Annotated in this window: 54 protein-coding genes (1 of these 54 running past the window's edge); 25 read left to right on the top strand and 29 right to left on the bottom strand. The window is 59.0% G+C overall.

The features are described 5' to 3' along the window. Positions 1–2,415, bottom strand: the 5' portion of a protein-coding gene (locus HY2_RS02665) for a response regulator (protein WP_034824461.1). It extends 177 nt beyond the left edge of the window; 2,415 of the gene's 2,592 nt are visible here — the first part of the coding sequence; its start codon is at positions 2,413–2,415; its stop codon lies off the left edge, out of view. Positions 2,416–2,616: 201 nt separating this feature from the next. Here HY2_RS02665 and HY2_RS02660 point away from each other — a divergent pair, with 201 nt between their 5' ends. The 3 genes from HY2_RS02660 to HY2_RS02650 are packed head-to-tail and all read left to right on the top strand — an operon-like array spanning position 2,617 to position 6,215. Beyond that, a complete protein-coding gene (locus tag HY2_RS02660; protein WP_034824458.1) occupies positions 2,617–4,494 on the top strand; it encodes a DUF885 domain-containing protein in 1,878 nt (625 codons plus the stop codon). Positions 4,495–4,496: 2 nt separating this feature from the next. Further along, positions 4,497–5,144, top strand: coding sequence for a YceI family protein (locus HY2_RS02655; RefSeq protein WP_034824455.1), 648 nt, complete (start codon positions 4,497–4,499; stop codon positions 5,142–5,144). 57 nt (positions 5,145–5,201) lie between these two features. Next, complete coding sequence (locus HY2_RS02650; RefSeq protein ID WP_051594643.1) at positions 5,202–6,215, top strand: TerC family protein; 1,014 nt, start codon at positions 5,202–5,204, stop codon at positions 6,213–6,215. Between the two features lie 7 nt (positions 6,216–6,222). On the opposite strand, the gene HY2_RS02645 is transcribed toward HY2_RS02650, so the two are convergent. Continuing rightward, positions 6,223–7,350, bottom strand: a complete 1,128-nt coding sequence (locus HY2_RS02645; RefSeq protein WP_034824452.1) for a FliM/FliN family flagellar motor switch protein — start codon at positions 7,348–7,350, stop codon at positions 6,223–6,225. 342 nt (positions 7,351–7,692) lie between these two features. Then, a complete protein-coding gene (gene dksA, locus HY2_RS02640) occupies positions 7,693–8,109 on the bottom strand; it encodes an RNA polymerase-binding protein DksA (protein WP_034824532.1) in 417 nt (138 codons plus the stop codon). Between the two features lie 281 nt (positions 8,110–8,390). On the opposite strand from dksA, the gene HY2_RS02635 reads away from it, so the two are divergent. Next, positions 8,391–9,680 (top strand): hypothetical protein, encoded by a 1,290-nt coding sequence (locus HY2_RS02635; protein WP_034824449.1) that lies wholly within the window; start codon positions 8,391–8,393, stop codon positions 9,678–9,680. Positions 9,681–9,706: 26 nt separating this feature from the next. Here the strand turns inward: HY2_RS02635 and HY2_RS02630 are convergent, their stop codons facing one another. From HY2_RS02630 to flbT, 3 genes are read right to left on the bottom strand one after another with little or no spacing between them, the layout of a single operon-like run. Further along, positions 9,707–10,354, bottom strand: coding sequence for a MarC family protein (locus HY2_RS02630; protein ID WP_034824447.1), 648 nt, complete (start codon positions 10,352–10,354; stop codon positions 9,707–9,709). 9 nt (positions 10,355–10,363) lie between these two features. After that, positions 10,364–10,675 (bottom strand): hypothetical protein, encoded by a 312-nt coding sequence (locus HY2_RS02625; RefSeq protein ID WP_034824444.1) that lies wholly within the window; start codon positions 10,673–10,675, stop codon positions 10,364–10,366. Then, on the bottom strand, positions 10,675–11,061 hold the full coding sequence (flbT, locus tag HY2_RS02620) for a flagellar biosynthesis repressor FlbT (protein WP_034824441.1): 387 nt from the start codon (positions 11,059–11,061) through the stop codon (positions 10,675–10,677). Before flbT ends, HY2_RS02625 begins: the two co-directional genes overlap by 1 nt. A gap of 399 nt (positions 11,062–11,460) precedes the next feature. On the opposite strand from flbT, the gene HY2_RS02615 reads away from it, so the two are divergent. Next, positions 11,461–12,330, top strand: coding sequence for an AAA family ATPase (locus HY2_RS02615; protein ID WP_034824438.1), 870 nt, complete (start codon positions 11,461–11,463; stop codon positions 12,328–12,330). A 153-nt stretch (positions 12,331–12,483) separates the two neighbouring features. Here HY2_RS02615 and HY2_RS02610 read toward each other — a convergent pair whose 3' ends face one another. The 3 genes from HY2_RS02610 to HY2_RS02600 form a co-directional block, all read right to left on the bottom strand. Next, complete coding sequence (locus HY2_RS02610; RefSeq protein WP_051594642.1) at positions 12,484–13,239, bottom strand: DUF2270 domain-containing protein; 756 nt, start codon at positions 13,237–13,239, stop codon at positions 12,484–12,486. Positions 13,240–13,293: 54 nt separating this feature from the next. Further along, entirely contained in the window at positions 13,294–14,175 is an 882-nt protein-coding gene (locus tag HY2_RS02605) for a mechanosensitive ion channel family protein (RefSeq protein ID WP_051594641.1), read from the bottom strand. A gap of 80 nt (positions 14,176–14,255) precedes the next feature. Then, complete coding sequence (locus HY2_RS02600; protein ID WP_034824435.1) at positions 14,256–15,011, bottom strand: hypothetical protein; 756 nt, start codon at positions 15,009–15,011, stop codon at positions 14,256–14,258. Positions 15,012–15,159: 148 nt separating this feature from the next. Here HY2_RS02600 and HY2_RS02595 point away from each other — a divergent pair, with 148 nt between their 5' ends. From HY2_RS02595 to HY2_RS02580, 4 genes are read left to right on the top strand one after another with little or no spacing between them, the layout of a single operon-like run. Then, positions 15,160–16,341: a vWA domain-containing protein gene (locus HY2_RS02595; protein WP_034824433.1), complete on the top strand. Its 1,182-nt coding sequence runs from the start codon at positions 15,160–15,162 to the stop codon at positions 16,339–16,341. Between the two features lie 53 nt (positions 16,342–16,394). Continuing rightward, positions 16,395–16,970, top strand: a complete 576-nt coding sequence (locus HY2_RS02590; RefSeq protein ID WP_034824430.1) for an alpha/beta fold hydrolase — start codon at positions 16,395–16,397, stop codon at positions 16,968–16,970. Continuing rightward, positions 16,960–17,664 (top strand): DUF4336 domain-containing protein, encoded by a 705-nt coding sequence (locus HY2_RS02585; protein ID WP_034824428.1) that lies wholly within the window; start codon positions 16,960–16,962, stop codon positions 17,662–17,664. The genes HY2_RS02590 and HY2_RS02585 overlap by 11 nt, the downstream gene beginning before the upstream one ends. Positions 17,665–17,680: 16 nt before the next feature. Then, positions 17,681–18,457 carry a crotonase/enoyl-CoA hydratase family protein gene (locus HY2_RS02580; protein ID WP_034824426.1) on the top strand — a complete coding sequence of 259 codons (777 nt, stop codon included), beginning with the start codon at positions 17,681–17,683 and terminating at the stop codon, positions 18,455–18,457. Between the two features lie 3 nt (positions 18,458–18,460). Here HY2_RS02580 and HY2_RS02575 read toward each other — a convergent pair whose 3' ends face one another. The 3 genes from HY2_RS02575 to HY2_RS02565 form a co-directional block, all read right to left on the bottom strand. Further along, on the bottom strand, positions 18,461–20,176 hold the full coding sequence (locus HY2_RS02575) for a DUF2207 domain-containing protein (protein ID WP_034824424.1): 1,716 nt from the start codon (positions 20,174–20,176) through the stop codon (positions 18,461–18,463). Beyond that, on the bottom strand, positions 20,173–20,730 hold the full coding sequence (locus HY2_RS02570) for a LemA family protein (protein WP_034824526.1): 558 nt from the start codon (positions 20,728–20,730) through the stop codon (positions 20,173–20,175). The genes HY2_RS02575 and HY2_RS02570 overlap by 4 nt, the downstream gene beginning before the upstream one ends. Positions 20,731–20,805: 75 nt before the next feature. After that, the gene (locus HY2_RS02565; RefSeq protein ID WP_158533980.1) at positions 20,806–21,429 is read right to left on the bottom strand and encodes a GNAT family N-acetyltransferase; all 624 of its coding nucleotides are present in this window, start codon (positions 21,427–21,429) and stop codon (positions 20,806–20,808) included. Positions 21,430–21,527: 98 nt separating this feature from the next. On the opposite strand from HY2_RS02565, the gene HY2_RS02560 reads away from it, so the two are divergent. From HY2_RS02560 to HY2_RS02525, 8 genes are all read left to right on the top strand, one after another. Then, a complete protein-coding gene (locus HY2_RS02560; protein WP_034824420.1) occupies positions 21,528–22,781 on the top strand; it encodes a TCR/Tet family MFS transporter in 1,254 nt (417 codons plus the stop codon). Positions 22,782–22,838: 57 nt separating this feature from the next. Next, entirely contained in the window at positions 22,839–23,369 is a 531-nt protein-coding gene (locus HY2_RS02555; RefSeq protein WP_034824416.1) for a D-glycero-alpha-D-manno-heptose-1,7-bisphosphate 7-phosphatase, read from the top strand. Positions 23,370–23,541: 172 nt separating this feature from the next. Further along, entirely contained in the window at positions 23,542–24,684 is a 1,143-nt protein-coding gene (locus HY2_RS02550; RefSeq protein ID WP_051594640.1) for a collagen-like protein, read from the top strand. 23 nt (positions 24,685–24,707) lie between these two features. Further along, a complete protein-coding gene (locus tag HY2_RS02545) occupies positions 24,708–26,360 on the top strand; it encodes a ShlB/FhaC/HecB family hemolysin secretion/activation protein (RefSeq protein ID WP_034824412.1) in 1,653 nt (550 codons plus the stop codon). 135 nt (positions 26,361–26,495) lie between these two features. Continuing rightward, the gene (locus tag HY2_RS02540) at positions 26,496–27,704 is read left to right on the top strand and encodes an acetyl-CoA C-acyltransferase (protein WP_034824410.1); all 1,209 of its coding nucleotides are present in this window, start codon (positions 26,496–26,498) and stop codon (positions 27,702–27,704) included. Between the two features lie 122 nt (positions 27,705–27,826). Next, positions 27,827–29,017, top strand: coding sequence for a benzoate/H(+) symporter BenE family transporter (locus tag HY2_RS02535; RefSeq protein WP_034824408.1), 1,191 nt, complete (start codon positions 27,827–27,829; stop codon positions 29,015–29,017). Between the two features lie 122 nt (positions 29,018–29,139). Beyond that, positions 29,140–30,321, top strand: coding sequence for a TlpA family protein disulfide reductase (locus HY2_RS02530; protein ID WP_034824406.1), 1,182 nt, complete (start codon positions 29,140–29,142; stop codon positions 30,319–30,321). 141 nt (positions 30,322–30,462) lie between these two features. Then, positions 30,463–32,241, top strand: coding sequence for a hypothetical protein (locus HY2_RS02525; protein WP_034824403.1), 1,779 nt, complete (start codon positions 30,463–30,465; stop codon positions 32,239–32,241). 74 nt (positions 32,242–32,315) lie between these two features. On the opposite strand, the gene HY2_RS02520 is transcribed toward HY2_RS02525, so the two are convergent. Further along, positions 32,316–33,734: a TrkH family potassium uptake protein gene (locus tag HY2_RS02520; RefSeq protein WP_051594649.1), complete on the bottom strand. Its 1,419-nt coding sequence runs from the start codon at positions 33,732–33,734 to the stop codon at positions 32,316–32,318. A 300-nt stretch (positions 33,735–34,034) separates the two neighbouring features. On the opposite strand from HY2_RS02520, the gene HY2_RS02515 reads away from it, so the two are divergent. The 6 genes from HY2_RS02515 to HY2_RS02490 all read left to right on the top strand — a co-directional run bounded on the left by HY2_RS02515 (position 34,035) and on the right by HY2_RS02490 (position 40,212). Continuing rightward, the gene (locus tag HY2_RS02515; protein WP_034824395.1) at positions 34,035–35,069 is read left to right on the top strand and encodes a Glu/Leu/Phe/Val family dehydrogenase; all 1,035 of its coding nucleotides are present in this window, start codon (positions 34,035–34,037) and stop codon (positions 35,067–35,069) included. Between the two features lie 89 nt (positions 35,070–35,158). After that, positions 35,159–35,992, top strand: coding sequence for a universal stress protein (locus HY2_RS02510; RefSeq protein ID WP_034824392.1), 834 nt, complete (start codon positions 35,159–35,161; stop codon positions 35,990–35,992). A gap of 25 nt (positions 35,993–36,017) precedes the next feature. Continuing rightward, positions 36,018–36,386, top strand: a complete 369-nt coding sequence (locus HY2_RS02505; protein WP_034824390.1) for a hypothetical protein — start codon at positions 36,018–36,020, stop codon at positions 36,384–36,386. Between the two features lie 89 nt (positions 36,387–36,475). Further along, positions 36,476–38,392 carry a DUF3604 domain-containing protein gene (locus HY2_RS02500; RefSeq protein ID WP_034824388.1) on the top strand — a complete coding sequence of 639 codons (1,917 nt, stop codon included), beginning with the start codon at positions 36,476–36,478 and terminating at the stop codon, positions 38,390–38,392. Between the two features lie 18 nt (positions 38,393–38,410). Next, positions 38,411–39,244 carry a peptidyl-prolyl cis-trans isomerase gene (locus HY2_RS02495; RefSeq protein ID WP_034824385.1) on the top strand — a complete coding sequence of 278 codons (834 nt, stop codon included), beginning with the start codon at positions 38,411–38,413 and terminating at the stop codon, positions 39,242–39,244. Then, positions 39,241–40,212 (top strand): HupE/UreJ family protein, encoded by a 972-nt coding sequence (locus HY2_RS02490; RefSeq protein ID WP_034824383.1) that lies wholly within the window; start codon positions 39,241–39,243, stop codon positions 40,210–40,212. Before HY2_RS02495 ends, HY2_RS02490 begins: the two co-directional genes overlap by 4 nt. Here HY2_RS02490 and HY2_RS02485 read toward each other — a convergent pair. Then, positions 40,209–41,030, bottom strand: a complete 822-nt coding sequence (locus HY2_RS02485) for a sulfite exporter TauE/SafE family protein (RefSeq protein ID WP_034824380.1) — start codon at positions 41,028–41,030, stop codon at positions 40,209–40,211. The genes HY2_RS02490 and HY2_RS02485 overlap by 4 nt on opposite strands. Further along, positions 41,030–42,256 carry an aminotransferase class V-fold PLP-dependent enzyme gene (locus tag HY2_RS02480; protein WP_034824377.1) on the bottom strand — a complete coding sequence of 409 codons (1,227 nt, stop codon included), beginning with the start codon at positions 42,254–42,256 and terminating at the stop codon, positions 41,030–41,032. Before HY2_RS02480 ends, HY2_RS02485 begins: the two co-directional genes overlap by 1 nt. A gap of 50 nt (positions 42,257–42,306) precedes the next feature. On the opposite strand from HY2_RS02480, the gene HY2_RS02475 reads away from it, so the two are divergent. Then, positions 42,307–43,251: an alpha/beta hydrolase gene (locus tag HY2_RS02475; RefSeq protein ID WP_081814880.1), complete on the top strand. Its 945-nt coding sequence runs from the start codon at positions 42,307–42,309 to the stop codon at positions 43,249–43,251. Between the two features lie 4 nt (positions 43,252–43,255). On the opposite strand, the gene HY2_RS02470 is transcribed toward HY2_RS02475, so the two are convergent. The 14 genes from HY2_RS02470 to HY2_RS02405 form a co-directional block, all read right to left on the bottom strand. After that, positions 43,256–43,669: a DUF1489 family protein gene (locus HY2_RS02470; RefSeq protein ID WP_034824374.1), complete on the bottom strand. Its 414-nt coding sequence runs from the start codon at positions 43,667–43,669 to the stop codon at positions 43,256–43,258. 18 nt (positions 43,670–43,687) lie between these two features. Continuing rightward, on the bottom strand, positions 43,688–44,413 hold the full coding sequence (locus HY2_RS02465) for a hypothetical protein (RefSeq protein WP_034824371.1): 726 nt from the start codon (positions 44,411–44,413) through the stop codon (positions 43,688–43,690). Positions 44,414–44,555: 142 nt separating this feature from the next. After that, positions 44,556–44,969 carry a Fur family transcriptional regulator gene (locus HY2_RS02460; protein WP_034824368.1) on the bottom strand — a complete coding sequence of 138 codons (414 nt, stop codon included), beginning with the start codon at positions 44,967–44,969 and terminating at the stop codon, positions 44,556–44,558. An 80-nt stretch (positions 44,970–45,049) separates the two neighbouring features. Further along, entirely contained in the window at positions 45,050–45,937 is an 888-nt protein-coding gene (locus tag HY2_RS02455) for a dienelactone hydrolase family protein (protein WP_034824366.1), read from the bottom strand. A 72-nt stretch (positions 45,938–46,009) separates the two neighbouring features. Beyond that, positions 46,010–46,471 carry a ribosomal protein S18-alanine N-acetyltransferase gene (gene rimI / locus HY2_RS02450; RefSeq protein WP_051594638.1) on the bottom strand — a complete coding sequence of 154 codons (462 nt, stop codon included), beginning with the start codon at positions 46,469–46,471 and terminating at the stop codon, positions 46,010–46,012. After that, the gene (gene tsaB / locus HY2_RS16575; protein ID WP_051594637.1) at positions 46,468–47,115 is read right to left on the bottom strand and encodes a tRNA (adenosine(37)-N6)-threonylcarbamoyltransferase complex dimerization subunit type 1 TsaB; all 648 of its coding nucleotides are present in this window, start codon (positions 47,113–47,115) and stop codon (positions 46,468–46,470) included. Before tsaB ends, rimI begins: the two co-directional genes overlap by 4 nt. Before the next feature lie 15 nt (positions 47,116–47,130). After that, positions 47,131–47,730 (bottom strand): malonic semialdehyde reductase, encoded by a 600-nt coding sequence (locus HY2_RS02440; protein ID WP_034824363.1) that lies wholly within the window; start codon positions 47,728–47,730, stop codon positions 47,131–47,133. 100 nt (positions 47,731–47,830) lie between these two features. Next, positions 47,831–48,409: a NifU family protein gene (locus tag HY2_RS17825; RefSeq protein ID WP_034824360.1), complete on the bottom strand. Its 579-nt coding sequence runs from the start codon at positions 48,407–48,409 to the stop codon at positions 47,831–47,833. A gap of 93 nt (positions 48,410–48,502) precedes the next feature. Beyond that, positions 48,503–49,561, bottom strand: coding sequence for a hypothetical protein (locus tag HY2_RS02430; RefSeq protein ID WP_034824357.1), 1,059 nt, complete (start codon positions 49,559–49,561; stop codon positions 48,503–48,505). Positions 49,562–49,748: 187 nt separating this feature from the next. Next, entirely contained in the window at positions 49,749–50,210 is a 462-nt protein-coding gene (locus HY2_RS02425) for a copper chaperone PCu(A)C (protein ID WP_034824354.1), read from the bottom strand. Positions 50,211–50,308: 98 nt separating this feature from the next. Further along, positions 50,309–51,349: a tryptophan--tRNA ligase gene (trpS, locus tag HY2_RS02420; RefSeq protein ID WP_034824351.1), complete on the bottom strand. Its 1,041-nt coding sequence runs from the start codon at positions 51,347–51,349 to the stop codon at positions 50,309–50,311. Positions 51,350–51,373: 24 nt separating this feature from the next. Then, a complete protein-coding gene (murJ, locus tag HY2_RS02415; RefSeq protein WP_034824348.1) occupies positions 51,374–52,930 on the bottom strand; it encodes a murein biosynthesis integral membrane protein MurJ in 1,557 nt (518 codons plus the stop codon). Positions 52,931–52,952: 22 nt separating this feature from the next. Then, complete coding sequence (locus HY2_RS02410; protein ID WP_081814879.1) at positions 52,953–55,805, bottom strand: [protein-PII] uridylyltransferase; 2,853 nt, start codon at positions 55,803–55,805, stop codon at positions 52,953–52,955. Positions 55,806–55,838: 33 nt separating this feature from the next. Then, positions 55,839–56,309, bottom strand: a complete 471-nt coding sequence (locus tag HY2_RS02405) for an Lrp/AsnC family transcriptional regulator (RefSeq protein ID WP_034824345.1) — start codon at positions 56,307–56,309, stop codon at positions 55,839–55,841. A gap of 123 nt (positions 56,310–56,432) precedes the next feature. Here HY2_RS02405 and HY2_RS02400 point away from each other — a divergent pair, with 123 nt between their 5' ends. Next, on the top strand, positions 56,433–57,623 hold the full coding sequence (locus HY2_RS02400; RefSeq protein WP_034824343.1) for a methionine gamma-lyase: 1,191 nt from the start codon (positions 56,433–56,435) through the stop codon (positions 57,621–57,623). The last annotated feature ends 48 nt before the right edge of the window (positions 57,624–57,671 follow it).

Here is a 57,671-nt window from a genome sequence, read left to right as displayed (position 1 = left end):
GGCTTCACGGATCAGCGTCGGGCCGTCCTTGCCCGGCATGACGACGTCAGAAATGACCAGGTCGAAGCTGCACGGATTATCCTCGAGAATTTCCATCGCCTCTTCGCCATCGCACGCCTCTTCCACCTCATAGCCACTGGTGCGCAGCAGAGAGGCGGCAATGCCGCGGACGCCGTCTTCGTCTTCGATAAGAAGAATCCGTCCGCGTCCGGAAATGTCCATCGGACGGCTGCTGACTTTCTCCGTCTGCATCATCTCTACAGGCTCAGGAATTTCCTCAGCCTTCAGAGCAGGCAGATAGATGTGGAAGGTGGTGCCTTTGCCCACATTCGACGTGGTGCAGATATACCCGCCGGACTGTTTAATGATGCCATAGACTGTCGCAAGGCCCAGACCTGTTCCGACCCCGGCTTCCTTCGTGGTGAAGAAGGGCTGGAAGATCTTGTCCATGACATCCTTCGTCATGCCGTGACCGGTATCTTCCACTTCGATCAGCATGTACTCGCCATCACTGACAAAGGAGAAGCCCTTTTCCTGCGCTTCCTTGCCTGTAGAGCGCGCGGTGCGGATCGTCAGTTTGCCGCCATTCTTGTGGGTCAGCATTGCATCGCGCGCATTGGTGGCCAGGTTGAACAGGGCATTTTCCAGCTGGTTCTTGTCGGCTTTCACATAAGGCACATCGCGGCCATGCTTCACTTCCATTTCGATCCGCTCGTCCAGCAGCTGGCGAAGCAGGATATGGAATTCGCTCATGAAATCCGTCACCGCGAAGACTTCTCGCTTGAAAGTCTGCTGACGCGCATAGGCCAGCAACATCTTGACCAGATCCTTTGCCCGGATCGAGAATTCGTGGATCGACTTCAGGTTCGGATAGGAAGGATCGCCTAGCGGATGGCGGACCATCAGCTGTTCATTATTCAGGATGATACCCTGCAACACATTGTTGAAGTCATGCGCAACGCCGCCGGCGAGCTGGCCGATAGCCTGCATCTTTTCACCATGCGCAAGGCGCATTTCCAGTTCGCGCTGCTCGGTAATGTCCATGATGTAGGCCACGGAAGGACGGCCTGCGCCATCCAGGGCGACGAACACGTTGACATGTTTCGGTTCACGACCGGCCAGCCTGAGGGCAACCGGCTTGTCGATGGCATCCACGAGCAGGCCATGCAACGCCTCTTCCCCCTCTTCCACAAGGAAGAGGTCAGAGAACTTGCCACCTGGCGCGCCCTTGCCTTCGGTGATCTCCATCAGGGATCGGTTGGCATCCATGATGATCGCGCTGTCGACGCTGGCGCCTTCGAGACGAACGGCGCCGAACGGGGCATCGTCAAACATCGGGTCGCCATCCGGGCGCGGCGGACGCGATGCGGTGGAGACGCGGAAATTGCTGTCTTCGCCTGTGCTCATCACCTGCTGGCTCGCCAGGATGATGGTGCGGCCAGTTGCTTCAGCACCCTTGCCGGACCAGGTGGTGATCGCCTGAACCGGGCGTTCCACACCGTCACGGCCGCGCAGCTGAATGTCCACACGCCCAGCAGCGCCGGATTTGCGGTCCCTCGCCAGCATCTTCACGAATTCGGGGCGCATGATGTCATCAATGCGAATGTTCTTGGCCGTCTCCGGCAGACCGAGCATGTCGCGCAGCCAGCCATTGGCATAGGTGATCGTGCCGTCCGGACGGGCGGCGAAGAAGCCCATCGGCGCATCTTCAACATAGAGCGACTTCAGGTCAGACGCCCCCGTTGCTTCACGGTCCCCTGCAATCGGGCGAATTCTCCACAGCACTTTTTCGCGTGGCAACGGAGAAACGGTAATTTCGAATTGGGCCGGCACCCGCTCAGGCCCTATTGTGATCGGCGGCAGCACTTCACGGCGTGCATGGCCGATCTTGGCATCCTTTGAGAGACGGTAGACAGGCGCGGCAAGCCCCGGATTAGAGCCGAACAGGCGATCCACGGTTACAGGTGCCCCTTCGGACTGCCCCATCATCAACGCCATGCTGGTCAGTTCGCGGTAGGCATTATTGGCCGCGACAGGGGCGCCCCCCTGGTCTGCAATCAGCACGGACTCGTCCAGCGCCTCGATCCAGCCGAAACGCGGCGTTGCTGATTGCGCAGCACGCGCAATGGACCCGCGTTCCGGGAACAGGCCCAGCATGCGGCCTGCACCGCGCACACTCCACAACAGGAAGACAAGGCCGCCAGACGCCATCGCGATCAGCAGAATCGGGCCCGGCGCACCGGATGCACCGGGCCAAGCCAGCGCCACACTCGCCGCTGCAATCGAAATGAGCAAACAGACCCAGAAGCCAAGCTGCATCATGTCAATCTGATTGCTCGCGGACGCTGCACTTGCCTCGGCGGCCAGTTCAAGGTCTTCTGCGGGGGTCGCTTTCGCCTGGTCTGGGGAATCCATGGGTCGCTTTACACTCCTACCGCCAGCGCTGAACTTTCGCGCCGTTTACTGTACGCCTTGTTCGCTCGGCATGACTTGCCGACTCAGACATGGCGGAATCCTAGTTTATTCAGTTTGGCACGGCAAAGGTTAATGAAAGCGAAAAAGCCGTTAAGGCAAACAGTAGAAATTACAGAATTCACAGAGCAATCGAGGCACTTCATGAGACAGACTTCCACCGCTATCGCAGGCATTCTTCTTCTTGCAGCTTGCAACGGGACGCACATGGCAGAAACCGCCCCTGCGCCCGCAGCGCAGGAGATTGTTCAGGAAGCGCTCGAGACCGAAACTGAAAGTGAGCGCCTAAACGCATGGTTTGAACAGAAATTTCAGGAGGCTGCGGCCCGCAGCCCGATGATGCAGACCTATCTCGGCATCAAGACCGATTACGACAAATGGGATGATGTCAGCGATGCTCGCGCGTTCGAGGATCTGGAAATCCAGCGCCAGAACATCGCAGAGATGAAGAGCAATTTCGATTACGACAAACTGGACGATCAGGCGAAACTCTCCTGGCGCCTCGCTGAATATGAGTTCTCCCGTGAACAAGCCGCGTTCCCCTATCGGCATCACAGCTACACATTCAACCAGATGTTCGGCGCCCAGTCCGGCATTCCGGCTTTCCTGGTGAACCAACATCGTGTGGCCAGCCTGTCAGATGCGGAAGCCTACATCTCCCGCCTTGAAGGCGTTCACGACTATCTCGGCCAGAATGTGGAGAATGCAAAATACTCCGTGAGCCAGGGCATCCAGCCGCCGGCTTTCGTTTATCCCTATGTGCTAGGCGACTCTCAGGGTGTTATCACCGGCTATCCCTTCACCAGCGACGCGGCTGATGGCAGCGAGGACAGCCCGCTGATGGAAGATTTCCGGGGCAAGGTACAGGCCCTGCTGGACAAGAATGATATCGACGCAGAAACCGCTTCAGACTTGCTGGATCGCGCAGCCGTAGCGCTGAAAACGTCCGTCGGCCCCGCCTATGAAAACGCGATTGCCGTGCTGACAGAACAGGCCAAGACGGCCTCCACAGATGATGGTGCCTGGAAGTTCCCTGATGGCGAGGCCTATTACGCCATGCGCCTCAAGCAGATGACGACAACAGACAAGAGCGCTGCGGAGATTCATCAGCTCGGTCTCGATGAAGTGGCGCGTATCCAGGACGAAATGCGCGGCATCATGCAACAGGTCGGCTTCGAGGGCAGCCTGCAGGATTTCTTCGAATTCATGCGCAACGATGAGCAATTCTATCTACCGAATACGGATGAAGGTCGCGCTGAATATCTCAGTGAAGCCACGGAGATCATTGACGGCATGAAGGCGGATCTGCCGAGTGTCTTCAACACATTCCCCAAGGCAGACATGATCGTCAAAGCGGTTGAGCCCTTCCGGGAAAAGTCTGCCGGCAAGGCCTTTTATTCTCGCCCTGCCCCGGACGGCAGCCGCCCCGGCATCTATTACGCAAACCTGTATCGCATGCAGGATATGCCGACCTATCAGATGCAGGCGCTCGCCTTCCATGAGGGCATTCCTGGCCATCACATGCAGATTGCGATCGCGCAGGAACTGGAAGGCATTCCGAGCTTCCGAAAATTTGGCGGCTATACCGCGTTCACCGAGGGTTGGGGCCTTTATTCCGAACTGCTTCCCAAGGAAATGGGTTACTATTCTGATCCATATGATGATTTCGGCCGCCTCGCGATGGAGATCTGGCGGGCTGCGCGTCTCGTGGTCGATACAGGGATCCACGACAAGAAATGGACGCGCGAACAGGCGATCCAGTATCTGATGGATAATACGCCTAACCCGGCAGGTGATGCCCGCAAGGCCATTGAACGTTATATCGTGATGCCCGGCCAGGCGACCGCCTACAAGATCGGCATGTTGAAGATTGTTGAACTGCGCGAGCACGCCAGGGCGGAGCTGGGCGACCGGTTCGACATTCGCGAGTTCCATGATGTGGTTCTGAAGGATGGCGCCGTGCCGCTTCAGATCCTGGAAGAGAATGTCGACACCTGGATCGACGAGAAAAAGGACGCTTGAACATGACAGCACGCAGCTTGGCCCTGCTGGGGATTGCAACCGCGAGCCTGTGGACCTTGGCTGCGTGCGCCTCCGTCGTTACCCCCTTCCTTAAGCCGGATGTGGAAACTCAATCCATCCAGATGAAGGGAGGCAATTGGCAGCTTGATCCGGCACACGCCTCCCTGTTGTTCAAGATAAACCATCTGGATTTCTCTACCTATGTGGGGCGTTTCGACCACTTCGACGTGACGCTGAAAGGAGACCCCAGACGTCCGGAAGAGGCCATGCTGGAAGCCATTGTGGACATGATGTCGCTCGACATCGCCAATGACGAGTTTGCGCAGACCCTGATGGGCTCCGACTGGTTCGATGCCGCACACTATCCCCAGGCCCGGTTCCAGTCGACGCGGATCATCCTGACCAGCGAAACAACCGCTGATGTCGAAGGTGTCCTTACCCTGCACGGTCGCTCCGCGCCAATCACCTTGTCGGTCAAATTCAATGGCTCGGCCCATGACCGGCTGCGCGGAGCAGATGTTGCCGGCTTCTCAATTCGTGGTGACCTCGACCGGACCGAGTTCGGCATCAGCAAATTCAGCGGATTGCTGGCCGACACGGTACATCTGGAGATCGAAGCGGAACTGTTACGCAAGCCTGACGTATCTTGATCTGATGCGCGTCTCCCCTAACAGGGGGAGAAGACACTATTTTACGGGAGACGATGAATGCTGGGCGAGGTTATTGCGGAAGTCTTCACGGTATCGGGCTTGTTCACATTACTGATGCTGTTGATGCTTCAGGCCGTTCTGGGCTTTGACAACCTGCTCTACATTTCCATCGAATCCAAACGCGTGGGTGAAGCCAAGGCGCCCATGGTTCGCCGCTGGGGCATTGGCCTGGCCGTCATCTTCCGGATCATTCTCCTGTTCATCATCGTGGCACTGTTCGATGCCCTGTCGGAACCGCTCTTCGGCTTCCATGTGCCAGGCCTTTTCGAAGGGGAGTTCACGTTCCAGGGCCTCATCACGTTGGCTGGCGGGGCCTTCATCATCTACACGGCGGTCAAGGAAATCTCCCACATGCTCACCGTGGAACACATCGAGCATAGCGAGGGTGGCAAATCCAAATCCGTCACGCAGGCCATCCTTCTGATCGTGGCCATGAACATGGTTTTCTCCTTCGACTCGATCCTGTCCGCCATGGCAATTGCCAATGTGGAGATTGCCAAGATCGTCAATTCGGCCGGCGAAACACTCGGCACATTCAAAGGCACTGTGACAGACTGCAAGGCCGCGCTGATCTCATCCCCCATCCCGGACGCTGTCGGGTGCCGTCCTGGCAAGGACTATCAGGTCTGGCTGATGGCTATCGCTATCATTGTCTCGGGGGTCGTGATGGCCCTGATGGCAGATGCCGTGGCCAACTTCCTGAAGAAGAACCGCATGTATGAGGTGCTCGGCCTGTTCATCCTTTTCCTGGTCGGGGTACTGCTGGTCACAGAAGGCGCACACCTGTCCCACATGGTCCTGTTCACCTACACGATCGAAGCAATGTCCAAATCATCCTTCTACCTGGTGATCTTCGTTCTGGTCGTGACGGACATCATTTCCAGCAAATATCAGAAACGCCTTTGGGCACAGAAAGAAGCGGAGATCCTTGGCGGGGGCACGGAGCAAGCTTCCCGCGATGGCGCGCAGGCGCATATGGACCGCAAGACGTCCAAGCCCGCTCAAAGCTGATTGAAGTCTAGCGCAGGATCTGTGTACGGCGCGTGATACGCAACGCCATGCGATTGCCCTTGCGGCCGATCTGGCCTTCCGCGGCCACCGGGCCGTCACGCCCGCCGGTGAGTAATTCCACAGGCTGATCCGCCGGCACGCCCAAAAGCAGGGTTGAACCCGCTTTCAGGTTTGCAAGACGGGACATCGGAACACTGAGAGAGGCAATGCGGGCTGTCAGCACAGCTGTCATGGCCGCTGGCGCTGCCTTTGGTTCCGGAGTGGTCTCAACCGGCGCACTGGCGGGCTGGACAGGTCTCGTCCTGGCCGCTGGCGCCTCACTCGCATCAAACAGATCATCTTCTGCCAGGATCAGGCGGGCGGTCATACGAACCGTCTCCACCCGCACATCCAGATCCAGAATGGAAGCGTCTCCAGGATTGGCGAGGGCTGCCGCAAATTCTTCGTCCGTTTCGATACGCGCAAAGCGCAAGGCTGGCGCGATGGCCGGTCCCAGGGGGCGCACAAGCGCTTCCAGAAGCGCCGTATCAAGCAGGGTCAGCTGACGGACACGCTCTTCCTGTTCGCCCTGCCCTGCCGGCTTTCCGCCACAGGCTGTTTCGATCAGGGCACTGACCAGCGGCGCGCTCAGCACCATCATGGCGGCAATCTCGCCGCCCGGCGCAGCAAAGCAGGCAATGGCAGAGCCTGCCGGGGCAGAGCCCGGATAAAGTGCCTGGTCAAAGCTTCCTGTAGACCCGGCCCGCACTGTTGCCGCCGCTTTCAATCCACAACCATCGCGCAGCGCAAGAGACAGGCGTGCAGCCAGGCGGCGCGCATCCTCGGAAATGTCGGCAGCAAGAGGGGTGCTGACAACCGGCCTCAGACGCGGCCGTGCAGGGGGTTCCGGCGCGAGGTCCGGAATGGGCTTGTCGCTGGTGACTTCCGGCTCTTCCGGGATATCCGGCATGTCATCCAGATTTGGACGCAACAGGGCTTCAATTTCGGCCGGGCTAAGCACGCCGCGTGAGGTCGGTAATGGCCTCTTCGGTGTAATCGGCTCAAACGTGGTCGGCATGTCCAGCATGATGTCTGCCTCACGTCTTGGAGACATGTCCCATCCGTCATCGGCGGCGAGAGGCAAGGTGGAACGCATATGAATATCAGCCGGGTCCTGTGTGAATCTCTTTTTTGCGCCTGATACGGTTAACGACTGGTTAGTAATTTCCCGCCTGCTGCGGCTCTCATCAGTCATTGAAAGGTCTCTGGATCGTTCGGCATTAACAGCGAAGCACTTATTGTTAAATATCACACTTCGTCGTTAAGGCCTTGATTACCATGCTGTAAGACATCGTTTGGACCTTCATGCCATGATGTCTTCAACGCATGAGGCGTCAAGCATATCTGCCGAAGCGTTGGGCTGATGTAAAAAAACGGCGGTGATCCTTTTCGGGGTCACCGCCGTTATCTTTTCAACGCTGTAGGAACGGCCTGCGGATCAATCGTCGCGCAGGGTACGCTCTTTGCGCTCATGACGTTCCTGGGCTTCCAGGCTGAGCGTGGCTGTCGGCCGGGCTTCGAGACGGCGCAGGCTGATTGGCTCACCCGTCACTTCGCAATAGCCATAAGAGCCATCATCGATCCGGCGCAATGCAGCATCGATCTTGGAAATCAGCTTGCGCTGTCGGTCCCGCGTGCGCAGCTCCAGCGCCTTGTCGCTTTCCGCCGAAGCGCGATCCACGATATCCGGGAGCGAGCCAGACTCATCCTGAAGATTGTTGATGGTCTGCTTGGCACCATCAAGGATGTCGGCTTTCCAGGTTTCGAGAAGCTTCCGGAAGTAGGCGAGCTGACGCTCGTTCATGAAGTCCTCGTCCTCCGAGGGGCGATAGTCGTCCGATAGGTCAACACTCATCGCTTCATACCTTAACTCTGTTTGGGGGCGGATATAGAACGCCCAGCGATTCACTGCAATCGTTCTTGCTGTGTAATTTTTGTCAATGTTTTCAGACAATTGCGGCAAAAACGTGTATTTTCTTAAAGAATATCACCAGCATTCTACTGGTTTATTCCCGCTTTCACCTGCAATTTACAGGCCGGGACTTGATCTTTAGGGCGACGACGCGCTCTATGATCCTTCGTCCAAAACTCAGCCGATTGATGGTTTCAGCGTACATGCCCCGACGCCGGAAAACTATGGATAAGACCTCCGGCTGGATGCAGGCAGTGGTCTTCAACTCCTTGTTGATCTTGATGCCTGTTATCGCCGCGCAGAGCCTTGCTGCGGCTTTTTCCGGTTCAACCTTCTCTGAATCTCCCGGCATTGAAGCCATCGACACCACCCGTCGCAATATGGACGAGGCCTTTGCCTCCTTCGCGCCGCGCAGTGCGGGCGACAAGTACAAATTCTGGCATGATGTTGTCGAGCGCGAGCTGAACGATATGGATGTTGCGGCTGCGCGCGGATTTCTGCTCGCAGCGCCGCAAATGCTCGACAGGGAATCTGTTCGGGAACTGGAAGCCGATTCGAATGGCGTGCGTCTTGAGCGCGCGGACGACCGGCTGGCCGCTGCCGCCCTCAGAAAGCTGCCGCTTGATATCGGGCTAAAATTGGAAGAGGCTCAGGTCTCTGCCCGGATACGGGACTCTGGTATTGAGCTTACGCCTGTCACCGAGGCCAGCGAAACCTCTGACGCAGCAACGGGCCAGAAAGGCGAGACTTCTGCGGATGCAGAAGCTGAAGCCGACAGTGAGATATCTGTCAGCACCAATTCCCGAAATAACCGCCACTTCCTGCTACTGGGTACATTTGCCGATCTGGCAAACAATTCCGAACGCTGGCTGGATGGGGACCGGGTCGATATTCTGACCCTGAAGATCACCGCGATCGGACTGCTCGAAGCCGAGGCAACAAATGGTCTGTCGGATACGAATATCCGCGCAGCCTCCATTCTGAAGTCAGCGCGCCGTGCCCGGCGCATGACTCCGGAATTCACCGCCTACCTCAAAGAGCGCCTCAACGACGCCCTGCCCGACAGCAAGCTGCGCCCCGCCCTGGAAGATGCGCTTGGCGAACTGGCGACAACCAATGTGCGGGAAGACCGTGTGCAAGCCGCGTTCATGGAATCGCTCGACACGCACGGCCTTGAAAAGCTGGAAGCTGATCTTGTGCAGATTGACCGGATTGGCATGCTGACCAGCCCGTCTGCGGCCATCACGCTTCTGGAACCGGTCAAAGATACGGCCGACCTGCGCCGCGTTCGCCTGCTGACAGAAGCGGGAGGAGACAGGGCTGTTGCTCTTGTGAAACAAGATGGCCCTGATGCGCTGCGCATTGCAGACACAGGCATCAAATGGACACGCGAACTGATGCTGCAGGTCATGGGACTGACCGCTTCAGGCCTCGCCCTTTTCTATGTGATGATTGCGACCTTCCGCCGGAATGTACGCCTTCCAAAGAAGCGCGTTGAGCCGACAGGCATCTGAAGCATCAGAGGAGAGACAAAAGTCTCCTATAGGCCAAACGCACCTTGAATGCCGTCAATCAGCAGCTGAACTGACAAGGCCGCAAGGATAACGCCCAGAATACGGGTCAGGGCCCCTGCCACACTCGCCCCCATCATGCGTACCAGAGGGCCAGCGGCCAGAAAGATGGCCAACGTCAGCAAAAGGTTCAGACCGATCGCGGACAGAACAATGCCCTTCTCGACCCAGTCAGACTTCTCCGACATGTAGAACATGGCCGTAGCAATCGAGCCCGGCCCGGCAACCATGGGAATGCCCAGCGGGAACACTGAAATATCGTCTGGCTCCGGGTCGGCCGGATGGCTGTCCAGATGCTCCTCAGCCCGGTGCTCCCGGCGCTCGGTGCGCTTTTCAAACACCATATCCAACGCGATAAGGAACAGCAGAATGCCGCCCGCAGCGCGGAAGGCATCAATCGAGATATGCATGGCATTCAGCAGCCACGCGCCGCCAAAAGCGAAGCCAAAGATGATGATGCTGGCCACCAAAATGGACTTGAACGCCATCTTCCGGCGATAGGCAGCATTGCCCTGCGCTGTCAGGGTCGCGAATACCGGCGCAACGCCCAAGGCATCAATCAGGACGAAAAACGTGACGAATGTCGCGGTAAAGAGAGAGATCAGGTCAGCGCTCATGCGCGCGCCCTAGTCTTTTTGCGTGGCGGCGTCGAGGATTTCCTGCACCATGGGAGCCACGCTGACCTTGTGTGGAGCTGTTTCGAAGCGGGACAGATCCGCTGCGCCCGAAGCCAGAGCCAGCATCATACGGTGCCCTCGCAGGCGCTGGAGCAGGCCTTCCTTGCCCCGGTGCCCATCAGCGGAAGCCGTCCGGCCATTGCCGAGATCCACGATCATGTCTTCCCCCTGCCCGGCCTCCAGGCGGGAGATCGCCTCATCCAGGCTGACGGGGGGCGTTTCCGGTAGGGTGTGAGCTCTCATCAGACTTCCATCCGCCATCAGGCTGCCCCCTGCACGTCTGCCGACATCATTTTGCGGCAACGGCTGAGCGCCCTGTAAAGATTGGAACTGGTAACATCTGCGGAAATGTCCAGAACAGCTTCGCGATCTTCCTCGCACTGGCAGCTCGCCAGCATGCTGGCCAAGGCTTCGGCTGCCTGCGCATAGGCCGGGCCATCTACCTCCCCCAGCAGATACATCTGCATGACAGCGAAATAGGCGCGGCCAGCCGGCGTGATCGCTTCATTGGGTCTGAGAATGTCTTTCTCGCGCAGAACCCGTGCGTGTGTTTCCAGCAACAAGACACCTCGACGGTCGCCATTGCGCACAACTGCACCGTTTACAACGAATGTTTCACCCGGCTTCAGGGACAGCTTCAAGGGCATGGCGTGCGAATCCGATCCTGCATGTTTTGTTGAAATTTGCAGAAAGGCGTTAACGCTTAATTGCGATATCGTAAGTTGTGCCAGAATGGCACCTGGCTGCCCCAAAAACAGATCGGAAGACAAAGTGCCATGCGCCCGTATCACGGATGCATAGGGTCATAAGGCCTGCAGCATCTTCGGAGCATCCAGCCAATCAGGCCAGCCAACCGAAGCGCGCGACACTGATCTGAAGCTTGAGCTTGCGTGGCGGCGCGCATGGCCCAATGTATATACCATGCTCTCCAGACAGCGAATAATTAAATCCTTGCTGCAGCGCGGCACTGCCCTTTCGCCACGTAAGCGCTTGCCCCACAGGGCGGCCAGTCTATTGTGTAGGCAGACCCAGATAAGGAAGAATTCATGCGCTTTGAAGGCACCCAGGATTACGTCGCAACCGATGATTTGAAAGTGGCCGTCAACGCCGCCATTGCTCTGGAACGCCCCCTCTTGATCAAGGGTGAGCCAGGCACCGGAAAGACCGTTCTGGCCGTCGAAGTGGCCAAGGCCCTCGGCGCTGAACTGATCGAGTGGCACATCAAATCAACCACAAAGGCCAATCAGGGCCTCTACGAATATGACGCAGTCTCTCGTCTGCGCGATGGCCAGATGGGCGAAGAGCGCGCCAAAGACGTCAAGAATTACATCAAGAAGGGCAAGCTGTGGGAGGCGTTCACCGCTGACAAGCGCCCTGTCCTGCTGATCGACGAGATTGACAAGGCCGACATCGAATTCCCGAACGACCTTCTGCAGGAACTCGACCGGATGGAGTTCTATGTCTACGAGACCGATGAAACCGTGAAGGCAAAACAGCGCCCGATCGTGATCATCACCTCGAACAATGAGAAGGAACTGCCGGACGCGTTCCTGCGCCGCTGCTTCTTCCACTTCATCAAATTCCCGGACGAGGAAACGATGCAGGAAATCGTCGACGTCCACTATCCGGGCATCAAGCAGAAGTTGGTGAAAGACGCGCTGACGACATTCTACGCCATGCGCGAACTACCGGGCGTGAAGAAAAAGCCATCGACCAGTGAGCTGCTCGACTGGCTTAAGCTCCTGATGAACGAGGATATCGACCTCGAAACGCTGAAGGAGAAAGACCCTGAGCGTCTGACGCCGCCGCTGCATGGTGCGCTGCTGAAGAATGAACAGGATGTCGCCCTGTTCGAGCGCCTCGCCTTCCTCGCTCGCCGCGGCGAAAGCGGCGGCCGCAGAGGCCCTGCGGGTTAAGCAGACAGCTAAAGAACGCAGAAAGATCAGCCTTTCCCTTAAAAAGGGACAGGTTGGCATACGCGATACATCACCTTCTATAGCTCTCAATACGTCTTTACCCTGATCGGCAAGACGTATTGAGAGTCGAATGCATGGCTCCAGCAATCGCCTCTAGTCCTGCTGGATATCTCCCAGAGGCTGGGCTTTGGGGCGGCGGTTTACGTCAGAGCGGCTTCTCAGGAAGTCTTCCATCTTGGTCTTGTCGCTGCGCTCATCGAACCAGGTTTTCCAGGCAAGCGTGATCCAGGCGACATGAAACAGCAGACCGCAGATGAGAGCGACCAGTCCCGGGATAGGACCAAGATGGGCCCGCCTGACGAACTCCCCCCATGTCAGTACGTCTGTCGGATGAATGGCGATCTTGGCGAAATAAGCCGCGCCCTGAATAGCAAAGATCCATCCATAATTGCGGCGAAGACGACGGCCGATCGCCCGCAGCGAGGATATTCGGTATTGGGGTTTTTCATAATCGTCTGACAGCGCTGTGCCACGGTCCAGCGGGATGCGGGCCCCCTGCCCGCGCAGCATCGGTACGTAGAAGGCAATCTCCAGCACGCGCGCGCGAAACCGCCAGACATAGAAGAACCGGTAGCGCCGCGCCTCCAGCATCAGGAACATGATGCACAAGGCCCCCACCAGAACGATGGGAAAGGGAGAGGCACTGGCAGAGGAGAAGGATACAGACAGGCCAATGCCAGTTGTGATCACCGCCCAATTGGTCGTCTGGTCCAGACGCTGGCGCCAGATGGTCGAGCGATACACCTCAGCGCGGTAAAGGTGGGCAAGTGCGCCAACCTCCTTGCTGCCTGCAATGGCCTCCGGTGGATCACTCTCTGGATCCTCTAAAAATTCGATATCGCTGCTCATGCGGCATAGTATGGCGCGAGTCAGTCCCGCGCCAAGGGGCAAAGCGTCCCGTTATCACTTGTTTTTACGGGACTCTGCCTCGTCTTCACTTTCTTCCCCTGCCTCCTCCGCGCGCACCCCCTTCACCGGAACGGGCACAGCCTCGGGTCTGAATGAGAGTGTAGATTGCGGGAACGGGATAGTAATACCCGCTTCATCCAGCGCGTCCTTAACTGCGAAGGCGACTTCATCATAGGTCTCGCGCTGATCGGCAGGCCGGCTGTTCGCCCACCAGAGCAGTTTGAAGTCGATGGAAGAGCCACCGAATGACACACATTGTACTTGTGTCAGCTCATTCTTGTTGACTGTATCGCAGGACTTCAGGGCCTCCATCAGGGCCGATTTTGCCTCTCGCATGTCGGTGTCATAGTCGACGCCGACGACAAGCTCCTGCCGCTTCAGGCCACGATCTGTCTGAATGACGACCGGATTGTCGAACAGGTAGGAGTTGGGCACGATCACCAACTCCCCGTCCGGTTCGCGAACATGTGTCTCGCGGATCAGAATGTCTTCCACCCGGCCATAGACATCCTCGCATTCAATCACATCCCCGATGCGCAGCTTTTTGCGACCGAGAATGACAACGCCCGCCATAAAGTTCGCAAAGACATCCTTGAAGGCAAAACCGATGGCCACAGAGGTAAGCCCGAGACCGGCGACCATGTTGCCGGGCGAAACAGAGGGAAAGACAACCAGCGCGGCAATCGCCAGACCAATGACCCAGGACACGATGGAAATAAGATTTTGAGCGAGTGTGATCAGCGCGCTGCGCACCCGTGCGCGCTTCATACCTGCTGTCACGATAGCCCGTACAACACGCCCCGCAACAAGAGTCAGGACGAGGATAACAATGGCGATTATCAAGGCAGGCAGACTTTTGAAAAAGCCTGAAGCCATACCTTCTATGGCACTTTTTAAATCCTCAACTGGGGTAAATTCCATGCGCTTTTAACGCATGACGCAGAAAGAAGTTCCGTTCAATCAGGGCAGTAGCCGCGAGAGATGATCGGACCATACCCCTCCAGCACCGCGCGAACGTGACGCGTGTCCTGATCATCTGCCTCATTCCGGATCCTGGCGGCAAGGGGCGAGGCATCTCCGGTTATTCGGGCGCGCCACAAGGCATAACGCAGGGAATCTGGCGTGGCGGTCAGCCTGACGGCGCGATCAAAATCCTGCAAATTGCAATCCTCCATGGAGAGCTCTGCCAACACATGGCCGAAATCGGCCTGCTCAAAGGAGCGGTCGAACCCCTTCCCGCCTAGGGGCGGACCAGCCAGGTCGAACATGGCGTTAATTACGCGTTTGCGAGTATCGGGCGTTTCAGCCAGACGCGCGCCCTCGGCCATGATTTCCGGACGACCGATATTGAAGGGAGACGTACCGGCCCGCGCCCTCTGCAGGAACTTATCCCAGCCTCCCTCGGCCAGCAGGCCCTGCGCCTTTCTCCTGGCATAGCCTGTCCCATTCGCCGGAAGCAGGGGCGCACTGTTCAACCGGCGGGACCATTCGCGCGTCAGGCCAGCATCATGCGTTTCAGCAACCACATACAGAAAGTTCCGTTTCACGCGATCCTGCTTTTCCGGTGGCAGGATACTGGCCGCGACCCAGATCGATTCCAGCATACATTCTGTCTGGTCCTGTTGCGTGCATGGGCTGATGCCCTGCGCAGTCGCAGACGCGGCCCACAGACCAGAGACAGCAAGAGCGGCAGCAATAACAAGGGATTTCATGCCCTCCTCCTAGCAAATCGAGGTGAACCCCAGATGAGCGCTGTCACAGCCTCTGCAGCAGACTTATCCACTTATCCCAGCGTCAGCTTGGACATAGGCTCCGGCGGACGCTATCTTCAAGACGAACGCCATATAAAGAGATCCGCCCATGTTCCTGAAATTCTTCAATGAGCTGCGCGAAGCCAAAGTGCCCGTCACCCTGAAGGAATACCTCGCCCTCATGGAGGCGATGGACAAGCAGGTAATTGATATGGACGTGGAGGATTTCTATTATCTCTCCCGCGCCGCCCTAGTGAAGGATGAGCGCAATATCGACAAATTCGACAAGGTGTTTGGCCACACTTTCAAGGGTCTGGACAGCTTGGCGGATGCCGTCGATGTACAGGACCTGCCGGAAGAGTGGCTGCGCAAGATGACCGAGAAATTCCTGACCAAGGAAGAGATGGACGAGATCGAAGCGCTGGGCGGCTTTGAAAAACTGATGGAAACGCTTCAAGAGCGCCTGAAAGAACAAAAAGAGCGTCACGAGGGCGGCAATAAATGGATCGGCACGGGCGGCACCTCCCCCTTCGGTGCCAATGGCTACAACCCAGAAGGCGTGCGGATTGGCCAGGAGAAATCCCGCCACCGCCGCGCCGTGAAGGTGTGGGACAAGCGCGAATTCAAGAATTACGATGACAGCGTTGAGTTGGGTACACGGAACATCAAGGTGGCCATGAAGCGCTTGCGCAAATGGGCCCGTACCGGCGCCCATGATGAACTGGATCTGGACCAGACCATCCGCAATACCGCCCGCAAGGGCTATCTCGACATCGAGATGCGCCCGGAAAAACGCAATACGGTCTCCGTTCTCCTGCTGCTGGATGTCGGCGGATCAATGGACCCCTATGTGCGCATCATGGAAGAACTGTTCTCCGCCGCACGGTCAGAGATCAAGAACCTCGAATACTACTACTTCCACAACTGCCCCTATGAAGGCCTGTGGAAAGACAATCGTCGCCGCATGAACAATCGCATCCCGACCTGGGACGTGCTGAACAAGTTCCCGTCTGACTACAAGGTCATCATCGTCGGCGATGCCACGATGAGCCCGTATGAGATCACCTATGCAGGCGGATCGGTCGAGCATTGGAATGAAGAGGCCGGTGGCATCTGGATCCAGCGTTTCGTGGAACGCTATCCGAATCTTGTCTGGCTGAACCCCGTCAAGGAAGGCGCCTGGGAATATACCGGTTCCATCAAGCTGATCCGTGAGCTGATTGGTGGGCATCGCATGTTTGAGCTAACTCTGGAAGGCCTGGATGAGGCCATGAAGGAACTGAGCCGCTAGCGCTCTGCGCTCCCTTGTCCTAAAGTCTGCACAAAGGGCAAAGGGAGACAGGCATGCCACGCATCAAGGCCAATGGCCTGGATATTGAGTACGAAGAGGTCGGCTCAGCTGATGATCCGATGATCCTGCTCATATCAGGCTATATGGGTCAGATGACAGAATGGCCTGACAGTTGCAAACAAGCCCTTGCTGATGCCGGTCGCCGAGTTGTCACCTTCGACAATCGAGACATTGGCCTGACCACTGCCACGGACGATCCAGGCGTGGAAGAGATTGTCCCTCCGCCCATGGAGGCACTGATGCAGGGCGCGGCCGCGATAGCAGACGTTCAGCGCGCGAATCGCCCTTCAGGTCTAGCCCGGCAGTTTGCCGCCCTGCTGGCGCAGCCGCGTTGGCATGACCGGCTTGGCACAGTGACACACCCCACCCTTGTCCTGCACGGCTCGGTGGATCGGCTGATCCATCCGGAAGCTGGGCGCGACGTTGCCCGGCGCGTTCCAGGTGTGGAATTTGAAATCATCGAGAAATGGGGACATGACCTGTCAGAAAAAGTCGTCACTGCCCTGCTGAACCGGATCATTCCCTTCCTCAACCGTACCGCACAATCAGGCCCTGCCCATGCTGACTGAGATTGATGACAATATCTGGCTTGCGGACGGGCCAAATGTGAATTTCTATGGCTGCCCGTATCCGACCCGCATGGTAATCGTCCGCCTGCCGGATGGAGACCTCTGGGTCTGGTCACCCATTCGGTTGACGGATGATTTGCAAGAGGCCGTCAATGCCTTGGGGCACGTGGTGCATCTTGTCAGCCCGAACAAGATTCATCACCTCTTCCTGCAGGACTGGAACGCCGTCTGGCCGGATGCAAAGCTCTGGGGGCCGGCCTCAACCATCAAAAAGCGCAGCGACCTGAACTTTGAGCCTGCCCTGGAACACACTCCGCCTGCAGACTGGCAGGGCGTGATTGATCAGTTCTGGTTCAGAGGCTCTGTCGCCATGGATGAAATTGCGTTCCTCCACACGCCCTCCGGCACCGCAATCTTTGCTGACCTGTCAGAGAATTTTTCGCAATCCTTCCTGGAGGCCAATTGGAAAAACTGGCAGCGCATGATCGCCAATCTATGGGGCATTGTGCAGGGCAAGGGCTACGCACCCTTGGAATGGCGGCTCAGCTGGATTGACCGCACATCTGCGCGCAAGACCATTTTGCGCCTGATCGGCCGAAAGCCTGAACATGTCATCATGGCACATGGCGAATGGATCGACACAAGCGCGGATGTCTTTCTGCGCCGCGCCTTCAGCTGGCTTCTGAAGGAATAAGCACAAGGACACTGTCATGGATCTGATCACAACCCATCAGGATCAGGACATTCTTATCGTTACCCTCAACCGTCCACAAGCGCGCAACGCCGTCGACTCGGACACAGCTGCAGCCCTCTATGAGGCCTTCACCGCATTCGACGCCAATGAAGACCTCAGCGTCGCGATCTTGACAGGTGCGCGCGGCAATTTTTGCGCAGGCGCAGACCTGAAAGCCGTTGCACAAGGCAAGGGAAACCGGGTTGAGGCCGAAGGTGATTTCGGCCCGATGGGGCCTAGCCGGTTGATGCTGTCAAAGCCCGTCATTGCAGCAATCGATGGATATGCCGTTGCAGGCGGACTGGAACTGGCCGTGTGGTGTGATCTGCGCGTGGTCTCGCCCTCGGCAAAGTTCGGTGTTTTCTGCCGACGCTTTGGTGTGCCCCTGATCGATGGGGGCACGATACGCCTGCCCCGCCTTATCGGCGCATCGCGGGCGATGGACATGATCTTGACCGGGCGAGAGGTGGACGCGACAGAGGCCATGGCCATCGGCCTTGCCAATTATGACACGGATGAAGAGACGGCGCTGCCTAAAGCCCTGGAAATTGCGCGCCAGATCACCCGCTTCCCACAGTTCTGCATGCGGACAGACAGGCTGTCAGCCTTGCAGCAATGGAACCTGGACCTGCCTACCGCCCTGAAGGCAGAAATTGAAGGCGGCCTAAAAGTGCTGCGGGTCGGCAGCGCCGTGGAAGGCGCCAGCCGCTTTGCCTCAGGCCAGGGCCGCGCGGGCAGCTTCAAGCAGGACTAGGCGTTACCAGCCGCCTCCACCGCCGCCGCCTCCGCCGCCGCCGGAGAAACCACCGCCCCCTCCCCCGGAGGAACTGGAGCTTTGTGGCAGAGATCCGCTGACACCGGAATTCATGGTGGACACCATGCTGTCGGTCATGCTGCTGAGATTGCCCAGCGAATGCGCGCCGAAATGTCCCCAGGCTGGGGAATAGTCTGCGGCCTCACTAGGCAAGGCCTTTTCGAAATACTTCGTCCACGGCTTTTCCACGCCCAGCGCGATCGCATAGGGCAGGAATTTCTCATAGCGATCCTTGCTCATCGGCGGCGGCGCATCACTGCCGACTTCAGCCGCATTCATCTGCAGCTTCTCCGCCGTTTCCAGATACAGCCGGAACCCTTCAATGTCGGTTCGGATTTTCTGGCCTTTTCTGGTCGGCGCCGGCATCAGATACATGAAGACACCATTCATGACGGCAAAGGCCAACACGACCAGAGTGTGCCACCACGTCCAGTTCACCGTGACCAGCGCGGATACGACGATCACCAGAACAGTCATGATCAGGGCAACAATCGTATAGCCTATGTTCCACTTGAAATACGGGTCCCCATACTTTCGGGAAACATACTTCCGGAAGGCTGTGTAGGCCTTGGTAAAATCGGCATCATAGATCGTGCCGAGCATCAGACGGGACCGGTCAGAAAACAATCCATGTTCCAGGACTTTCTCATCCTCGCTCAGCTTCGTAACATCCGCCTCCACTGTCCGTTTCAGCAAGGTGTTTTTTTTGTCCGATGCATCAATGGTGACAATGCCACCGGTCGCCATGTGCAACAACGCGGAGATCAGAGAGCCATGGCCCCTGAAGCCTCTGTAATAAATGTGGTGAACCGCGGCGGGCGAGTATCCTGCGGGCGGCTCATACTGCGCGAAGACCGGCCCCTTGGGCGGATCCTCCCCCACCTTGCGAAAGCTCGCCAGCAGAAAGCCGAGTACGCCCAGAAACGACAGGGCCAGTATGCCCAACGCGCCATAGCGGAACCAGAACAATGTGCTTTTGTCTGACAGCGACAGCGGCTCGATCACCCCCTTCTCGATGCTCATCGAGACCGTCAGCCCCTCCTTCAAACCCAAAGGGCGTGTGGTTTCGAACAAATAGGCTCCGCCACTCTGACGGAAGGCATAGTCATTACCATCTACGCCATACCCGCCCGTATAGGCCGTCTTGTCCAGCAGCACGGCATCTTCAGGCAAGGTTACGCGCACAGAGGCCTTTTCAATCGGGAACAACCAGTAATTACCGGTGACATTCCAATAGAGTTCGTCATGATCCTCGAAATAGCGGATCTGGTTCTTCACCTCATATTCGATTTCGTAGACATGTTCGCCATTCTCAAGATACTTGTCGGCATCGCCGATACGTATCTGATAGGCATTGCCCTCCTTGAGGATCTCATAGGGCTCACTGGCTCCATTGCGCGTTACGCGTTTAACCTTGTACTGATAAGGCAGCTTGTCGCCTTCATGCAGGTCGTCGGCATAATAGCGTGGCAGGTCCCTGAAGATACCGCGCCGAATTTCATACCCCTCGGAGGTAACATCCAGCCGCTCGGACACCTCGATATCGCCATCTTTCTGAACGGTGATGGCGACGTCAAAACTGTTGATCTTCTCTTCTGCAGCAGCGACCAGCGCAAAACAGGCGAAGACAAGGCCCAGCAGGATTGTCCGTATACTCACGCGAGGTCTCCCATATCAATTTGTGGCACAGCCCGGTCCGCCATACCCACCTCGAAATAATCCCTCTGACGGAAGCCGAATGGCCCTGCAACCAGCATGGCAGGAAAGCTCTGCACCGATGTGTTCAGCTCCCGCACCGCGCCATTATAGAAACGACGGGCCATCTCGATCTTGTCTTCGGTGTCGGAAAGCTCTCTTTGCAATTCCAGGAAATTGTCGCTTGCCTTGAGCTCAGGATAGTCTTCGGCCACAGCCACGAGGCGGGAGACGGGCTGCGACAGCGCCGTCTCGGCTGCGCTACGATAAGACACATCATCGCCGGCGGCCATCGCCTCTGCGCGGCGGGTAGCTATTTCTGCAAACAGCTTCTGCTCATGCGAGGCATAGCCTTCGACTGTGCTGACGAGTTGCGGGATGAGATTGGCCCGCCGCTTCAATTGCACATCAATGTCAGACCAGCCATTGTCCGCCATCTGAGATTTCTTCACAAGATTGTTGTATATAAGCACGCCGCCAATCACGAAGATGGCCAGCAGGCCCAGCACGGCATAGATAAGCATGATGCAAACTCCTGGGGCTTGGGCCTCCATCCATATCCAGCATTGCCGCCGGTGTTAAGGCCAGTGTTATCACGTGTCTGCAGGTGAGCGCCCCTGCCAGGCTTGCCGCGTCATTTCCCAAACTAGCGATTCCCGTGTGGCCCCATCCGGTCTTGTGCTGATCACACAGCCCATCCGCGCAAATCCCAGCCCGTCCAGCAGACGTTGTGTCGGCGTATTCTCCATGCTCGCCGTCATGCAGAGCAGGTCCAGATCCAAAGCCTCGAACATCCAGCCAAAGCTCTGCGTTGCACCGCGCGTGCCCTGCCCTTTCGAGTGCTGGGAAGGGTGTAGCGCACCACCCAGTTCACCCGCGGCCCAGTGTGGCCATATCTGGAAGTCACTATAGCCCATGATCCGGCCATTTTGCTCCCGCACGAGAAGCAAGCCCTCTCCTCGGTCATGCTCTTCCAGATGTCTACCGATAAAGCCTTGCACGGCCTCCAGGGTCAAAGGACGCGGCAAAGAATAGATCGGCGCATGGACGGCAGGATCTGACAGCAGCGCCAGCAGGCCGGCCGCATCATCCAGCCTCGCCAGCCTGGACGCATCTTCGCCCTGCCCCAGACGCTTCATCTTGCGAACGCGCTGCCGGATGCCTTCCGCCCGCTGCGGGGGCACCACATTTCGTGTAATGGGAATGTCGTCCGCCATGCTGGAATTTGGCCACATTTGCAGACTGTCTGCAATTACTTCTCCAACAGCGACAAACACATTGACCGCGCTGGCGGCTGCGGCCAGATGGTCAATTCATGACTGAAGCGCCTGCTCTTCGAAAACACGGGAAGAATGCCTTCCTTTTTGTGATCATCACGGTCGCGATCGACATGCTCGCTTTCGGCCTGATTGTCCCGGTGATCCCTACACTGGTTCAGGAACTTGCCAGCATTCCGCCCGAAGAGGCCACGCTCTATATTGGCGGTCTTGGCGCGACCTATGCCTTCATGAACTTCCTGTTCGGGCCAACCTTGGGCGCTGTGTCTGACAGGTTTGGACGCCGCCCCGTCCTCCTCGCCTCGATTGCAACCTTGGCGGTCGACTTTTTGATTATGGCGCTGGCACACAACATTCTGTTGCTGTTCATCGGGCGCGCCCTATCCGGCATTTCCGGCGCGACTTACTCAACGGCTAATGCCTATATTGCAGATGTTACAGAGCCGGAAAATCGCGGCAAGGCCTTCGGCATGATCGGCGCAGCTTTTGGTTTTGGCTTTGTTTTCGGACCCGTCTTCGGCGGTCTACTGGGCGATATTGATCCCCGCGCGCCCTTCTTCGCGGCGGCAGGCCTTGCCGTGCTGAATTTCTGCTATGGCATGTTCGTACTGCCGGAATCCCTGGCAGAGGAAGACCGCCGCAAATTCGAACCAGCGCGGGCGAACCCGTTTGGCGCTGTGAAGCATTTTTCCAAACTGCCTCACATCGCCTGGTTCCTGGTGGCGGCGGGCACCTTCTTCCTTGCGCACACCGTCTTCCCATCGACCTGGTCCGTGCATGGCGAGATCCGATACGACTGGACGCCAAAGGAGATCGGCCTGTCTCTTGGCCTGGTGGGTATCGGCGCTGCGGTTGTGCAGGCCGGCCTGATGGGCGTGATCCTGAAGCGGCTCGGCACAGTAAAGACAGCCATTTTCGGGATCGTTGTGAACGTGCTGGCCCTGCTGGGCTATGCCTTCGCCGATGCCGGATGGATCGTCTACATGATCATTCCATTCGGTGCCCTGGGGGGGGTAGCCGGCCCTGCCGTAAACTCCCTGATGTCCACGCTCACGCCACGCAATGCACAGGGCGAACTGCAAGGTGCATCTGCCAGCCTGAACTCCCTTGCGATGATCCTTGGCCCGCTAATCATGTCCACGACGCTGTATCACTTTACTCAGGCAGAGACGAAAGTGCATTTTCCAGGCGCTGCCTTCCTCCTTGCCGCAATCCTCACAGCTCTGGCGCTGGTTCCCTTCCTGCAAGGGGTACGCGCCAACAAGGATGCCATTCCCAGCGCTGCGGAATAAAGGGCGCGCCTCAGGGAGTGTTGCAACTTGTCCCCACTCCGGGCAAAGACCAGTATAATGACCTCCTCCCGGCCTGCCCTGTTTCTTGATCGAGACGGCGTAATCAACGTCGATAAAGGCTATGTCAGCCGTATCGAGGACTTTGAATGGGTGGAAGGAGCTGCTGAGACCATCTCCAGCTTCAATAAAATGGGTTGGTTCGTCTTTGTGGTGACGAATCAGTCTGGAATCGCCCGAAACTATTACAGCGAAGACGACATGAACGCGCTGCATCGCTGGATGCAGAGCGAATTAGCAGCAAAAAACGCGCATATCGACAAAATCTATTTTTGCCCCTTTCACGCGGACGGAGAAAACTTTCTTTATCGCCGCGACAGCTTTGACCGAAAACCCAATCCAGGCATGTTGCTTAAGGCAATGGCCGAATTTCCCGTCAAGAGAGAAAGCAGCTTTCTGATTGGTGACAAGACAACCGATATCGAGGCGGCACGTGCTGCAGGCATTGCAGGGTACATTTTCCGCGGCGGAGACCTTAAACGCTTCGCAGACTGGACTTTAGCAAGCTTTGAAGACGGCAATCGCGGCTGATTTTTTAACTTTACAACAAAATTAACGGGTTAATCGAACGTCAATGTAACCTCCGTTACCGAGCTTCCAGCTAAATTCTTTCGAAGAATGTTCCATCCAAAATGGATCCATTGGCGCCAGGCCTGTCTGTCAGCTGGCTCATGCGCTCAGCAGTACTCGGAGGAATATGAACATGAAACACTCCCTCGTTTCAACCGCAGCGATTAGCACCCTTTTGGTTTTGGGCGCTTGTGAATCCACAACAACACGACGCATCGCAAGTGTTGGCAGCACCGCCAACGGTTTGGTTGGCCCTGCTGGGCCTCAAGGTGAAGCAGGGCCAAAAGGTGATACCGGTCGCAGCGGTCCACAGGGTATTGCTGGGCTAAATGGCGTAGACGGACTGGACGGTATCAATGGCACCGATGGCCTGGATGGCACTAGCGGTGACGATGGCAACTTCAATCTTGGCGAAGCGGGCATGATCGCCACTGGCGGGCTGGTCGGCGATAATGGCATTGGCGGCACAGGCCTTCTGGCAAACCTTGGTGATCCGAATACCAGTGCTCCGGTACTGGATACGGTTTCCATGGCCGCAGGTGACCTGCTGTCTGGAACAGGCGAACAACTGGCTTCAGTCATGACGGATGCAAATTCGGACTCTGCCCTCAGCAATGTCGTGGTTGCCGCAGCAGATACAGTCACCAATGTAGGCGACACACTCACCGGTTATGCCAGCGGCGAGGAAATGCTTGTGGACGGCGTATTGGATGCGACCTCTCCTATTCTCGCAGCCAATGTCGGCGCATCTAATATCGTCGGCGGGGATAAGACACCCGCAATCAGTCTCAGCGTCCTGTCCGACACCCAGGCAGAGGGCACATTGCTTGAAGCCGGTGTCGCCAATGACGACATGCTGCTCAATGCGGACCTGGCGCCGAATACAGATGGCGGCCTGGAAGTACCTGGCGTCGCAACGGTTGACGTTATTGGTAGCGAAGGAGACGTGCTGAATGCAAACCTCCTGTCTGATAGCCAGAACACGGTTGAAGACGTGATAGCAGCCACGACGAATCCGGAGTTCACGGAAGCCCTGCTGACCGAGACCGCATCCGGACTGGAAGACACAACAGGTTCACTGATCGAAACAGTGTCTGCGTCTGATACGGGAGGCGGTCTGCTGGAAGACACCACAGACAGCCTGACCGGAACGGTCGAAGACCTGCTGGATACCGAAGAAACGGGCGGCTTTCTGGAAGGCCTTACGGGGTCTGATGAAGGCGGTGAAGCCAACGGCCTTGGCGGCCTCCTGTCCGGTATCGGTGGCGGCAGCTGATCTGCCGCACAAGGACACAGCACATGAAGCATCGCGCATGTACATTATCGGCTATCGCCCTGTTCGGAGCGATGCTTCTTCTCCAACCAGCCGCGGCACTGCAAGGTGCCGCGACTGAATTGAACCGCCCTCTCGACCCCGGCTATACGCCGCCGGAACCAGACGAGGCGGAGCCCAAACCCGAAGCCCCTCAACAACGCGGCCGCACCGATGTGGCCGCTCCGGTGGGCCAGGCCTCGACCATACAGGGTATCAATTTCATCGGGTCGGATGTGCCGGAAGACGTGGCCATGATTGCAGAAAGCTATCTGGGACGGCAGGCCGATGTCCAAACTCTCAAAGCTCTCGCCACCGCCATGTCCGCTGCGTATCAGGACTCCTCTGTTGCACTTTTCTCTCTCGCCATCCCCCGTCAGGATTTGTCTGATGGGGTCGTCGATGTCCACATCGCCGAAGGCTATGTAAAGAATGCCTATGTCCGCAAGGATGGCAAAGTCACTGAAAGCCAATTGCTCTCTGGATATATGGCGCCTGTTGTCGGACAGCAGCCAACCTCCCGCTCCAGCTATGAGCGCGCCCTGACCCTGTCGCGGCGTGTGCCGGGCTATGAGGTAAAGCCCCGGCTAGGCACAACCAAGGAGCAAGGCGCAACGAATGTCGTTCTGGATGTCAAACCCAAGAAGAACCGCTTCTATGGCGGATATGACAATCGTGAATCCCGCCTGATTGATCGCGGCCGCCTTACGGCAGGTGGGGTTGGGTACAATCTCATGCGCGAGGGGGATCAACTGTCCGGACGTCTGTCGATATCAACAGATGGCCAACAGGCACGCTCAGCCGAAGTCAGCTATCGCAGCCCGGTCGGCGCGCGCGGCACTATGCTGGACCTTTCCGCCGCCTATCAGGAGACACGTCCGGACTCCCTCCCGATCGAGGGGGAAGCCACCCAATTCTCTGCCGGCCTGTCTCACCCCCTGCTCCTGGACTTCAAGCGCGAAGTCTCTGCGAGCTTCCGGGTTGACCATCTGAAGAGTTCAAATGCTGCGTTCGGGTCTGTCCTGACCAATGATGAAGTAACCGCAGCCCGACTTGGGCTGACCGGCCGCAAGACAACCAAGAAGCGCGCCGTTCTAGGCAGCGTCACCCTGTCTCAAGGAATTGATGTCAACAGCGCTGAGACCTCTACCCCTGGCGCATCTGTGGACTTCACGAAGCTGAGCCTCAGCTCCCGTTTTATCCAGGCTGTTGGCAAGAACGTTCGCCTGAACCTGTCCGCCTCCGCGCAATGGACAGATGATACTCTCCCCGCAAACGAGCGCCTGCTGATCGGTGGGGCAAGTTTCGGGCGCGGCTTCCGGAACGGTCTTGTTGCCTTTGACACAGGCTACGCCGCAATTTTTGAACCAAGCTACCGTCCCTTGCGAAAAGGAAATTTCAAGCAAAGCGACATTTATGTCTTTGCCGATTATGGAGGTGGTTCCGTCAACAATCCTGCCTCTTCCTTGCAGGACATCACGCTCGGCTCTGCCGGGGTCGGTGTGCGCTTCAAGTGGAAAGACATGGCCATGCTGGGGCTGGAAATGGCCGAGCCTTTTGAGCTGCCGGTTTCAGGTCTGAATGATGATCCAATCTACAGCCTAACATGGTCCTTCAAATACCAGCCGGGACAGTCCTGATCCTTATAAATAAAGGGGTGTCGAGGCTTGGACTGTACAATCTGAGTTCCGTTTACGCAAAGGTAAGGCTGGCGTAACGGAAATCTCCCGACTAGTGTGCGCCGCAACAATGTACGCACATCTGGAGGAAAGCATATGCGTGAAGCTGTTATCGTATCCTACGCCCGGACAGGCATGGCCAAAGCTAGCCGCGGGTCGCTGAACAACACCCATGGCATCACAATGGCCGGCCATGCCATCAAGGGCGCCATCGACCGCGCTGGCATCGAAGCGGCTGAAGTTGAAGATGTCTTCCTTGGCTCCGCTCAGCCTGAAGGCGCGACCGGCCACAATGTGGCACGCAACGCAGCTCTCTGGGCCGGCTGCCCGTCCACCACGGCCGGCGCAACGATCAACCGTTTCTGCTCTTCCGGCCTGCAGGCCATCGCCAATGCAGCCCACACTGTCATTAATGAAGGCGCTCCGGTTGCCATCGGCGGCGGCGTTGAGTCCCTCTCCCTCGTCTCCCGCAGTGGCCACATGAACATGTACCGCTACACCGAAGACGAGCTGATGAAAAAGTGGCCGGCGATCTGGATGACCATGATCGAAACGGCCGAAATCGTTGCGGATCGTTATGGCGTGAGCCGCGAATATCAGGATGAGTATTCCGTTGAATCCCAGAAGCGCACCGCTGCCTTCCAGGAAAAAGGCTACATGGCCGAGGAAATCGTTCCGCTGAAGACCATGATGAAACTGGTCAACAAGGAAACCGGCGAAGAGACCCTTCAGGAAGTCATCTGCGACCGTGACGAATGCAACCGCCCGGGCACGACATATGAAAGCCTCGCTGGCCTGAAGCCGGTCTTCTCCGGCGGCATGGTCGTCAAGCAGGGCAAGTATGTTACCGCCGGTAACGCCTCCCAGCTGTCCGATGGCGCCGCAGCTGTGGTCGTCATGGAAGCCAAGGAAGCTGAAAAGCGCGGCCTGAAGCCACTTGGCCGCTTTGTTGGCTTCAACGTTGCCGGTTGCGACCCGGACGAAATGGGCATCGGCCCGGTCTTTGCTGTTCCGCGCCTGCTGGAACGTCACGGCCTGAAAGTCGACGACATTGATCTGTGGGAACTGAACGAAGCGTTTGCGTCCCAGTGTCTCTACAGCCGTGACCGTCTGGGCATCGACCCGGCGAAATACAACGTCAATGGCGGCTCCATCTCCATCGGCCACCCCTTCGGCATGACCGGCGCACGTTGCACCGGCTCCATCCTGATGGAAGGCCAGCGCCGCGGCGCGAAATATGGTGTTGTCACCATGTGCATTGGTGGCGGCATGGGCGCTGCAGGTCTGTTCGAGATCTTCAGCTAAGCCCCTCTGGCCTACACCAGAAAGTCAGGCCCTGGCGCAGTGCGCCGGGGCCTTTTTCTTGCCAGCCGATCTGTACCCAATATTACGGTTTCATCCGCCCCCTGCCGATAGGACAAAACAGAGTGATCCGACAGATATCGCCCTCCGCCATCTATATGGGCCTTCTGGCCGCCTTTGTCGGCTATTCTGCCTCCTTTGCCATCGTTCTGGCAGGCCTCACCGCCATGGGCGCCAATGACAGCCAAGTGGCGACCGGCCTGTTCTTCGCAACGCTGGGCATGGGACTGTGCAGCATCTGGCTCCCGCTCGCCACGCGCATTCCAGCCGCCATAGCCTGGTCGACGCCGGGTGCAGCCTTCCTCGCCGCCGCAGCCACCCTGCCCGGCGGGTTTGCTGAAGCCGTCGGGGCCCTGATCTGCTGCGCGGTGCTGATTGTGATTACCGGCTTTGTGCCTGCTTTGGGACGGCTGGTTTCGTCCATCCCGAAGCCGATTGCCAATGCCCTGCTGGCAGGCGTGATCGTTCCGCTCTGCCTCGCGCCGGCCATTTCGGCTGGCAAGGTGCCTTATCTGATCCTGCCCCTGCTGCTGGCCTGGATCGTCGGCTTTGCCTGGCACAAGCTGGCGGCAATGCCTGTCACGATTGGGGCTGTCATCATTCTCGTCGTGCTCAATCTGGATCCATCGCATACCGGCGTGACAGCCAGCGCTCCCGGCCTGCCGGCGCTTGAAGCTATCATGCCGGTGTTCACGCTGCGCGGCTTCATTTCCATTGCTGTGCCACTATACCTCGTCACCATGGCCGGACAGAACATACCCGGCTTCGCGGTGTTGGACCTCGGTGGCTACACCTATGAGCGCCAGCCCCTGTTGCGAAAGACCGGACTGGCGAGCCTGCTGATCGCGCCTTTTGGCGCCATCCCCGTGAACATGTCGGCAATCACGGCAGCAATGATGTCGGGCGAAGATGCAGGGCGTGACCCTGCACAGCGCTACTGGGCCGCTGTCGCTTCCGGTGTCGCCTATGTCATTATTGCCTTCTTCTCCAAACCCATCGTGGCCTTTGCCAATATTGCGCCAAGAGATCTGATCACGGCGGTGGCCGGACTGGCCCTGATACCTGCCCTGGTTTCGTCCTTGTCGGCGGCCTTTGCAGATCCCGGCCGGGTGGAAGCCCCTGCGCTGACCTTCCTTTTCGCAGCCAGCGGCATGACCATGTTCGGCGTCAGCGGTGCCTTCTGGGGCACACTGGTTGGCGTGCTCGTCTGGTCATTGAAGCAATGGAGACGCCGCGCAGAAGACAAGACGGGCTGATCCGTAGAACAAAACGGTGCCAATCCGTGCATTAGGCCAACTGAACAAGCCTTTCAGCCCATCTTGCTTTCCAGACGCCTTCAGCGTGCTAGCTTCCTGTGTGAAACGATACAGGAGCCGCCATGAAACGCGCTTTCTACGCCGCCGCATCCCTTCTCCTGATCGCGGCCTGCAACCCGGCAGAGACCGCTGACCCGCAACACGGCGTCAGCACCGACCCCAATCCTGCCACGCGCTTCATCACAATGAACGCGCCTCCGCCGAATACGGCAATTGTAAACGAGGGGGACAATGTAGCGCGAGATGCCGACGGGCGGCCTTATGGCTATGACCTTCTTGGCCAGCCCCTGCCCCCGCTTTCGGGCCAGATGGCCGATGGCTCGACCTTTGATCCTGACATGCTGGACACTTGGACGGTCATTGATGTCTGGGGCATCTGGTGCGGAGACTGTCTCGCCGATGCTCCCTATGTCGCCGCGCTGGTGACCGCGATTGAGCAGGATCCTGACCTCGACTTCCTGTCCATTCATACTCCAGCAAATGCAAATCGCGCGACCGTCGAAGAGATGTTCGGAAAGTATGGCTCTGTCGCCAACTATTTTGCAGACAAAGGCTACAGCTACCCCACGCTGATTGATGACGACGCATCGATCCGCGAAGCTCTGAAGATCAGCTGGACACCGTCTTACCTTCTGGTCGATCCGGACGGCATCATTCGCGGCTTCCGCTCAGACCTTTCCGTTGCAGGCGGTGAGCCGGTGAAGGATTTTCTCAAGGATGTGGCAAAGCTGAAGGAAGATCTGCGCGAAAGCGAAATAGAAAATCCCTTGCAGCAGGCCTCGATCGGGCCCGAAGGGGCCGCGCGCCTGACCGGCGCCGTGCCGTTCAATACGGATGCCATCCGAGGGGCTTTCCCCGGCTATCAGATCGTACCGGACCAGATCTCCGCCGAAGGCGAGAATTATCCAGTCTTCAACATCATGGCAGAAGGCAAGGAAACGCCCGTCTATGTTGTGGAGTCCAGCTGGTCCCTCGGCCAGGTCTACCGTGTCACAACCCGACACCCCGATGTCACCGGCCCACTCGGCGAACACATCGGCAGCTTTCGTCTGAGTGAGCTGCCCGAACTCGCCCGAAAGGGCTGCACAGAAGGGGCAAACGCCTATGCGGACAAGCTGCTTTGCAGCGAAACTGACGGCGAGGCGCTCTTCCAGCGCGTGTTCAATAAGCCGGAGAGCGAAGAGGACAATCCCGTACTGATACAAATGAGCTGGCTGCCAGGCACCGGAGTGCCAAGCGAATAGACATTTCGCGCCAAGTTGAAACGCGTGAATACAGGCATGCTGCCATTTAATTCGAATAGCCTCTCAGAGGCGTTTGATCATTCGCGCGTCAGCCTGTAACTGTTAGGATAGTGCTGGGGTAAGACGGAAAGGTGGGACTTGATGCTGCATCCATCCACGAAACGGCTGATCGATAAGCTCAGCCAGATGACGCACAAGCAGAAAGTGGCCTGGCAGGAAGGCGAGAACGGCCAGATTACGCACGACACCGAAGGGTATCGTGTGACGCTGACGCCAGAGCCCTGCGCTGTCCTGCTGACAGATGCGCTGGGTCGCGAAATAGAGACCTGCTCTCCTGATGACTTTGCCAATGAAGTGGATGCAAACGGTCGACCCTACGCCCAATTCGTCACGGAGCTTTATCTGGAGGCCCGTCGCCATGCACGCGGTGCCGAGAAAGCTATCAATGCCCTGCTCGCCGGTCTGGATGAGGTTGATGCCGAAGCCGACACAGATGAGGCATCCACGCAAGAGCAGGATGCAAGTTCGGCCATCGCAGCGGGCTCAAGCACTGAGACTCTGATCGAGGATCTCGGTGATGACAGCGCCCCGCTGGACCCCGACATGTATCCCGAATTCGAAGGCCAGTCCGACATGCAGCGCGCAGTCGCCAGCCTGGCAGATCAGGTGAATGGCCAGCCACGTGCCGCCCCTGTTGAAGAAGCTGCCGTAGAGCCTGAAGAAGACGCAGAGCTTCACGGCTTTGCGATCCCGCCAACGGAAGATGTTGAAGCCACTGAAACGGAAGACGCGCACACACCGCTGGATGAGCCAGAGGCTGGCTACACTCCGACACATATGGATGGGGCTGAAGAGGTACAGTCTGGGGAAGCCGGCGAACCGGAAATGGCAGAGGCCGCTCTCGATGTAGAAACCGAAGTTCAAATCGAAGACGCGCCAGCGGAGCCAGAGCCTGCACCCTATGCCCCGGCCTTTATGGATGAGGAAACCGCCGCCCCGGTTTACGCGCAGTCCGAACCCATAGGCGATTTCACCCCGCAGACTGAAACCGCACCGCAAACGGCCCCCGAGGTAGAGACGGTCTCCCGCTTTTCCGAGGAGACGGTCGACACGTTCGAAGCCCCGTCCAGCGAAGACTTGCATGTGCAGGAAACGCCGGAGCATTCCGTGTATACGGAGGATCTGCCAGAGGAGAGCGGTGCGGAAGAGGCGTCCCCTGTCCCTTCAGAGACGCTGGAAGACAAACCGTTCCAGACCGGCAGCTTTGGCACTGGCTCACTGAACCAGTATCGCCCAAGCCACAGAGCGGAAGACCCCGCCCCTCTCATTGAAACAGAGGAGGCCTCAAGCGCGCCAGCCCCTGCTACCGAAGACACGGTCGAAACGGTTGCCGCAGCCGAAGCGACAGAATCTCAGCCAGCACCTCAGCCAGAAGCTCCCCGCAGCTTCAGCCTGTCGGGCATCTCTTCGGGCTTCGGCCTTGGCGCCCATAGCCGACCGGCAGAGCCAGCCCCGCATCCACATAGTCCTGATCCGGTCGAAAAAGTGGGATCTCCACATGTCGTGATCGACGGCACAAGCGACCTGCCCGATTGGCTGCCTGAGCAATCTGAGTCGGACATACACGTGGACGATCAACCGCCGTCAACAGACGCGCCGTCGACAGACGATAATGAAGAAGTTGTGGCCACCCAGACGCAGGAAGAAACACCTGAAGTGCAGCCTGAGGCAAACAATTGGGAAACTTCCGCGCCTGCACCTGATTATTCCCCTTTCCCGGAAGCGGAGACGCCCCCCACACCGCGTGAGGCCCCAAGCGAGACCTATACACCTTATGAGTCCGAAACCTTCGAGGAAGACGAAGACACAGAGCCCACCCCTCCCTCGCGCCCGGCAAAACGGTTCAATCCCTGGAACTGATCATTCCGGTACGAACCAAGAGCGCCGGGCTATCTGCCCGGCTTCTTTTTGTTTGCCGTTTAAAGCAGTTGGCCTCACCCACGCCAGAAGCGGCGCGTCATGACCACAAACACCGCCACGAATTCCAGCCGCCCGAGCAGCATGGCAATGGCGCAGACCCATTTGGCAAAATCCGGCAAATCCTGAAACGTGCTGGACGGGCCGATCAACGGGCCAAGCCCCGGCCCGACATTCGACACGCTCGTCGCAGAGGCCGAAATCGCCGTCAGCGCATCCAGCCCCGCCATGCCCAACAATGCCGCCGCGCCGAGAAATGTGACGAGGTAGAGAAACACGAAGACCATAACGGACTGCAACGTTTCCTCGTCTACGGTTTTCCCGCCATAGCGGATCGGCGTGCGCCGGTGTGGCTGGGTCATCCGGCGCGAATAGGCCACGATGGTTTTTGCAGCAATTTCCAACCGGAACATTTTCAGCCCGCACGCTGCCGAGCCCGCACACCCGCCGACAAAGGTCGCGGTCAGGAAAATAGCCATGACCGGCGGCCCCCAGGTGTCATACGGCGCGGAGGCATAGCCCGTCCCGGTCATGATGGAGATGATGTTGAACAGGGCTTCCTTGAAACCATGGAAGACGTGATCGAAGATTGGCGGCTCCACTACCGCCTCGTGATACACGACGATGGCTGTCGAGAAGAACAGGGCGAGGCCCAGATAGACACGCGGCTGCGGGTCCGTCAGCATCGGCCGGATCCGGCCCTGCAGCAGCAGCATGGCCAACAAACTGAAAGGTAGCCCCGCAATGAACATGAAGATTGTCGCGACATAGGGCGCATTGGTGTCGTTGAAATAGCCAAACGACGCATCATGCGTAGAATAGCCTCCGGCAGACATCGTCGTCATGGAGTGCGTGATGGCATCAAACCAGTTCATGCCGGTCAGATAATAGAGCAGCGCACACAGCATTGAGATGACCAGATAGGTCAGGCCCAGATAGGCTGCGATATCGGTGATGCGCGGCAGGAACTTGCCGGACATGTCAGAGCTTTCCAGCTCGAACAGCTGCATCCCGCCGACGCGCAGCTGGGGCAGAATGGCAATGGCCGTCACGATAATACCAATCCCGCCAATCCATTGCAGAATTGCGCGCCACAGCAACAAGCCGCGTGGCATGTCGTCCAGCCCCGTCAGAACGGTCGCCCCGGTGGTCGTCAGGCCGGAAACGCATTCGAACACAGAATCCGTAAAGCTCATGCCGGAGGCAAAAAACGGAATGGCCGCGATCACCGGCAGATACACCCAGACCAGCACAGTCAGCAGGAAGGCTTCGCGTTGTCCGCTGCGCTCCACCTCTCCGCGCGACAAGACCCAGATACATGTCCCGATCAGAATGGTGCCGAAGGACGAAACCTCAAAAACATAGGTTTCCGGACGGTGATCTGCCCAGTCAATCAGCATGCACGGGATCATCGCCATGCCCAGCAGGACAGTCATGATGCCTATGGCAAGGAGGACGGGTCGCAATTGCATGGTTCAGAAAGGGGCAGGATACGCGCTAAATCCTGCTGAGGTGTCAACGCATTCCATGGTTAAGCAGCACGTGGGTGAACGGCATGATCGGATGTCGTCAGGCGCTTTAATAAATTATCCTTGGCTATGTAGCATGCCGTCTCTGGCAAGTCTTAGGCCAGTTATGTCATTTTACATTGCAGTCATAGGGGGCAAACCATTTGACGCAACGTGGCCCAGACGCCAGAAAGCCGCCATCTTTCACCTGCAACTGACTGATTTTCCATGTTCGACCACGCTTCCTTTGACGCCCATGAGGGCGTGCACCTGTTCCATGATGCCAACAGCGGATTGAAGGCAATCATTGCCATTCACTCCACGGCGCTTGGTCCGGCCGCTGGCGGCTGCCGCATGTGGAATTACGAAAGCGGCGAAGCCATGCTGAAGGATGCCCTCCGCCTTAGCCAGGGCATGAGCTACAAGAACGCCATGGCGGACATTCCCCTCGGTGGCGGCAAGGCCGTGATCTGGGGCGATGCCAAGGCGGACAAATCACCCGACCTGTTCCGCGCCTTTGGCCGCGCCGTCAATAGCTTGCAGGGCAAGTACATTACCGCTGAGGATGTCGGAATCAGCGTGTCCGACATGCAGATCGTGCGCGAAGAGACGCCCCATGTCGCAGGTCTGGATGAAGGGGAAGCCGCCAGCGGAGATCCCTCCCCGGTCACGGCAAAGGGCGTCTATCTCGGTATCCGTGAAACGGCCAAGCGCGCCTTCGGCACAGACGATTTGAATGGGCGCACGATTGCGGTCCAGGGCGTCGGCCATGTTGGCGGCTATACCTGCGATCACCTGGCCGAGGCTGGTGCCAACCTGATAATCACCGATATCGACCAGCAGGCCCTGAAAGATGTTGCCGCCCGCACAGGCGCGCGCATTGTCGAGCCGGATGAGATTTACGACGCAGACGCAGACATTTTCGCCCCCTGCGCCCTTGGTGCCGTGGTGAATGAAAAGACGCTGGAACGCCTCAAGGTGAAAGCCATTGCCGGCGCCGCAAACAATCAGCTGATCATGCCGGAAATGGGCGAATTGCTGCGCCGCAAGGGCATTCTCTATGCACCGGATTATGTCATCAATGGCGGCGGCATCATCAATGTGGCGGCAGAGATCTCCGGCACCTATTCGCGCGAATGGGTCGACAGCAAGCTGGAAACACTGATGCGCACGCTTGGCGAAGTGCTGGACGAGGCCCTCAGCACCGACAAACCGACAAACCGTGTGGCTGACGCCATCGCACGCCGTCGTATCGGGCGCTGAAACAGACTTAAGTACAAATCCTTAGTTTGACTCGCAGGCACTGCTGATAGGACAATGTCGTTGAGAGTTCAGCAATACGAGGATGTCCCATGTCTGTTGTCGCCATGTTGCAGGGTACGAGTAAAGAAGACCGTTCCACAACGCTTTCTGCCCTCGCCCTGGCCAAGAAAATGAACGTTCCCGTAAGGGGCCTCTGCGCCCTGCCGGATCCGAACTCGGCCATGATGGTGATCGCAACGCCGGAGGCAAGCGGCCTGACCGGCACGACTACTCAGTCCATCATCGAGATGCAGGACCAGGTTCTGAAAGTCTCGCGCGAGTGTTTTGAGGAAACCTGCGACACTGGCGCTCATGGTCTCAGCTGTGAGTTCATTCATGATGTGAACACGGTGGAACAGTCTGGCTCCAATGCAGCCACACTTGCCGAAGCCGTTATCTTTCCGCGTACCGCAGCAAAAGGCGGTGAACCGCTGAACCTTGCCTTTGAACATGTTCTGATGACAGCTGGCCTGCCTGTGGTTGTGGCCGGCACATATGAGCCTTTCAATGGCCCTGCCATCATTGCCTGGGATGGCAGCAATGGTGCCGCCCGTGCGGTGCGCTTCCACCTGCCGATCCTGCGCGCCATGGGAGAGGTAATCATTGCTCAAAACAAGAAGGATCTGAAGAAAGATCCTGACCGCGAGATCGCGGCACCGCACGCGCTGCAAGACTGGCTGACATTTCACGGCATTACGTCGAAGACGGAAGAAATCGAAGGCGAAGTCGCCACCGGTCTTCTGGCCATGGCCAAAGGGGCAAGCGCCTCAATGATCGTGGCTGGGGCCTATGGCCACTCACGACTTACCGAGCGCCTGTTCGGCGGCACCACCCGGCGCCTGCTGACCGCAGAGGAAGCCCCTGCCCTGGCGTTAGCCCATTAATCCGCGGAGCGAGGAGATCAGATCAATGAGTTTGTCGAAAATCACGTTGCAACTCGCACGCAATCCGGGTCTTCCAGGCGGAGACCCAAGCCAAGGCTACACCATAATTGCGCCGCTTACCGCCGAGGGCCAGATTGACCTCGACGCATGGCGCGAGACCCGGGCTGCGTGCCGCGTCGTACGGTTTCACCCAGACCCGGACGAACATGCCGACGGCCTGCTGACCCATCGCGGCAGCCACTGGTTCTTCCATTATGACGAAGACGATGAAGGCGATGACGAAGCGGGCTACAAGCTGGGCCAGCATGTCTTCAAGGAGGGTGAGTACATCACGATCGCCACCCATGGAGAAACACCGCTCACTTACAAAATCACGGACGTCAGCCCGACCTAACCTTCCGCTGGGTCAACCTCGACAGATCGCTGAGAAAGACGCACACTTCCTCTTATAAGGGCAGGGAAAAATGCCTGTGGGAGGAAAACATGAAAAGCTATCTTGGCATCGCCGTATCGGCGATCGCTTTGGTTGCATGCAACAATCAGGCGCCAGACACATCAGAGACCATTACGCAAACCGAGGAAGCGGCCACACCTGAAGCGGGGTCGGCAAAAGAACATACCGCCGGATACAACCCTGACCGCAACGCCTATTTCGGCGACCTGCATATCCATACCCGGTCCAGCTTTGACGCCTACATCTTCAATGTGCGGCGCACGGCGGATGATGCCTACCGCTTTGCGCGCGGCGAAACGATCAAGCATCCGGCCGGCTTTGACATGACCATTGCGGGCGGTCCGCTCGATTTCTACACCGTGACAGACCATGCCGAATATCTCGGCATCCTGCCGGCCATGGATACGCCGGGCACAGAACTGTCAGAGCTTCCGCGCGCAAAGGACATGTTCTCAACAAACCGCGACAAGATCACCGCAGCCTTCCAAGGTGTCGGCGCGTCTGTACGGTCTGGTGAGCCCATAGAAGACATGTATGACCAGGGCGTGATCAACTCTGTCTGGATGCAGAATGTCGACGCAGCAAATCGCCATTATGTTCCGGGAGAGTTCACCACTTTCGCGGCCTATGAATTCACGTCTGTCACCACCAACCGTGATGATGGCACTTTTGGCGGCGGCAACCTCCACCGTAATGTCTTCTTCAAGGGGGATGCGCCGGATCGCGCCTTCTCAACGCTCGACTCCACCAACCCGGAAGACCTGTGGGACTGGATGGATGAGAAGCGATCCGAGGGCTATGAATCGATCGCCATCCCGCACAACTCCAATGTTTCAGACGGCCAGATGTTCCGCCTGGAAACTTATAATGGAGACCCGATGGATGCTGCCTATGCTGAGCAGCGCATGCGCAATGAACCGCTTGTAGAGGTCACCCAGGTCAAAGGCACCAGCGAAACCCACCCCTCTCTCTCACCGAACGATGAGTGGGCAGATTTCGAAATCTACGACAAATTGCTTGGCGTCTATGATGTCTCTCAGACAGAAGGGTCCTATGTCCGCGAAGCCTATCGCAACGGTCTGAGACTGCAGCAGGAAAAAGGCTTTGACCCCTTCCATTTCGGCCTTGTCGGGGCCTCTGACAGCCATGTGGCCGGGGGCGCCTATTCCGAGGAAGACTATTGGTCAAAAATCGGCATCGTGGATGGATCGCCCATCGCCCGCGGCTCTGTCCCCTTCCCCGGCACAACCAGCTGGGATAATCAGCCTGACAACAATATCGTCAAGAATGGCCGCGAATGGTTTTCCCGCTGGAGCGCATCGGGTCTCACCGGCGTCTGGGCCGAGGAAAACACCCGCGAAGCCATCTTCGATGCATTCCGCCGCAAGGAAACCTTTGCCACCACAGGTCCGCGCATGAAGGTCCGCTTCTTCGGCGGATACGGGTACACGGATGACATACTGACCACCGCAAACCTGACACGGCAGGCCTATCAAGGCGGGGTCCCGATGGGCGGAGACCTTGTCGGCACCGACGCGACCCCATCCTTCATCGCCTGGGCTCAGCGTGATCCGAATATGGGTGCCCTGCAACGCGTACAAATCGTCAAGGTCACTTCTGATGGCGAAACCATCTATGACGTCGCCTGCCATACCGGCACACCGGACCCGGCCACACATCGCTGCCCGGACAATGGCGCGGGCGTGGACATAACAAACTGCACGCCCACTGGCGAAGGTGCCAGCGAATTGAAAGCCCTGTGGCAGGACCCGGATTTCGACGTCAACACCCGCGCTACCTATTATGTCCGCGTACTGGAAAACCCGAGCTGCCGCTGGTCAACTTGGGAAGCCCTGCGCAATGGTACACCGCCGCGTCCAGACGTGCCGGAAACCATTCAGGAGCGCGCCTATACCTCACCCATCTGGTACATCCCGGCGGAATAGACGGGAGTACCAAGGGGCGTGAGATATCTGCGTGAACCGCTGATCCAGTTTGTCGTGGCGGCGGCCCTCGTCTTCGCCGTGCACACCGCTTGGAAAAGCTGGCAGGACAAATCGGACTCGACCATTTTTGTCTCGGAAACAGAGCTTGAGCGCCTTGCCGCGCTCTACGCATCTGAGGCCAGCGCGCTGCCCGGCCCGGAAGACATGATGACCATGGTGTCCGACTATGTCCGGGACGAGGCACTGGCCCGCGAGGCGCGTCGCCTCGGTCTAGACCAGGGCGACACAATCATTACGCGCCGCCTTGCCCAAAAGATGAGCTTCATGGTCTCGGATTTACGCGAAGATCCCGTCCCTTCGGAAGAGGCATTACGGGAATGGCATCAGGCGTACGCGGACAGGTTCACAAAGCCTGCCCGCATCACCTTCTCTCACATCTTCTTCAGCCCAAGTGTGCGCGGTGATATCGCTGAAAAAGATGCGGCAGTCCTGCTGGCAAACCTGAACAGCGCGCCCGCGACCGACACGGCCTCCCTTGGCGATCCGTTCATGCTGCAACGTCAGTATGGAGACGTGCCCCTTCGCGAACTCGCCCGCCAGTTCGGGGTAGAATTCGCCGACGCGATAGCGGAGCTACCCGCCTCAGATGACTGGCAAGGACCGGTCCGGTCGGCTCTCGGCGTTCATCTCGTGCATGTCACACACAAGACCGACGTTGCATTACCCCCCTTTGATGAGGCCCGCGCAGAGGTGCGACAGGATTGGGTTGAGCAAAAGCGCCGCGAAGCGAACGAAAAGGCAATCGCTGACATAATCGCCCGGTACAATGTCGAGATTGAGGGCGTAGAGTGATCCGTGTCTGCCTTCTCTTTCTGGCTCTCACGATCGCCTCGCTCGGCGCAGAGGCGCATGAGGTCCGCCCGGCCTATCTGGAGATCACCGAGACCGCGCCCGGCCAGTATGACGTCACCTGGAAACAGCCCATCCTGGATGGCCGTCGCCTGAAGTTGGACCCCACATTTCCGGAAGGCTGCGAGCGACAGAATGAACGCGTCACCGGCGCAGGCGGTACGATTATCCTGCGCTGGTCCATGGCGTGCGACCTGAATATGGGGGAGCTTTCCATTTCTGGTCTTGACCGCACCCTGACGGATGTCTTCCTGCGGCTTGACCGGCAGGAGGCAGACGATCTTACCGCCGTCCTGCGGCCCGGTTCTGCCACGCTGGACCTTGTCGGCCCATCCGGCGCGCCAGTGCTTGCCTATTTCCGCATCGGTGTGGAGCACATCATCTTTGGCTATGACCATTTGCTGTTCGTGCTGGGGCTCGTCCTGCTTGTGCGTCCACGCCAGCTGATCCCCACGGTCACGGCATTTACCGTTGCCCACTCCATCACGCTCGCCGCGTCTGCACTTGGCGGCGTCACCCTGCCCGGCGCGCCAGTCGAGATCACCATCGCCATGAGCATCGCCCTGCTCGGCGCGGAAGCCATTTACCGCATGCGCGGCCGCATGACGCTGGCGCAGCGCCTGCCGTGGCTGATCGCCTTCGGCTTCGGCCTGATCCATGGCTTCGGCTTTGCGGGCGCACTGTCGGAAATCGGCCTGCCGAAAGGCGCGGAAGTGATGGCGCTGCTACTGTTCAATCTCGGCGTCGAGGCCGGACAGATCACATTTGTGCTGTTCGTGCTGACCCTTGTCTGGCTCGGCCGCCTGCTCTATCGCCAAGGCGAACCAGCCCTGCGTACCGCTACGGCCTACGCCATCGGCATCACCGGCAGCTATTGGGCGATTGAGCGGATCGTCGGCGTCTTCCTCTAAAGGCCCAGCGCCTTCCACAGCATTCGCGCCGCAACAACCGCCAGCAAAACGGCAAACCAGCGCTTCAGCTTCACCGCGTCCAGCGTGTGGGCCAGCTTTGCGCCAACCGGCGCCATGGTGACGGTGAAGACAGAGATCAGCGCAAACGCGGCGAGGTTCACATTTCCCAGCGAGAAAGGCGGCCGCCCCGGTTCTCCCCAGCCGACAATGATGGCCGCCAGCGCCCCTGGGAGGCCGATGGCCACGCCCCAGCCAGCTGCCGTTGCCACGGCGCGATGTATGGGCCGCCCACAGAGCGTCATCAGGCTGACGCCAAACGTGCCGCCACCAATCCCCATCAGCGCGGAGAGCGTGCCAACGCCGACGCCGAGGCCAGCCCGCGCCGCGCCCTTGGGCATATCATCTGCCAGACGCCAGGTCGGCCGCCCAAAGAACAGCTGCGCCGCCAGCAGGAATGCCAGGGACCCGAAAATGGCCAGTAGGCCCCGGTTCGAGAGATACCCGCTGATGGCCATACCGATCAGTGAGCCAACCACAATCCACGGTGCCCAGCCCTTGATGATGTCCCAGTCGACCGCGTCATGCTTGTTGTGCGCCATGACGCTGCGGATAGACGTCAGGATAATCGTGGCCAGTGATGTCGACACCGCCACATGCATCGCGGTTTCCGGATAGCCCAGAGCATCGAACAAAAAGTACAGCACCGGTACAATGATCGCACCACCACCAATACCAAACAGGCCTGCCGCCAAACCGGCGGCGATCCCTGCCACGATCAACGCCAGAAGAAGGGGGGCATACTGAATAATTATATCCATTATGTAACGACCGCCTTTTCGCGATAACACGCCTTGTCCCAGCTGCGTGTTTCAAGAATTTCAGTCAGTTCCTGCATCGCGTCCCACACTTCCGCGTAAGACAGGAACAAGGGCGACAGGCCGAAACGGATCGTGTCCGGCGCGCGGAAATCCGCCTCAATGCCCCAATCATACATGGCGCGCACAACAGCGTAGCCTTCGCAATGGCGCACACTGATATGTCCGCCGCGCCGGTCTGCCTCCATGGGACAGCTAGTCTTCAGGTCTGCCTTCTCTGCCAGCACCAGGGACATCTGGCTCAACTGCCGCGCCTTCTGCTGTACATCCGACATGTTCAGGCCCTGGAAAATGTCCAGCGCGCCATCCAGCGCCGCCAGTGACAGGATGGGCGGTGTCCCGGTGGCAAAACGCGCGGCACCTTCTTTCGGCTGATAGGCAGACTTGAAATCAAACGGCGTAGCATGGCCCATCCAGCCCGGCAGTGGCGAGGCAAGGTCCGGTGCCAGCGCATCATCCACGAAGACGAACGCTGGCGCGCCCGGCCCGCCATTCAGATATTTGTACGTGCACCCCGCTGCCAGCCGCGCGCCCCAAGTCTTCAGACGCAGATCCAGCACGCCGGTCGCATGGCTGAGATCCCAGACAATTAGCCCGCCCTCTGCCTGCGCGGCGGCTTCATCGGCGCCGACATCCGCCACCTCTCCAGTCCGATAATTAACGAGGCTCTTGACCAGAACGCCGCCTTTCAGTTCAGCAACGCCCTGCCCCGGTGCAGCCCACACCAGCTCCACGCCGGTCATGCTGGATAGGCCTTGCAGAATATACTGGTCGGTCGGGAATTCGTCTTCCTCCACCACCAGCCGCCGCGCGGCAGCAAGAGGCTGCGCGGAGGCCGCCAGCTTGTAGAGGTTCACAGAGACGCTGTCGCACACCAGAACTTCACGCTCCCCGGCCCCGATCAGTTGCGCCAGCTTTGCGCCCACCTGCTCGGCCAGGCCAATCCAGTTCGCGCTGTTCCAGGCACCCACGCGGTCTCGTACCCAGCCATCATCTGCCGCCCGCTGCAGCGCCAGCAGGGCACCCTGCGTGGCAGGGCCAAGCGAGTGACCGACAAGATAGGTTATGCCGTCCGGCAGAGCGAACGCTGCCCGGCAATGGGCCAGCGGGTCCTTGGCATCCCGCGCTTCAGCGTCGCTGCGGCTTTGGGGGAAACGGAACGAATTCATGACAAGCTTTGTGCATGACAGATCGTCCGGACGCTAGTAGCAATCCCCTTATGCGACCCTTGCTTTTTTCTATTGCCCTTGCCGCACTTGCCCTGACGGGCTGTGAAGCCCCCACCGAAACCCGCCCGCCGGAAAGCACCAGCAAGAGTGAAGAGGCCCCCATGTCCCTGATGACCTGGAAGGATTTGCTCACGCGTGAGAGGCCGTCGACCGCTCACCATATCCGCACGGGCCCTGGCACATCAAATGTCATTGACCTCTGGCTGCCGGACGGCAAAGGCCCCTTCCCGGTTGTCATCATGGTGCATGGTGGCTGCTGGCAGAAAAGCATCGCAGACCGTACCTTGATGAACTTTGCAGCCGAAGACCTGCGCCAGCGCGGCCTCGCTGTCTGGAACATAGAGTATCGCGGCGTGGATGAGGATGGCGGCGGGTATCCCGGCACATTTGAAGACGTTGCGCGCGCAACTGACCTGCTGCGGGATTATGCAGATGAGTACAATCTGAAGCTCGACCGTATCGCCGCGATGGGCCATTCCGCTGGCGGCCATCTGGCGCTATGGCTGGCAGCACGCCCGAAATTGCCACGCTCCAGCCCACTCTGGAGTGAAACCCCACTACACCTTGATCTTGTCGTAAATTCCGGCGGCCTCGCTGACCTGGAGGCCTCCGCCCCTGTTACGCAGGAAGGCTGCCTTGCTTCCATCATGGATGTGCTGACCGGGGCACCCAGCGGACAACGGCCGGATGTGTTCTCTGATACATCACCGGCTGCAATGCTGCCCTTTGCCGCCAGGCAGGTCAGTGTGAACGGAGAGCAGGACCGTATCGCCCCGCCCATCCTCGGCAAGCACTACACGAAGAAGGCAAAAGCCGCCGGCAGCGCCGCCAGTTTCATCCAGGTGCCGGATACCGGCCATGTCGAACTGATCGCCCCCGGCAGCGAAGCCTTCGAGATGGAAGCCGCCCTGCTGACAGAGGAACTGAAACGCTAGGCGCTTACCAGACGCCCGCCTGCTTCAGCGCCGCGTCCAGATCCGGCGGAATGTCCACAGCGGCCTCCCCGCTGGTCAGATCCCGCGGCGCATCGGCCGGCTTCAGGTATCGCCAACCCTGGAAAGCCTTCTTGCGCTTGGCATAGGTGCGCACAAGGTTCGGATCGAACACGAGTTCGCACATGGAATGCTCCTCACCGGCAATCTGGCGCACATCTACAATGCGTTGGCGCACGCGGATTGCGCCTTTGATCACCCAATAGATAGAGCCACCATCCAGCAGCTGGTCTTTCTGCTTGGGCATCATGCGCGTGTGATGGAATGGCTCTCGCCCCTGCTCCATCAGGCGCGTCTGCCAGTTTTCCAGATCTTCAATATCCTCCGCACCAACGCAGAGTTTCACCATGTGAATCGTCATACCCCCAATCTAGCGGGGTCAGCCGGGCAATCCAGACATCAGCTGCGGGCCTTTGCTATTTGCCTCGAAATCCGCCTCGGCTTCGCCGCTGGAAAAGAAGAATTCGGTCTTCACAATATTGGCCGAATAGCGCCGGCTGATCGTACGAAAGGCTGCGCGCGCCTCCAGTTCGATAGAAAAGCTGGACACATAGCTGATGCCCCAGCGCGGCTCAGTGCGAATGAAATAGCTCTGGTCATATTTGGTCAGCTTGCCGCCTTCGGGTCCAGCGACGGGCTGCGGCAGGTGATAGTCGATGCGCAGGAAGCGCTCGCCCACGGGGTCCAGCCAGGCTGTGGCCTGCAGGCGCTCGGCAGCCCAGATATCAAACTCACCATCATTCTGAGAGGGGTGATGCCGGAACGCGATACGCCAAGCATGGCCCATGTCGTCTACCTGCACGTCGCGGCCCATACTGGCGCGCAGATCATCGGCAAACAGGCGGCCATCCGGCGCCGCTTCAGAGGCCCAGTTACGGGCGACCTCTTCCAGCTCGTCATCATCCCCCTGCCAGGAGACGACCTGCCAGCGCTTGCTCATATCACGGCGCGGATCGTAATTATAAATACGGCTTGCAGTCTGGCTGCGCAGCTCGACCGTAAAGGCGGCACGCAGCGTAGGCGGGGCTTCCGTCGCCGTCAGCGCCTCATCCAGAGGCGGCGCGCTGGTCATCATGATAAAGCTTGTCAGCAGTGCCAGCAGCATGCGCTTTTCCCGTCCCGCATAAATTATCTGTCCGGCTCGCAGCGAACTGGTCAGCCGGGCGCGTCAGGCATTCCATCCTGCACGTCCATTTCTTTACGGGAGTTGAACAAAACTGCCACCGGCCCTGACAAGGCCCGAAAAGCTAGTCTTCGTCCTTCAGCGGCACGCCATACAGCTCAAGCCGGTGGTCCACCAGACGAAAGCCCAGACGCTTGGCAATCTCTTCCTGAAGAGCCTCGATTTCCTCGGAATGGAACTCTACGACTTCGCCCGTTTTCACATTGATCAGGTGGTCGTGATGCTCGTCCGGCACCTCTTCATAGCGCGCGCGGCCATCGCGGAAATCATGTGCCTGGATGATTCCGGCATCCTCGAACAGTTTCACAGTTCGGTAGACCGTTGCCAGGGAGATCGACGCGTCCATGGAATTAGCGCGGCGGTGCAGCTCCTCGGCATCTGGGTGGTCATCCGAAGAGGACAAGACACGCGCAATCACGCGGCGCGGTTCCGTCATTCGCAGGCCTTTATCGGCACAAAGTTTCTCGAGTCGATCCATGTGGGTGTTTTGCCCTCACATTGACCTTAAGTCCAGTCAGTTACATCCTAAACAATTACGGCTGCAGGCCAAAAGCCACCCTAACTCAGTTGGCGGCTAAAAAAGTCCAGCGTACGGCTCCAGGCCAGTTTTGCAGCAGCCTCATCATAGCGCGGCGTGGTATCATTATGGAAACCATGTTGGACGCCGGGATATATGTACGCTTCATACTCGACATCATTGGCGTCCAGCGCCGCCTTGTAGGCTGGCCAACCTGCATTCACTCGTTCATCCAGACCCGCCAGATGGATTTGCAGGGGCACATCCACATATCCGGCCTGCTCTGCCGTCGGCCAGCCGCCATAATAGGGCACCGCCGCAGACAGCCATGGTAAACGAACGGCCATCATGTTCGCCACTGCCCCGCCAAAGCAGAAGCCAACACAGCCGACTTTGCCATTCACCGCCGCATGGTCGCGCAGAAAAGCCGCCGCTGCGATGAAATCCTCAACCATGTCACCGCGATTTCGCTGCGCCTGAAGGGCCCGGCCATCATCATCATTTCCGGGATAGCCACCCAGCGGATAGAGCGCATCCGGCGCAAAGGCCACATAGCCCGCCTTGGCGACGCGCCGGGCGACATCCTTGATATGCGGATTCAGGCCACGATTCTCATGGATCACGACGATGCCCGGCAATTCGCCATTCACGTCATCGGGCCGCACAAAATAGCCCTGCATCTCCCCCGCCCCGTCCGGAGAATCGTAAACCAGCATCTCTTCATACAGGTCATCCTCGCCAGGCTCGGTCTGCATCCGGCTATAATCCGGCAACACACAGGCCGCGAGAGAGGAGACGGTAAGGCCGCCAATTGCGTATTTCCCCAGCCCTTCGAAAAAGCCGCGCCGCGACACATGCCCATGACAATAGGCATCATACAGGTCGAACACTCCCTGCGGGATCTGATTAGTTTTTGGGGTGTCGGTCATCGCTCAGCTCCTCTTGAGGGATCTGAGGTCAACATAGCGTATTTCCCGAAATCGCCCAGAGCCCGATGCGCCTCAACTGCCAAGCTCAAGAGATTTTGACATCAGGATGCCATCCACCGGCACATCCCGCTTTGTGCTGTAATAGCGCGGGCGGCGGCCATCCTCGGTAAAGCCATGCGCCGCATAGAGCGCGCGGGCGGCGGTATTGTCCTCTGCCACATCCAGCGTCATGCGTGAGACGCCCCGCTCTCCGCAGCGCGTGATCATCACCTTCAGCAAGTGGCGGGCAATGCCCTGCCGGCGCAAATCAGGATTGGTACAGACGGTCAGAATGTCTGTCTCGCCGACAATCGTCTGCCCCATGATGAAGCCTGCCAGCTGGCCATCGCGCTCAATGCCCAGTGTCAGGATAGACGGATCTTGAAGCAGCCCCCGCAAGGACGCCGCGCTCCACGGGTCCGGAAAGCATTTCAGGTGCAGCATCGCGGTGCGCCCTGCATCATCCGGCCTCAGGACAATCAGGCCATCCGTCACTTCCGCGGCTCCGGCAGAGTCGCATCCGGATCGCGCGCATAGACCGGTGTCGGCAAATGTTGGGGGGGATCAAACAGCGGAGCTTTCAATGCAGCCGTGATCGCTGAAGGCGTCAGCGGGCGGATGTCCAGCTTCCCGGCCAGCTCCTCCCCCAGCGCTTCAGCGCCCTGCATGAAGACCGGCGCATGGAAGCCCACAAGCATGGCCTTCAATTCATCAAGGCCAATCTCGATTGTATCGGCAATGCCCTTGTTTTCGGACACCCCCTGCACCCACCAGGTCTGGTCCGGCGGGCGCTTCTGGGCCATCAAAGCCCCCAGTGCCGTGTCTTCCATACCGGTTGGAATACCTGCCTCAATACTGCTGACGCCAATGCAAGGCGCCTCAGTTACCAAAGACAGGCCCCGCGCATAGGCCACACCAATGCGGATGCCCGTAAAGCTGCCCGGCCCGGTAACGACGGCAATCCGGTCCACCTCATCCAGGCTGACACCGCCCTCGGCCAGCAGGTGCTCGACAAAACCGGGCAAGGCCTTGTCCTGGCCACGTGCCATTGTCTCGCGGGCATCAGCGATGATTTCGCCATCGCGCACCAGCGCTGCTTCCATCGCGGTAAACGCAGTATTCAGCCCAAGGACAAGCATGGCGTGTCGTTCGGATCAGACGATCCGGCAGGCCTCATCAAAGTGCAGGCGCGGGCTGCGGGCAAAGATGGAGGATTTGTCGCCATAGCCGAGATTGCAGATCCAGTTGGCGCGCCAATGCTTCTCTTCACCATCCTGGCTTTCGAAGAATTCCTTGTTCACGCCGTCCATGTCAAAGCCTGACATCGGGCCGCAATCGAGGCCAAGTGAGCGCGCCGCCATCAGGAAATAGGCGCTTTGCAGTGTGCCGTTCCGGAAGGCCGTTTCCTCGCGGTTATTATCGAACCAGTTCTTCGCGCTCGGATTGTGCGGGAACAGCTTCGGCACCTTTTCCTGGAATTCCATGTCATAAGCGATGATCACGGACCATTTCGCTTCGGAGACTTTCTTCTGATTGCCTTCGGATACCAAGGGCAGAAGGCGCTTCTTGCCTTCTTCAGAAGAGACAAAGACAAAGCGCGCAGGGCAGCAGTTCGCACTCGTTGGGCCCATCTTCGCCAGGTCGTAAACCGCGCGGACCAGCACTTCCGGCACATCCTTGTCGTGGAAGCCATTATAGCTGCGCCCGTCGCGGAAAATCACGTCGAGTGCATGGTCGTTCACCGGGTGGGCCATAAACTGAGATCCTCTTGCTTGTCACTTTGTTTGTGCCCCAGCGTGCCGGGGATCGCGTGCATAATCAATGCAATATGCGCTGCAGGTCTGGTCGTTCCAGCTAGAGTACAGCTTCCACGGCTGTCACTTCCGGCACATAGGTTTTCAGCATGTTCTCGATGCCCTGCTTCAGCGTCATCGTGGAAGACGGACAGCCCGCACAGGCCCCGCGCATAGACAGATGCACAATGCCGGTCTCAGGCTCAAATTTGTGGAAGATGATGTCTCCGCCATCCTGCGCCACGGCCGGGCGAACGCGGGTTTCGATCAGTTCCTTGATCTCGTCGACGATCTCGGCGGCTTCGCCTTCATAGGAAACATCCGCCTCGCTGGCGGCAGACGGTTCAGCCCCTTCTTCCACCACCGGCAGGCCTGCCATGTAATGATCCATGATCGCGGCCAGCACCATCGGCTTCACATGCTTCCAGTCACGGTTGGCTTCCTTGTTGATGGAGACGAAATCACTGCCCAGGAACACACGCTCCACACCGTCCACCTGAAACAGGGCCCGAGCCAGCAGGCTGATGCGGGCGCTGGCGGCATCCGGAAAATCAAACGGGCCCTTGTTGCCAGCCACAGGATGGCCGGGCAGGAATTTCACCGTATCCGGGTTCGGGGTCGGTTCGGTCTGGATGAACATGGCCGGAAGCCCTTTCTACTGTGCGCGTTGCCCTTCAGATGGCGCGCAAAGCAGGCCGGTTCAAGACGTCCCCGTGTGATTAGGCGCGCAGGATCAGGGCGCGGTGGAGGCGAGACGCGTTTCCAGAGAGGCAACATTCTCCAGCGCGCCTTCCGGCAGGTCTTCAAGCGCCGCCGCCAGATCGCGGGACGCTTGTTCAGCTTCCACCAGGAAAAAGCCGATACTGGCCAGATGGTTGGCCATGAACGGGCCGTCGCCGTTCTGGTTGGAAACGATCAGGGGCTTCATCTCCGCCGCGCGGCCCCAGGCCTGCTCGGCCTTGTCAAAGGCTGTGCTGACAGCCGGCAAACGCGCCAGACGCGGCTCGGTCACACGAGCGACCGCCAGCATTTGCTGGGCAACATGGGCGCGCGCCTTGGCGCCATAGAAGCTTTCAATGTCGGCCTTGCTGGCCGGCCATTCGACGACATCCTGATTGACCTGAACGGCCAGGTCGATGCGGTCGGCCTTTGCCCAGTCAGCGAACAGGTTGGCTTCCGCCTTCAGCTTTTCCAGCTTGTCCGGTGCCACGGCCAGGCCTCGGCCCGCGCGGGAATCATAGCGGTTCAGGGCTTCCGCCGCTGCCGTCAGGCGCGGGCGCATGTCTTCGCCTGGCACGCCGCGCAGCAAACGCGTCGCCGCTTTCAGGTCAGAATCGACTTCGCCGCCCTTCACGGTCAGCTCGGACAGCATGCGTGTATGGTCAGACAGCGCGTCTGTGGTCGCAACCTGCCAGGCCGGCATCGCCGTCAGGCGGGCCTGCGGGTGCCAGTTCGCCCGGTCCCCTGCCCAGCCGGCCCCTTCCAGTTCACGGGCGATCTTGTTGATGGCGACACCCACTTCCGGCATCGTCCAGTCCTGCCCGGCGATCTCGACATGGCTGTCATCAATCTTGTTGGAAGCGACGGTCAGCACCGGATAGGCCACCACGGCCGCCACAACGGCGCCAATCTTGAGCGCCAGCTTGGTCCGTCGCCACCAGCGCTGTGCAAACACCATCACCGGGCTGGGCTCGGCATAATCGAAGGTTACGAGATGATCAGACCCAAGCACGGTCACGGCAGGACCTTCCTCCTGGTAGGCCGCGGGGAGGCGACTACTATCAAATGCCATCTACTCTACCCTGTTTGCATGAAAACGCTGGAGACCTGTTGCGTTTACACCACTATGCAGGCGAATGGGGCATTTTAACAGTGCATTAACTGTTAAATATCCGCAAAGCTACGGAGTGCCGGTATTTTGACCGGACCGGCAAGATGTTGGGAAGTATAACGGCCTGCAACGCGCCGGAGAGCAGAAATTACTCGCCCATGGCGCGAATTTCGGCCTCAGTGGTCAGCGTCTGTTCTTCGCCATTCTCATCCGCCAGGGTCAGTACCAGCTCTGCCAGGTCGCCAGGTGCAATCTGGTCACTGATTCCGAAGAACATCAGGTGCGCGCCGCCGCGTTCCAGTTCCAGCGGCACAATCGGCGTCGCTTCCAGACGCTCTACCTTGCGCATGCGCATGACGCCGTCTTCCATGCTCATCGTATGCAGCTCGGCCTTGTCGGCGATGTTGGTGTCAGCGCCCGTCAGCCAGATCGCCCCCCCCTCCACGCTCAGCGTCAGGCCCCCCATGGCAACGTCCCGGCCAGGTGCAGGCATCACGATGAACGCATCGGTCACAACCGGTACCGGCGTCACGTCCGGCGCTTTCGCTTCCTGGGAACAGGCTGCGAGAGCAGCAACGGAAAGACCGGCAATCAGGGATACAAGACGCATGGGAACGCTCCAGAATGATTTAGGGTCAGAGGGATAGGCCGAAGGCGCAGAAGGTCAACAAACCAAATCCGCGCAGGCCAAATCCGTGCAGGTCAGCCTCATGCGCCCCAGAAGCCGACCAGTTCGCGCACTTCCCGGATGACCGGCGCAGACATCGCATCAGCCCGCTCAGCGCCATCCTTCAACACGCTATCGATAAAGCTCACATCATCCAGAATCTCGCGGAAGCGCTGCGTGATCGGGGCCAGATGGTTCACCGTCACCTCGGCCAGTGCCGGCTTGAAGACACCAAAGCCCTGCCCGCCATATTGCTTCAGCACAGCCTCGACAGTTTCTCCGGAGAGGGCCGCATAGATGCCGACCAGATTCTCCACCTCGGGGCGGCCTTCCAGGCCCTCCACCTCGCTCGGCATATCGCCCAGCAGGTCGGTCTTCGCCTTCTTGATCTTCTTGGCGATCGTGTCGGCATCATCCACCAGCGCGATGCGAGACAGTTCCGACGGATCGGACTTCGACATCTTCTTGCTGCCATCCTTCAGGCTCATCACGCGCGCGCCCGGCCCCTTGATCAACGGCTCCGGCAACGGGAAGAAGCCCGGCGCGTCATATTCGCGGTTGAAGCGGTCGGCGATATCGCGGGAGAGCTCCAGATGTTGCTTCTGGTCTTCGCCGACCGGCACATGCGTCGCCTTGTAGGCCAAAATGTCTGCTGCCTGCAGCACGGGATAGGTGAACAGGCCGACAGAAGCCCGCTCGGCATCCTTGCCGGCCTTGTCCTTGAACTGCGTCATCCGCTCGACCCAGCCCATCCGCGCCACGCAATTGAAGATCCAGGCCAGTTCCACGTGCGCCTTCACCGAAGACTGCGCATAGAGGATGGATTTCTTCGGGTCCACGCCGCACGCCAGGAAGGCCGCTGCGATCTGCCGTGTCTGGCTGATCAGCGCGCCCTTCTCCACCGGCATGGTGATCGCGTGCAGGTCCACAACCGCATAAACCGCGTCCCAGCCCTCTTCCTGCAGGTCCACGAATTTCTTCAGGGCGCCCAGATAGTTGCCCAGATGCAGATTGCCGGTTGGCTGGATGCCCGAGAAAATACGCTGCGGGCCGCTATAGGTGGGGGAATGTGTATCGCTCATGGGCAGGCGCTTTAGCGCGTTTGTCTAGCGCCGCAAAGCCTGCCTGATGTCAGAAATGCGGATCGCGCCGGTCAGCAGGGCTGCAAAAGCGTATATCACGCCTCCGGCCAGCACGATCAGCACCGCAGCCAGAGTGCGGGAGTTCAGCACCTGCGCCTGTATCAAGGCCAGATTCTGCAGCATGAACCACACCGCCGCGCTCATCACCGCCGTCGCCAGGGCCGCACGCACCACGCCGGATACAAGCCGCGCACCGGGCGTGTACCATCCGCGCCGCATCAGAGTCATCGCCAGCAGGGCCGTATTCACCCAGGCCGCAATGGAGGTCGCGATGGCCAGACCAATAAAGCCCGCCTGCCCGTTGGATTTCATCCAGAAGAACAGCCCTGCCCCCAGCACCGTATTGATCAGCACGGACGTCAGCGCATAGCGCATCGGAGTCTTGGTATCCTCCCGCGCAAAGAAGGCCGGGGCCAGCACCTTGATCAGCACAAAGGCCGGCACGCCCCAGGCAAAATGGAACAGCGCATGACCAGACATCTGCGCATCCGACAGCAGGAATTCCCCGCGTGTGAAGAACACATCAATCAGGAAGACCGGCGCAATCATCAGCGCCGCCGCCGCCGGCAGGGTCAGCGCCATGGCCAGGCCGATCCCCTCATCCATGGTCCGGCGGCTGCCCGCTTCATCAAAGGCGCGCGCCGCCCGGCTGAGGCGCGGCAGAATCGCGACGCCCACCGCCACGCCAACCAGGCCCAGCGGCAGCTGATAGAGCCGGTCTGCCGCATAGAGCCAGGATTTCGCGCCAACCTCAAAGCTGGCGAGGGACTGGCTGACAATGATGTTAATCTGCGTGCCAGAAGCCGCAATTGTGCCCGGTATGGCCAGCTTCAGCACCTTCTTCACGGCAGGCGTCAGACGCGGCCAGCCGATCAGGCTGATGTGCACTTTCTGGCGGCGCACGCCCCACCACAGCACACCCGCCTGCAACAGGCCCGCAAAGAAATAGGCCACTGCCGCCGCCAGCGCCGTCCCCTCTGCCGACGGCGCCACAAAGGCCGCCGGGATGAGAGACAAATTCAGCAGCGTCGGCGCGCCGGCAGACAGAATGAACCGCTCGGCCGAATTCAGCACGCCAGACAGCAGCGCCGCAATCGCCATAAAGGTCAGGTACGGCATGGTGATCCGCGTCAGCAGGACGGCCAGCGCGTAATTCTCCGGATCATCCGCCTGCCCGCCATGGATCAACAGCAAGACCCAGGGCATGAATATCTGCGCCAGAATGGTCAGCGCCGCTGTCGTCGCGAACAGAACGCGCAGCGCTTCCTGCGCCACGGCCCGCGCGGCCTCATGCCCTTCTGCCTCCAGCGTGCGCGCATAGGTCGGCACAAAGGCTGACGCGAATGCACCCTCGGCAAAAATGCGGCGGAACAGGTTCGGGAATTGCTGCGCCGTCGCCCAGGCATCGCCCACCGGCCCGGCGCCGATCTTGGCGATCAGCAATATGTCGCGCACCATGCCTAGCACGCGGCTGCCCAGGGTCAGCGAGGATTGCACCAGGGTGTTGCGCGCGACACTCATCGCGATTCCTCTGATCGAATTCTCAGAAACTGTCCACGGCGCGGGAGCGTTTCAGTTTCCGGGCCGGCGTTTCCGGCGCATCCGGTTCATGGCGCCCCAATGCGCCAAGAAGACGTTCTCTCAGGGTCTCTTTCTGGGCGTCGTCGGACAATTTGTGGCCCTGCTCGGACTGCACATAGAACGCATCGAACATGCGCTCGCCATACGATCCGACATGCGCAGAGTGAATGGACAGTTCCAGATCTGCCAGCACGCGCGCCACATCGAACAGAAGCCCCGGCCGGTCGCGGCCCGCAATATCGATCACGGTATAATCGGCTGACACATCGTCCCGGATCTGCGCAGAGGGCTGCACCAGGAAGGCGGCCTGACGTCGTCCGGTCCGCGATTTCGCCAGCTCTTTTACCTGCGTCCCGCTCAGCACATCATGCAGCGCCTTTTCCAGGCGCGTCAGACGGCTTGGATCGCTCTGGCCATAGGGCTTCTGCGCAGCGTCCTGAAGGATGAAGATATCGACGATGCGCCCGCTCTTGCTGGTGAACACCTGCGCGGAGACAACGTTCGCGCCCAGATTGGCCAGCGTGCCGGCCAAGTCTGCGAACAGGCCCGGTCTGTCAGAGCCGGACACCAGCAAGGCCAGCGCCCCCCCTTCCGGCGGGAACCGATGACAGACAATATTGCCGCTCATCGCCAGCGCGTCAGCATGCCAGGCCAAGTCTTCCAGATCGAAGCCCGTCCAATAAGCCGTCTCCATTTCCAGCTGCAAAGGCGGAATTGTGCCAATTTGCTCAATCAGTGCTTCGCGGCGCGTCTCGGCTTTCGCTTCCAGCTCGGCTTGCACACCTTTCTCGTCGGCGCGTCCCCCTCGCAGCGCTGCGGCGGTGTTGTGGTAGAGGTCCGCCATCAGCTGCCCCTTCCACGCATTCCACACGCCGGGGCCCACGGCGCGAATGTCTGCCGCCGTCAGGATGTAAAGCAGCCGCAAGCGCTCCAGAGAGCCGACCATATTGGCAAATTGCGTCACCGTGCGCGGATCGGAAATATCCCGCTTCTGGGCCGTCTCGCTCAGTTCCAGATGGTGGCCCACCAGCCAGGCGACCAGTTCCGTTTCGTCCTCCGGCATGCCCAGACGCTGGCAGGCGCGCGAAGAGGTCTTCATCCCTTCCACCTGCTGGTCGCCTCGGCCCTTGCCGGTATCATGCAGCAGCATGGCCATGTAAAGTGCCCGGCGGTTCTCGATCAGCGGGAAAATCTCGGTCGCCAGCGGCACGCGTTCGGCATTGCCATTCTCCATCTCCGCAATCGCCTCAACCGCGCGGATCGTGTGCTCATCTACCGTGTAGTGATGATACATGTTGAACTGCGTCTGTGCGACAATGCCGCCAAATTCCGGGATCACCTTGCCCAGTATGCCGGCCTCATTCATACGGCGCAGGATCAGGCCGGGGTCCTTCCCGCCCAGAATGGCATCCAGCATCAGCTCCCGCGCCTCCGGCATGTTCCTTACACGCTCATTCAGGGACCTCAAATTTCGCGTCAGCGCCGTCAGCGCATCCGGATGAATGTCCTTGCCCTCGCGGCGCGCGATGATGAACAGGCGCAGCATGTTCAGCGGGTCAGACTTCATCACCTTTTCAGATGTGATACTGACGCGTCCGGCATCAATCACAAAGCCCTCATCCTTCAGGGGCTGCGGGCTGCGCTGCGGCAACAGACGGCGAAAGCCTTCCGGTCGCTTCTTCTGGTCGGCCTCCAGCTTTGCCGCCACGATGCGCGTTAGCGCGCCAATATCCTTGGTCACAAGGAAATAGCGCTTCATGAAGCGCTCGACGCCCTGCTGTCCGCGCCGGTCGCGATAGCCCATCCGCGCCGCGATCTCCGGCTGAAGGTCAAAGCTGAGGCGCTCTTCCGCCCGCCCGGTCACAAAGTGCAGATGACAGCGCACCGTCCACAGGAACCGCGCAGATCGAATGTAAGTCCCGTACTCACTCTCCGTGAACGGAGCCTTCTTCATCACATCTTCCAGCGTCTTGCCGCCATGCATATGCTTGATCAGCCAGTATAGGGTCTGCAGGTCACGCAGGCCGCCCTTGCCCTCTTTCAGGTTCGGCTCCACCACATAGCGCGCATCGCCCTGCCGTGCGTGGCGGGCATCGCGCTCGGCCAGCTTGTCAGCGATGAAGTCGGCATCCTTGCCCTCCACCGCATCCTTCTGGAACTTCACCTGCATCTCGTCAGACAGGGCCTGGTCGCCGCAGATGAAACGCGCATCCAGCAGGGATGTCTTGATCGTCACATCCTCGGCTGCCAGTTTGACACACTCCGTTGGCGTACGGAATGCATTGCCCACTTTTAGCCCCATGTCCCACAGCGCGTACAGCATGTATTCGATCACGCTTTCCGTATGCGGGCTCGCCTTGTAGGCACGCAGGAACAGAAGGTCCGTGTCAGAAGACGGCGCCATCACGCCGCGGCCATAGCCCCCCGTCGCCAGGATCGCCAGACGCTCGGCCTCTGTGGGGTTGCGCGCGCGGTGCACATGCGTCGTCGTGAAATCATACAGGGCATGGATCACTTCATCCTGCACCGCAGACAACAACCGCGCCGTATCCAGGCCGTCCGCTCCCTGCTGCAGTCGCTCCTGCGCAATCATGCGGCCGCGGAACATCGCGCCGTGCAGATGGTTCAGCGCAGCCTTGCGCATGGCCTGGGGGTTGCCCAGATTGTCCAGCGCCGCCGCCGTCAGCTTCACCCGCAGGGCCCGGCCATCAATGATATTGGAAATCCGCCATTTGCCAGGCCGCCGCAGCAGATGGCTGCGCGCCTCAACCAGGGTTGGGCCTTTGGGTGCAGTCGCAGGGGAATCTATGCTCATCACCCGTCTATATAGCAGGTCCGCGCGCCGCGCCTATAGCGCAGCCTCCAGCTTTACCGGCAAAACGCGGGACTTCTTCACAACGCCATAGGCAAAGCTCGTCTCGATGGAGGCAATGCCCGGCAGGCGCTGGATGGTGTGACGCACCAATTGCTCATACGCATCCAGACTCTCGGCCACAATGCGCAGCTGGTAATCGGCCCCGCCGGTCATCAGATAGCAGTCCAGCACGGCCTCGGTCTCCATGATCTTCGCCTCGAAGCGCTGTACGGCCTCTTCGCTGTGCACAGACAGGCGAATGCGCATGAAACAGGTGATCGGATAGCCGCAGGCCTTCTGGTCCACCAGCGCGGAATAGCCCTGAATCACTCCATCGGCCTCCAGATTGCGCACCCGGCGCAGACAGGGTGACGGCGACAGGCCCACCTTTTCCGCCAGGTCTTGATTGGTCAGGCGGCCATCTTCCTGCAAGGCCCGCACAATCTTGGCATCTATCCGGTCCATTTAGCGCTCCTGTTAGCATATTCTGCCAATTTTATATCAGTTTATGGCAATATTTGAAATCTCATACTTTGGTTGCGATGCTATTCTGCTGCCATACCGCAATTTTCTGCACAGGAACCCGTCATGGCCTTCGATTCCAACCGTCCGCTTGGTCCCGCAACCCGCGCCATTCATCATGGCTATGAGCCTGCAGACCATGAAAACGCCCTGACGCCGCCCTTGCACCTCACATCCACCTTCGCCTTCCCGGATGCCGAAACCGGCGGCGCTCTGTTCGCAGGCGAGACCGAGGGCCACATTTATTCGCGCATCTCCAACCCGACGGTCAGCCTGCTCGAATCCCGCATCGCCAGCCTTGAAGGTGCCGAAGCCGCTATTGCCACGGCCAGCGGCATGGGTGCCATCTCCGCGACGCTGTGGACGCTGGTAAAGCCGGGTGACGAGATCATTACCGATGAAACGCTCTATGGCTGCACCTTCGCCTTCATGCGCGACGGGCTCAGCCGCTTTGGCGTGAAGATCACCCATGTTGATCTGCGCGCCCCGGAAAAGCTCGCCGCCGCAATCAGTGACACGACGCGCGTCGTCTATTTCGAAACCCCGGCCAATCCGAACATGCGCCTGGTCGACATCCGCGCCGTGTCAGACATTGCCCGCGCGGTCGGCGCGCTCACAATTGTCGACAACACCTACGCCTCCCCCCTACTCACCCGCCCGATAGAGCTGGGCGCAGACTTCGTGCTGCACTCGGCCACGAAATATCTCGGCGGCCATGGAGACCTTGTCGCAGGCATCGTCTGCGGCCGGGCCGAGCCCATTCAAGACATCCGCATGGTCGGCGTGAAAGACATGACCGGGTCCGTCATGGCGCCCTTCAATGCCATGCTGGTGATGCGGGGACTGAAGACCTTGCAATTGCGCATGCAGCGCCACTGCGAAAGCGGCCGGAAGATTGCCGAATGGCTGGAGGCCCAGCCAAGCGTCTCAGTGGTTCACTATCCGGGCCTGCCCAGCCATCCCCAGCACGACCTCGCCAGGCGCCAGATGGACGGCTTTGGCGGCATGATCGCCTTTGAACTGGACGGCGGCTATCAGGCCGGCATCGACATGATGAACCGCCTGCAGCTGATCCGCCGCGCCGTCAGCCTTGGCGATGCCGAAACCCTGATCCAGCACCCGGCCAGCATGACCCACTCGACCTACACGGAAGAAGAGCGCGCCGCCCACGGCATCTCCGACGGCCTCATCCGTCTCTCCGTCGGCCTCGAAGACCTGGCCGACATCCTCGCCGACCTGGAGCAGGCCGTGGCTTAAGCCCCCCCAAACACCAAAGCTCATCCTGAGCGAAATTGAAGGATGACT

The organism is Hyphomonas pacifica (genome assembly GCF_000682675.1).
GTDB lineage: Bacteria > Pseudomonadota > Alphaproteobacteria > Caulobacterales > Hyphomonadaceae > Hyphomonas > Hyphomonas pacifica.
This window is presented reverse-complemented; position numbering and strand designations above follow the sequence as displayed.

Excerpts from the sequence above, each read along its gene's own strand:
- HY2_RS02660 (WP_034824458.1), top strand. The coding sequence starts at position 2,617 with ATGAGACAGACTTCCACCGCTATCGCAGGCATTCTTCTTCTTGCAGCT.
- HY2_RS02655 (WP_034824455.1), top strand. The coding sequence starts at position 4,497 with ATGACAGCACGCAGCTTGGCCCTGCTGGGGATTGCAACCGCGAGCCTG.
- HY2_RS02650 (WP_051594643.1), top strand. The coding sequence starts at position 5,202 with ATGCTGGGCGAGGTTATTGCGGAAGTCTTCACGGTATCGGGCTTGTTC.
- HY2_RS02645 (WP_034824452.1), bottom strand. The coding sequence starts at position 7,350 with ATGCGTTCCACCTTGCCTCTCGCCGCCGATGACGGATGGGACATGTCT.
- dksA (WP_034824532.1), bottom strand. The coding sequence starts at position 8,109 with ATGAGTGTTGACCTATCGGACGACTATCGCCCCTCGGAGGACGAGGAC.
- HY2_RS02635 (WP_034824449.1), top strand. The coding sequence starts at position 8,391 with ATGGATAAGACCTCCGGCTGGATGCAGGCAGTGGTCTTCAACTCCTTG.
- HY2_RS02630 (WP_034824447.1), bottom strand. The coding sequence starts at position 10,354 with ATGAGCGCTGACCTGATCTCTCTCTTTACCGCGACATTCGTCACGTTT.
- HY2_RS02625 (WP_034824444.1), bottom strand. The coding sequence starts at position 10,675 with ATGGCGGATGGAAGTCTGATGAGAGCTCACACCCTACCGGAAACGCCC.
- flbT (WP_034824441.1), bottom strand. The coding sequence starts at position 11,061 with ATGCCCTTGAAGCTGTCCCTGAAGCCGGGTGAAACATTCGTTGTAAAC.
- HY2_RS02615 (WP_034824438.1), top strand. The coding sequence starts at position 11,461 with ATGCGCTTTGAAGGCACCCAGGATTACGTCGCAACCGATGATTTGAAA.
- HY2_RS02610 (WP_051594642.1), bottom strand. The coding sequence starts at position 13,239 with ATGAGCAGCGATATCGAATTTTTAGAGGATCCAGAGAGTGATCCACCG.
- HY2_RS02605 (WP_051594641.1), bottom strand. The coding sequence starts at position 14,175 with ATGGCTTCAGGCTTTTTCAAAAGTCTGCCTGCCTTGATAATCGCCATT.
- HY2_RS02600 (WP_034824435.1), bottom strand. The coding sequence starts at position 15,011 with ATGAAATCCCTTGTTATTGCTGCCGCTCTTGCTGTCTCTGGTCTGTGG.
- HY2_RS02595 (WP_034824433.1), top strand. The coding sequence starts at position 15,160 with ATGTTCCTGAAATTCTTCAATGAGCTGCGCGAAGCCAAAGTGCCCGTC.
- HY2_RS02590 (WP_034824430.1), top strand. The coding sequence starts at position 16,395 with ATGCCACGCATCAAGGCCAATGGCCTGGATATTGAGTACGAAGAGGTC.
- HY2_RS02585 (WP_034824428.1), top strand. The coding sequence starts at position 16,960 with ATGCTGACTGAGATTGATGACAATATCTGGCTTGCGGACGGGCCAAAT.
- HY2_RS02580 (WP_034824426.1), top strand. The coding sequence starts at position 17,681 with ATGGATCTGATCACAACCCATCAGGATCAGGACATTCTTATCGTTACC.
- HY2_RS02565 (WP_158533980.1), bottom strand. The coding sequence starts at position 21,429 with ATGGCGGACGACATTCCCATTACACGAAATGTGGTGCCCCCGCAGCGG.
- HY2_RS02560 (WP_034824420.1), top strand. The coding sequence starts at position 21,528 with ATGACTGAAGCGCCTGCTCTTCGAAAACACGGGAAGAATGCCTTCCTT.
- HY2_RS02555 (WP_034824416.1), top strand. The coding sequence starts at position 22,839 with ATGACCTCCTCCCGGCCTGCCCTGTTTCTTGATCGAGACGGCGTAATC.
- HY2_RS02550 (WP_051594640.1), top strand. The coding sequence starts at position 23,542 with ATGAAACACTCCCTCGTTTCAACCGCAGCGATTAGCACCCTTTTGGTT.
- HY2_RS02545 (WP_034824412.1), top strand. The coding sequence starts at position 24,708 with ATGAAGCATCGCGCATGTACATTATCGGCTATCGCCCTGTTCGGAGCG.
- HY2_RS02540 (WP_034824410.1), top strand. The coding sequence starts at position 26,496 with ATGCGTGAAGCTGTTATCGTATCCTACGCCCGGACAGGCATGGCCAAA.
- HY2_RS02530 (WP_034824406.1), top strand. The coding sequence starts at position 29,140 with ATGAAACGCGCTTTCTACGCCGCCGCATCCCTTCTCCTGATCGCGGCC.
- HY2_RS02525 (WP_034824403.1), top strand. The coding sequence starts at position 30,463 with ATGCTGCATCCATCCACGAAACGGCTGATCGATAAGCTCAGCCAGATG.
- HY2_RS02520 (WP_051594649.1), bottom strand. The coding sequence starts at position 33,734 with ATGACTGTCCTGCTGGGCATGGCGATGATCCCGTGCATGCTGATTGAC.
- HY2_RS02515 (WP_034824395.1), top strand. The coding sequence starts at position 34,035 with ATGTTCGACCACGCTTCCTTTGACGCCCATGAGGGCGTGCACCTGTTC.
- HY2_RS02510 (WP_034824392.1), top strand. The coding sequence starts at position 35,159 with ATGTCTGTTGTCGCCATGTTGCAGGGTACGAGTAAAGAAGACCGTTCC.
- HY2_RS02505 (WP_034824390.1), top strand. The coding sequence starts at position 36,018 with ATGAGTTTGTCGAAAATCACGTTGCAACTCGCACGCAATCCGGGTCTT.
- HY2_RS02500 (WP_034824388.1), top strand. The coding sequence starts at position 36,476 with ATGAAAAGCTATCTTGGCATCGCCGTATCGGCGATCGCTTTGGTTGCA.
- HY2_RS02485 (WP_034824380.1), bottom strand. The coding sequence starts at position 41,030 with ATGGATATAATTATTCAGTATGCCCCCCTTCTTCTGGCGTTGATCGTG.
- HY2_RS02480 (WP_034824377.1), bottom strand. The coding sequence starts at position 42,256 with ATGAATTCGTTCCGTTTCCCCCAAAGCCGCAGCGACGCTGAAGCGCGG.
- HY2_RS02475 (WP_081814880.1), top strand. The coding sequence starts at position 42,307 with ATGCGACCCTTGCTTTTTTCTATTGCCCTTGCCGCACTTGCCCTGACG.
- HY2_RS02470 (WP_034824374.1), bottom strand. The coding sequence starts at position 43,669 with ATGACGATTCACATGGTGAAACTCTGCGTTGGTGCGGAGGATATTGAA.
- HY2_RS02465 (WP_034824371.1), bottom strand. The coding sequence starts at position 44,413 with ATGCTGCTGGCACTGCTGACAAGCTTTATCATGATGACCAGCGCGCCG.
- HY2_RS02460 (WP_034824368.1), bottom strand. The coding sequence starts at position 44,969 with ATGGATCGACTCGAGAAACTTTGTGCCGATAAAGGCCTGCGAATGACG.
- HY2_RS02455 (WP_034824366.1), bottom strand. The coding sequence starts at position 45,937 with ATGACCGACACCCCAAAAACTAATCAGATCCCGCAGGGAGTGTTCGAC.
- tsaB (WP_051594637.1), bottom strand. The coding sequence starts at position 47,115 with ATGCTTGTCCTTGGGCTGAATACTGCGTTTACCGCGATGGAAGCAGCG.
- HY2_RS02440 (WP_034824363.1), bottom strand. The coding sequence starts at position 47,730 with ATGGCCCACCCGGTGAACGACCATGCACTCGACGTGATTTTCCGCGAC.
- HY2_RS17825 (WP_034824360.1), bottom strand. The coding sequence starts at position 48,409 with ATGTTCATCCAGACCGAACCGACCCCGAACCCGGATACGGTGAAATTC.
- HY2_RS02430 (WP_034824357.1), bottom strand. The coding sequence starts at position 49,561 with ATGGCATTTGATAGTAGTCGCCTCCCCGCGGCCTACCAGGAGGAAGGT.
- HY2_RS02425 (WP_034824354.1), bottom strand. The coding sequence starts at position 50,210 with ATGCGTCTTGTATCCCTGATTGCCGGTCTTTCCGTTGCTGCTCTCGCA.
- trpS (WP_034824351.1), bottom strand. The coding sequence starts at position 51,349 with ATGAGCGATACACATTCCCCCACCTATAGCGGCCCGCAGCGTATTTTC.
- murJ (WP_034824348.1), bottom strand. The coding sequence starts at position 52,930 with ATGAGTGTCGCGCGCAACACCCTGGTGCAATCCTCGCTGACCCTGGGC.
- HY2_RS02410 (WP_081814879.1), bottom strand. The coding sequence starts at position 55,805 with ATGAGCATAGATTCCCCTGCGACTGCACCCAAAGGCCCAACCCTGGTT.
- HY2_RS02405 (WP_034824345.1), bottom strand. The coding sequence starts at position 56,309 with ATGGACCGGATAGATGCCAAGATTGTGCGGGCCTTGCAGGAAGATGGC.
- HY2_RS02400 (WP_034824343.1), top strand. The coding sequence starts at position 56,433 with ATGGCCTTCGATTCCAACCGTCCGCTTGGTCCCGCAACCCGCGCCATT.